Source organism: Curtobacterium sp. MCLR17_040 (assembly GCF_003234735.1).
In the GTDB taxonomy this organism is placed as follows: domain Bacteria; phylum Actinomycetota; class Actinomycetes; order Actinomycetales; family Microbacteriaceae; genus Curtobacterium; species Curtobacterium flaccumfaciens.
In genome coordinates this window covers 1-56,909 of the sequence record NZ_QKTE01000010.1, presented here as the reverse complement: position 1 = coordinate 56,909, position 56,909 = coordinate 1, and the positions used below count along the sequence as shown (strand labels likewise).

General features: G+C 71.4%; 50 protein-coding genes and 2 tRNA genes (1 of these 52 running past the window's edge). 20 read left to right on the top strand and 32 right to left on the bottom strand.

Features of this window, described 5'->3' with window-relative positions; translation table 11 throughout:
* Nucleotides 1–744, bottom strand: partial view of a glucose-6-phosphate dehydrogenase gene (locus DEJ01_RS10580; protein WP_111092949.1) — the 5' portion only. It extends 678 nt beyond the left edge of the window; only the first 744 of its 1,422 coding nucleotides appear in the window; the start codon lies at nt 742–744; its stop codon lies beyond the left edge, outside the window.
* 76 nt (nt 745–820) lie between these two features.
* Here DEJ01_RS10580 and DEJ01_RS10575 point away from each other — a divergent pair, with 76 nt between their 5' ends.
* The 4 genes from DEJ01_RS10575 (at nt 821) to DEJ01_RS10560 (ending at nt 7,327) form a co-directional block, all read left to right on the top strand.
* On the top strand, nt 821–1,978 hold the full coding sequence (locus DEJ01_RS10575) for a Gfo/Idh/MocA family protein (RefSeq protein WP_035808774.1): 1,158 nt from the start codon (nt 821–823) through the stop codon (nt 1,976–1,978).
* A complete protein-coding gene (locus DEJ01_RS10570) occupies nt 1,975–2,901 on the top strand; it encodes a sugar phosphate isomerase/epimerase (RefSeq protein WP_111047724.1) in 927 nt (308 codons plus the stop codon). The genes DEJ01_RS10575 and DEJ01_RS10570 overlap by 4 nt, the downstream gene beginning before the upstream one ends.
* Nucleotides 2,902–3,035: 134 nt before the next feature.
* Nucleotides 3,036–4,850, top strand: a complete 1,815-nt coding sequence (locus DEJ01_RS10565; RefSeq protein ID WP_111092948.1) for a thiamine pyrophosphate-requiring protein — start codon at nt 3,036–3,038, stop codon at nt 4,848–4,850.
* Nucleotides 4,851–4,951: 101 nt separating this feature from the next.
* Entirely contained in the window at nt 4,952–7,327 is a 2,376-nt protein-coding gene (locus tag DEJ01_RS10560) for a bifunctional UDP-sugar hydrolase/5'-nucleotidase (protein WP_111092947.1), read from the top strand.
* 333 nt (nt 7,328–7,660) lie between these two features.
* Here the strand turns inward: DEJ01_RS10560 and efeB are convergent, their stop codons facing one another.
* From efeB to efeU, 3 genes are read right to left on the bottom strand one after another with little or no spacing between them, the layout of a single operon-like run.
* Nucleotides 7,661–8,965, bottom strand: a complete 1,305-nt coding sequence (gene efeB / locus DEJ01_RS10555; protein ID WP_111092946.1) for an iron uptake transporter deferrochelatase/peroxidase subunit — start codon at nt 8,963–8,965, stop codon at nt 7,661–7,663.
* Complete coding sequence (efeO, locus tag DEJ01_RS10550; protein ID WP_111032887.1) at nt 8,962–10,185, bottom strand: iron uptake system protein EfeO; 1,224 nt, start codon at nt 10,183–10,185, stop codon at nt 8,962–8,964. The genes efeB and efeO overlap by 4 nt, the downstream gene beginning before the upstream one ends.
* Nucleotides 10,172–11,782, bottom strand: coding sequence for an iron uptake transporter permease EfeU (gene efeU / locus DEJ01_RS10545; RefSeq protein WP_111092945.1), 1,611 nt, complete (start codon nt 11,780–11,782; stop codon nt 10,172–10,174). Before efeU ends, efeO begins: the two co-directional genes overlap by 14 nt.
* 69 nt (nt 11,783–11,851) lie before the next feature.
* Here efeU and DEJ01_RS10540 point away from each other — a divergent pair, with 69 nt between their 5' ends.
* Together DEJ01_RS10540 and DEJ01_RS10535 are read left to right on the top strand one after the other, a co-directional pair.
* A complete protein-coding gene (locus tag DEJ01_RS10540) occupies nt 11,852–12,613 on the top strand; it encodes a trimeric intracellular cation channel family protein (protein ID WP_071406483.1) in 762 nt (253 codons plus the stop codon).
* Nucleotides 12,614–12,860: 247 nt separating this feature from the next.
* A complete protein-coding gene (locus DEJ01_RS10535) occupies nt 12,861–13,463 on the top strand; it encodes a TetR/AcrR family transcriptional regulator (protein ID WP_111029886.1) in 603 nt (200 codons plus the stop codon).
* A 395-nt stretch (nt 13,464–13,858) separates the two neighbouring features.
* Here DEJ01_RS10535 and DEJ01_RS10530 read toward each other — a convergent pair whose 3' ends face one another.
* From DEJ01_RS10530 to DEJ01_RS10510, 5 genes are all read right to left on the bottom strand, one after another.
* Nucleotides 13,859–16,210 carry a DUF3488 and transglutaminase-like domain-containing protein gene (locus tag DEJ01_RS10530; protein ID WP_146247594.1) on the bottom strand — a complete coding sequence of 784 codons (2,352 nt, stop codon included), beginning with the start codon at nt 16,208–16,210 and terminating at the stop codon, nt 13,859–13,861.
* A 5-nt stretch (nt 16,211–16,215) separates the two neighbouring features.
* Entirely contained in the window at nt 16,216–17,547 is a 1,332-nt protein-coding gene (locus tag DEJ01_RS10525) for a DUF58 domain-containing protein (RefSeq protein WP_111032893.1), read from the bottom strand.
* Nucleotides 17,547–18,551: a MoxR family ATPase gene (locus DEJ01_RS10520; RefSeq protein ID WP_071406487.1), complete on the bottom strand. Its 1,005-nt coding sequence runs from the start codon at nt 18,549–18,551 to the stop codon at nt 17,547–17,549. The genes DEJ01_RS10525 and DEJ01_RS10520 overlap by 1 nt, the downstream gene beginning before the upstream one ends.
* Nucleotides 18,552–18,753: 202 nt before the next feature.
* Nucleotides 18,754–19,758, bottom strand: a complete 1,005-nt coding sequence (locus DEJ01_RS10515) for a sugar phosphate isomerase/epimerase (RefSeq protein ID WP_111092943.1) — start codon at nt 19,756–19,758, stop codon at nt 18,754–18,756.
* Entirely contained in the window at nt 19,755–20,972 is a 1,218-nt protein-coding gene (locus tag DEJ01_RS10510) for a Gfo/Idh/MocA family protein (RefSeq protein WP_111092942.1), read from the bottom strand. Before DEJ01_RS10510 ends, DEJ01_RS10515 begins: the two co-directional genes overlap by 4 nt.
* A gap of 116 nt (nt 20,973–21,088) precedes the next feature.
* Between DEJ01_RS10510 and DEJ01_RS10505 the strand changes: the two genes are divergently transcribed.
* The gene (locus DEJ01_RS10505; protein ID WP_111092941.1) at nt 21,089–22,093 is read left to right on the top strand and encodes a LacI family DNA-binding transcriptional regulator; all 1,005 of its coding nucleotides are present in this window, start codon (nt 21,089–21,091) and stop codon (nt 22,091–22,093) included.
* Between the two features lie 78 nt (nt 22,094–22,171).
* Here DEJ01_RS10505 and DEJ01_RS10500 read toward each other — a convergent pair whose 3' ends face one another.
* Nucleotides 22,172–22,621, bottom strand: coding sequence for a MarR family winged helix-turn-helix transcriptional regulator (locus DEJ01_RS10500; protein WP_111092940.1), 450 nt, complete (start codon nt 22,619–22,621; stop codon nt 22,172–22,174).
* Nucleotides 22,622–22,748: 127 nt separating this feature from the next.
* Between DEJ01_RS10500 and DEJ01_RS10495 the strand changes: the two genes are divergently transcribed.
* Nucleotides 22,749–23,939: an MFS transporter gene (locus DEJ01_RS10495; protein WP_111092939.1), complete on the top strand. Its 1,191-nt coding sequence runs from the start codon at nt 22,749–22,751 to the stop codon at nt 23,937–23,939.
* A 65-nt stretch (nt 23,940–24,004) separates the two neighbouring features.
* Here DEJ01_RS10495 and DEJ01_RS10490 read toward each other — a convergent pair.
* From DEJ01_RS10490 to DEJ01_RS10475, 4 genes are all read right to left on the bottom strand, one after another.
* Nucleotides 24,005–24,094: transfer RNA gene (locus DEJ01_RS10490), tRNA-Ser, on the bottom strand.
* Nucleotides 24,095–24,612: 518 nt separating this feature from the next.
* Entirely contained in the window at nt 24,613–25,932 is a 1,320-nt protein-coding gene (locus DEJ01_RS10485; RefSeq protein WP_111092979.1) for an LCP family protein, read from the bottom strand.
* Between the two features lie 172 nt (nt 25,933–26,104).
* Nucleotides 26,105–26,785 (bottom strand): GntR family transcriptional regulator, encoded by a 681-nt coding sequence (locus DEJ01_RS10480; protein WP_111029874.1) that lies wholly within the window; start codon nt 26,783–26,785, stop codon nt 26,105–26,107.
* Between the two features lie 169 nt (nt 26,786–26,954).
* Nucleotides 26,955–28,409: an MFS transporter gene (locus DEJ01_RS10475; RefSeq protein WP_372444921.1), complete on the bottom strand. Its 1,455-nt coding sequence runs from the start codon at nt 28,407–28,409 to the stop codon at nt 26,955–26,957.
* A gap of 210 nt (nt 28,410–28,619) precedes the next feature.
* Here DEJ01_RS10475 and DEJ01_RS10470 point away from each other — a divergent pair, with 210 nt between their 5' ends.
* Nucleotides 28,620–30,005, top strand: a complete 1,386-nt coding sequence (locus tag DEJ01_RS10470; protein ID WP_027466108.1) for an AAA family ATPase — start codon at nt 28,620–28,622, stop codon at nt 30,003–30,005.
* On the top strand, nt 29,998–32,016 hold the full coding sequence (locus DEJ01_RS10465; protein ID WP_111092938.1) for a VWA domain-containing protein: 2,019 nt from the start codon (nt 29,998–30,000) through the stop codon (nt 32,014–32,016). The genes DEJ01_RS10470 and DEJ01_RS10465 overlap by 8 nt, the downstream gene beginning before the upstream one ends.
* 70 nt (nt 32,017–32,086) lie before the next feature.
* On the opposite strand, the gene DEJ01_RS10460 is transcribed toward DEJ01_RS10465, so the two are convergent.
* Genes DEJ01_RS10460 through DEJ01_RS10450 form a run of 3 tightly spaced genes read right to left on the bottom strand, consistent with a single transcriptional unit; the run spans nt 32,087 to nt 34,170 of the window.
* Entirely contained in the window at nt 32,087–32,845 is a 759-nt protein-coding gene (locus DEJ01_RS10460) for an SCO1664 family protein (RefSeq protein WP_111055397.1), read from the bottom strand.
* On the bottom strand, nt 32,842–33,369 hold the full coding sequence (locus DEJ01_RS10455) for a DUF3090 domain-containing protein (protein WP_071406497.1): 528 nt from the start codon (nt 33,367–33,369) through the stop codon (nt 32,842–32,844). The genes DEJ01_RS10460 and DEJ01_RS10455 overlap by 4 nt, the downstream gene beginning before the upstream one ends.
* A gap of 33 nt (nt 33,370–33,402) precedes the next feature.
* Nucleotides 33,403–34,170, bottom strand: a complete 768-nt coding sequence (locus DEJ01_RS10450) for an MSMEG_4193 family putative phosphomutase (protein WP_111092937.1) — start codon at nt 34,168–34,170, stop codon at nt 33,403–33,405.
* A gap of 68 nt (nt 34,171–34,238) precedes the next feature.
* Here DEJ01_RS10450 and DEJ01_RS10445 point away from each other — a divergent pair, with 68 nt between their 5' ends.
* The 3 genes from DEJ01_RS10445 to DEJ01_RS10435 all read left to right on the top strand — a co-directional run bounded on the left by DEJ01_RS10445 (nt 34,239) and on the right by DEJ01_RS10435 (nt 37,126).
* Nucleotides 34,239–35,456, top strand: a complete 1,218-nt coding sequence (locus tag DEJ01_RS10445) for an MFS transporter (protein WP_111092936.1) — start codon at nt 34,239–34,241, stop codon at nt 35,454–35,456.
* A gap of 10 nt (nt 35,457–35,466) precedes the next feature.
* On the top strand, nt 35,467–36,621 hold the full coding sequence (locus DEJ01_RS10440) for an AI-2E family transporter (protein ID WP_111092935.1): 1,155 nt from the start codon (nt 35,467–35,469) through the stop codon (nt 36,619–36,621).
* A gap of 76 nt (nt 36,622–36,697) precedes the next feature.
* A complete protein-coding gene (locus DEJ01_RS10435; protein WP_017888306.1) occupies nt 36,698–37,126 on the top strand; it encodes a BLUF domain-containing protein in 429 nt (142 codons plus the stop codon).
* A 24-nt stretch (nt 37,127–37,150) separates the two neighbouring features.
* Here DEJ01_RS10435 and DEJ01_RS10430 read toward each other — a convergent pair whose 3' ends face one another.
* The 5 genes from DEJ01_RS10430 to DEJ01_RS10410 form a co-directional block, all read right to left on the bottom strand.
* A complete protein-coding gene (locus DEJ01_RS10430) occupies nt 37,151–37,759 on the bottom strand; it encodes a ScbR family autoregulator-binding transcription factor (RefSeq protein WP_181433210.1) in 609 nt (202 codons plus the stop codon).
* A 107-nt stretch (nt 37,760–37,866) separates the two neighbouring features.
* Nucleotides 37,867–38,337, bottom strand: a complete 471-nt coding sequence (locus DEJ01_RS10425) for a BLUF domain-containing protein (RefSeq protein WP_051596847.1) — start codon at nt 38,335–38,337, stop codon at nt 37,867–37,869.
* A gap of 131 nt (nt 38,338–38,468) precedes the next feature.
* Entirely contained in the window at nt 38,469–39,842 is a 1,374-nt protein-coding gene (locus tag DEJ01_RS10420) for a sugar ABC transporter substrate-binding protein (RefSeq protein WP_220035474.1), read from the bottom strand.
* A gap of 26 nt (nt 39,843–39,868) precedes the next feature.
* Nucleotides 39,869–40,810 carry a carbohydrate ABC transporter permease gene (locus DEJ01_RS10415; RefSeq protein WP_181438424.1) on the bottom strand — a complete coding sequence of 314 codons (942 nt, stop codon included), beginning with the start codon at nt 40,808–40,810 and terminating at the stop codon, nt 39,869–39,871.
* A gap of 11 nt (nt 40,811–40,821) precedes the next feature.
* Nucleotides 40,822–41,796, bottom strand: coding sequence for a carbohydrate ABC transporter permease (locus DEJ01_RS10410; protein WP_228516654.1), 975 nt, complete (start codon nt 41,794–41,796; stop codon nt 40,822–40,824).
* 202 nt (nt 41,797–41,998) lie between these two features.
* Between DEJ01_RS10410 and DEJ01_RS10405 the strand changes: the two genes are divergently transcribed.
* Both DEJ01_RS10405 and DEJ01_RS10400 read left to right on the top strand, forming a co-directional pair.
* Complete coding sequence (locus DEJ01_RS10405; protein WP_375342382.1) at nt 41,999–43,264, top strand: Gfo/Idh/MocA family protein; 1,266 nt, start codon at nt 41,999–42,001, stop codon at nt 43,262–43,264.
* Between the two features lie 76 nt (nt 43,265–43,340).
* On the top strand, nt 43,341–44,354 hold the full coding sequence (locus tag DEJ01_RS10400) for a LacI family DNA-binding transcriptional regulator (protein WP_258370519.1): 1,014 nt from the start codon (nt 43,341–43,343) through the stop codon (nt 44,352–44,354).
* Between the two features lie 70 nt (nt 44,355–44,424).
* Here the strand turns inward: DEJ01_RS10400 and DEJ01_RS10395 are convergent, their stop codons facing one another.
* On the bottom strand, nt 44,425–44,880 hold the full coding sequence (locus tag DEJ01_RS10395) for a helix-turn-helix domain-containing protein (RefSeq protein WP_111092932.1): 456 nt from the start codon (nt 44,878–44,880) through the stop codon (nt 44,425–44,427).
* Between the two features lie 84 nt (nt 44,881–44,964).
* On the opposite strand from DEJ01_RS10395, the gene DEJ01_RS10390 reads away from it, so the two are divergent.
* Nucleotides 44,965–45,660 (top strand): SDR family oxidoreductase, encoded by a 696-nt coding sequence (locus DEJ01_RS10390; protein WP_111092931.1) that lies wholly within the window; start codon nt 44,965–44,967, stop codon nt 45,658–45,660.
* An 84-nt stretch (nt 45,661–45,744) separates the two neighbouring features.
* Here DEJ01_RS10390 and DEJ01_RS10385 read toward each other — a convergent pair whose 3' ends face one another.
* The 5 genes from DEJ01_RS10385 to serS form a co-directional block, all read right to left on the bottom strand.
* Nucleotides 45,745–46,308 carry a GrpB family protein gene (locus DEJ01_RS10385; RefSeq protein ID WP_111092930.1) on the bottom strand — a complete coding sequence of 188 codons (564 nt, stop codon included), beginning with the start codon at nt 46,306–46,308 and terminating at the stop codon, nt 45,745–45,747.
* Nucleotides 46,305–46,823 carry a GNAT family N-acetyltransferase gene (locus DEJ01_RS10380; protein WP_258375549.1) on the bottom strand — a complete coding sequence of 173 codons (519 nt, stop codon included), beginning with the start codon at nt 46,821–46,823 and terminating at the stop codon, nt 46,305–46,307. Before DEJ01_RS10380 ends, DEJ01_RS10385 begins: the two co-directional genes overlap by 4 nt.
* A 14-nt stretch (nt 46,824–46,837) precedes the next feature.
* Nucleotides 46,838–46,922 (bottom strand) — tRNA-Ser (locus DEJ01_RS10375).
* A gap of 83 nt (nt 46,923–47,005) precedes the next feature.
* A complete protein-coding gene (locus tag DEJ01_RS10370; RefSeq protein ID WP_084741461.1) occupies nt 47,006–47,869 on the bottom strand; it encodes an HAD family hydrolase in 864 nt (287 codons plus the stop codon).
* Nucleotides 47,866–49,128, bottom strand: coding sequence for a serine--tRNA ligase (serS, locus tag DEJ01_RS10365; RefSeq protein WP_111092928.1), 1,263 nt, complete (start codon nt 49,126–49,128; stop codon nt 47,866–47,868). Before serS ends, DEJ01_RS10370 begins: the two co-directional genes overlap by 4 nt.
* 55 nt (nt 49,129–49,183) lie before the next feature.
* Between serS and DEJ01_RS10360 the strand changes: the two genes are divergently transcribed.
* Complete coding sequence (locus DEJ01_RS10360) at nt 49,184–50,254, top strand: diacylglycerol kinase family protein (RefSeq protein ID WP_084741463.1); 1,071 nt, start codon at nt 49,184–49,186, stop codon at nt 50,252–50,254.
* 18 nt (nt 50,255–50,272) lie between these two features.
* On the opposite strand, the gene pheA is transcribed toward DEJ01_RS10360, so the two are convergent.
* From pheA to DEJ01_RS10345, 4 genes are read right to left on the bottom strand one after another with little or no spacing between them, the layout of a single operon-like run.
* Nucleotides 50,273–51,229 carry a prephenate dehydratase gene (gene pheA, locus DEJ01_RS10355; RefSeq protein WP_111092927.1) on the bottom strand — a complete coding sequence of 319 codons (957 nt, stop codon included), beginning with the start codon at nt 51,227–51,229 and terminating at the stop codon, nt 50,273–50,275.
* Nucleotides 51,230–51,268: 39 nt separating this feature from the next.
* On the bottom strand, nt 51,269–51,814 hold the full coding sequence (locus tag DEJ01_RS10350; RefSeq protein ID WP_027466075.1) for a MarR family winged helix-turn-helix transcriptional regulator: 546 nt from the start codon (nt 51,812–51,814) through the stop codon (nt 51,269–51,271).
* 28 nt (nt 51,815–51,842) lie between these two features.
* Nucleotides 51,843–52,331 carry a hypothetical protein gene (locus DEJ01_RS18165; protein ID WP_181438423.1) on the bottom strand — a complete coding sequence of 163 codons (489 nt, stop codon included), beginning with the start codon at nt 52,329–52,331 and terminating at the stop codon, nt 51,843–51,845.
* Nucleotides 52,328–53,923, bottom strand: coding sequence for a molybdopterin-dependent oxidoreductase (locus DEJ01_RS10345; protein WP_181438422.1), 1,596 nt, complete (start codon nt 53,921–53,923; stop codon nt 52,328–52,330). The genes DEJ01_RS18165 and DEJ01_RS10345 overlap by 4 nt, the downstream gene beginning before the upstream one ends.
* A 111-nt stretch (nt 53,924–54,034) precedes the next feature.
* On the opposite strand from DEJ01_RS10345, the gene DEJ01_RS10340 reads away from it, so the two are divergent.
* The 3 genes from DEJ01_RS10340 to DEJ01_RS10330 are packed head-to-tail and all read left to right on the top strand — an operon-like array spanning nt 54,035 to nt 56,538.
* Nucleotides 54,035–55,237 (top strand): glycosyltransferase family 87 protein, encoded by a 1,203-nt coding sequence (locus tag DEJ01_RS10340; protein WP_181438421.1) that lies wholly within the window; start codon nt 54,035–54,037, stop codon nt 55,235–55,237.
* Between the two features lie 5 nt (nt 55,238–55,242).
* Entirely contained in the window at nt 55,243–56,295 is a 1,053-nt protein-coding gene (gene moaA / locus DEJ01_RS10335) for a GTP 3',8-cyclase MoaA (RefSeq protein ID WP_111092924.1), read from the top strand.
* Nucleotides 56,296–56,298: 3 nt separating this feature from the next.
* Nucleotides 56,299–56,538, top strand: a complete 240-nt coding sequence (locus DEJ01_RS10330; RefSeq protein WP_111092923.1) for a MoaD/ThiS family protein — start codon at nt 56,299–56,301, stop codon at nt 56,536–56,538.
* Nucleotides 56,539–56,909: the final 371 nt, after the last annotated feature.

Sequence of the window (56,909 nt, the reverse complement as noted above, 5' to 3'; positions counted from 1 at the left end):
GACGGCCATCACCTGCAGCAGGTGGCTCTGGATCATGTCGGTGAGCGCCCCGGCCTTGTCGTAGTAGCGCGCCCGACCCTCGAGACCGAGGGTCTCGTCGTAGACGATGTCGACGCGCTCGACGTGCTGCGACGAGAGCAGCGGTTCGATGATGCGGTTGGCGAAGCGCAGCCCGAGCAGGTTGAGCACGGTGGAGCGGCCGAGGAAGTGGTCGACGCGGTGGATGCGCTCCTCGGGGATGAACGAGTGGAGCAGGTCGTTCAGGTTCGAGGCGCTGTCGGCGTCGGTGCCGAACGGCTTCTCGAGCGCCAGGCGGGTGCCTGCGGGCAGGTCGAGGTGGGCGAGCTGTTCGCAGCTCTTCTCGGTGACCGCGGGCGGCAGCGCGAAGTAGATCGCGGGGTCGTGCTCGCACGCGGCGAGCAGGGCGCGCAGGTCGTCCGGGTCGGTGACGTCGGCCTTCCGGTAGGTCGAGGCGTCGACCACGGCCTGCAGCCGCTCCGGCAGCGATTTCTCACCCGAGGCGCCCTCGTCCTCCTCGTTCTTCGACGCCTGCGCGTTCTCGAAGGACTCGCGCACCTGCGCCTTCCAGTCGGCGTCGGACAGGTCCTCGACACCGGCCCCGACGAGCTGGACGTCCCAGTCGTCCTTCACCTGGAGCAGGGTGGCGAGGCCGGGCAGGAGCAGGCGCTTGGACAGGTCGCCGCTGGCTCCGAGGATGAGCAGGCTGGTCTGGAGGCTCGACATGCTGCAGACGGTACTCATCGGCCCCGGTGGATGACCGGGCCGCTACGGTGGTGTCAGTCCGGCGCGAGGGAGCACCATGAGCAGTGGGTACGAAGGGCGACGCCTCCGTGTCGCCGTGGTCGGGACGGGCATGATCGCCGGCGTCCACGCCCGGGCGGCCCGGGCCTCCGGCGCCGAGGTCCTCGGCGTGCTCGGCCGGAACGCCGCCCGGTCCGAGCAGGTGGCGGCGCAGCTCGACCTGCCCCGTGGCTACGCCTCCCTCGACGAGGTCATCGCCGACGCCCCCGACGTCGTGCACATCTGCACCCCGAACGACCAGCACCACCCGCAGGCGCTCGCGGTGATCGCGGCCGGCATCAACGTGGTGTGCGAGAAGCCCCTGGCGATCGACCCCGCGCAGGCCGCCGAGCTCGTCGCCGCCGCTGCCGAGGCCGGTGTCGTGGCCACCGTGCCGTTCGTGTACCGGTACCACCCGATGGTCCGCGAGATCCGGGCGCGCATCGCCGACGGGGAGCTCGGCCGGCTGCTCGCGGTGCACGGCCACTACCTGCAGGACTGGATGCTCGACGAGGACGCCTCGAGCTGGCGGGTGGACCCGACCTCGAGCGGGCTGTCCCGCGCGTTCGCCGACATCGGCTCGCACTGGTGCGACCTGGTCGAGTTCGTGACGGGTGAGCGCTTCGCCTCGGTGTCCGCCGCGACCGACATCGTCTACCCGACGCGGCCGGCGGCGTCCGGTCCGTCGTTCTCCGGCTCCCCCGACCCGGACCCGGTGGCCGACGCGGCCGAACGCGCCGAGGTCACCACCGAGGACACCGCCGTCGCCACCTTCCGCACCGCCACGGGCCGCATCGGGAACGTCGTGATCTCGCAGGTCGCGTCGGGCCGGAAGAACCGCCTGTGGTTCGAGGTCGACGGCACCCGCGGCAGCGCGGCGTTCGACCAGGAGCAGCCCGAGTCGGCCTGGTTCGGCAACGAGCGCGGCGCCCAGATCGTGGTCCGCGACCCGTCGCAGGGGTACCCGGACCAGCGCCGGCTGGCGATCGTGCCGGCCGGGCACCCGCAGGGGTACCTCGACGCCTTCGCGGCCTTCGTCGCCGACACCTACACCGCGGTCCGCACCGGGGTGGCCCCCGACGGACTGCCGACGTTCGCGGACGGCGCCCGCTCCGCCGACATCATCGAGGCCGTGATCGGCAGCGCGGCCGAGACGACCTGGCGGGAGATCCGGTGAAGCTCGGCATGCTGACCGCCTGCCTGCCCGGTTGGTCGCTCGACCGGATCGCCGGGTTCGCCCAGCAGCAGGGCTACGAGCGGCTCGAGGTCGCCGTCTGGCCGGGCACCGGCGGCCGCGACTTCGAGGCGGCGCACCTGCCGGTCGCCACGTTCACCGACGAGGACGCCCTGGCCACCCGCGCCCTGCTCGACCGCACCGGCCTCGAGATCTCGGCGCTCGCGTACTACGAGAACAACCTGCACCGGGACCCGGAGCACCGGGCAGCGGTGCGGACCCATCTCAAGCACGCGATCGACACCGCGCAGACGCTCGGCATCCCGTACGTCGGCACCTTCATCGGGCGCGACACCACGAAGTCCGTCCGCGAGAACATGGCCGAGGGGAACCGGGTCCTGCCCGAGCTCGTCGACTACGCCGGCGAGCGGGGCGTGCGGCTCATCATCGAGAACTGCGTGATGGAGGGCTGGCACCCCGACGGGTACCCCGGCAACATCGCGTACTCCCCCGAGCTCTGGGGCTGGGTGACCGGTCTGGGCTTCGGCCTGAACTGGGACCCATCGCACCTGACGTGGATCGGTATCGACCCGGTCGAGACGATCCTGCCGTTCGCCGAGCACATCGTGCACGCCCAGGCGAAGGACCTGGAGCTGTTCCCCGAGCGGCGCAACGAGTACGGGTTCTTCGGCAAGGTCGACAAGGGCGACGACCCGTGGGACATGGGCTGGTGGCGGTTCCGGGTGCCGGGCCGCGGTGTCGTGGACTGGCCGCGCGTCGTCGACCGCCTCTACGAGGCGGGCTTCGACGGCACGCTGAGCGTCGAGCACGAGGACCCGCTCTGGGGCGGCACCGACGACCGGGTGCTCGAGGGGCTGCGCATCGCGCACCGCACGCTGCGTCCGCTGATCGCGCAGGAGCAGTAGCGAGCACCCACCGGCAACGAGCACAGGGCCCTGGTCTGGAGGCCCGGATCACGTGACCGACGTCGGTCACGTGATCCGCGCCTCCAGTCCGGTGCCTGTGAACGGACCCGTGCGCGCCCGCGCACGCTGGTGCCATGAGCACGACCGTGAGCGACTTCGTCATCGACCGCATCAAGGCGTGGGGGGTCTCCCGCGTGTTCGGGTACCCCGGCGACGGGATCGGCGCCTTCGACGGCGCGCTCGGCCAGGCGGCCTCGAAGGGCGACGGCCTGGAGTACGTCCGCCCCACGCACGAGGAGATCGCGGCGCTGATGGCGACCGCGCACGCGAAGTTCACCGGCGAGGTTGGGGTCTGCGTCGCGACGTCGAGTCCCGGTGCCTTCCACCTGCTCAACGGGCTGTACGACGCGCAGATGGACAACCAGCCGGTGGTGGCGATCGTCGGCCAGCAGGGGCGCGCGGCGATGGGGTCGTTCACCCAGCAGGAGTCGAACCTGGAGCGCGTGTTCGCCGACGTCGCCTGCTACGTGCAGACGGTGGCCACGCCCGAAGCCGTCGGCGTGGTGCTCGACACCGCGTTCCGCACCGCGTCGCTGCGCAAGCAGCCGGCCGTCGTCGTGCTGCCCCACGACGTGCAGGCGATGGCGTACGACGCACCGCCGCTGGAGCACTGGGCCTCGCGGTCGAGCGACGTCCCCGCGTCCACCCGGATCACGCCGCCCGCCGACGAGGTCCGGAAGATGGCGGAGATCATCAACGCCGGGTCGAAGGTGACGTTCCTGGTCGGTGCGGGCGCGCGCGGTGCGACGGCCCAGGTGCTCGCAGCGGCCGAGAAGGCGGGTGCGGGGATCATCACGGCACTCCGCGGCAAGGACGTGATCCCGTCCGACGTGCCGTACCACTCGCAGCAGCTCGGGCTGCTCGGGTCGCTGCCGTCGCTGCACCAGATCCGCGACTGCGACACCCTCGTGCTGCTCGGCACGAACTACCCGTACGGCGAGTACATGCCGAAGACGGGACAGGCCCGGGGCATCCAGGTCGACATCAAGCCGGAGCAGCTCGGCCTGCGGTACCCGACCGAGCTGAACCTGTGGGGCGACGTCGGCTCGACGCTCGACGCGGTGCTCCCGCTGCTCGAGCAGAAGACCGACAGGTCTTTCCAGCAGACCGTCGCCGACGAGATGCGCGAGTGGGAGTCGGAGATGCGTGCGCAGTCCGAGGTCGCCTACGACGACGGCGTGAACCCGCGCCGGGTGATCCAGGCCGTGAACGACCGGCTGCCCGACGGCGTCACGGTCACCGCGGACGCCGGCACGACGGCCGACTGGTACGGCCACCACATCCGGTTGCGCGAGGGCATGCGCGGCGACATGTCCGGCCGCCTCGCGACGATGCTCGCGGCGATGCCGTACGCGGTGACGGCGAAGTTCGCGTTCCCGGACCGCCCGGCGGTGTGCACGATCGGCGACGGGGCCTTCCAGATGCTCGGCATGAACGAGCTGATCACCGTGAAGAAGTACCTGGCGGCCTGGCCGAACCAGCAGCTCGTCATCGTGGTCATGCACAACGACGACCTCGGCCAGGTGTCGTGGGAGATGCGCACCGAGGACGGCAACCCGATGTGGCGCGGCTCGCAGGACGTCGAGTCGATCGACTACGCCGGGTACGCGACGCTGCTCGGGTTCCAGGGCATCGCGGTGCACGAGGACTCCGAGGTCGAGGCGGCGGTCGAGCGGGCCTTCGCCCACCAGGGGGTGACCCTCATCGACGCGTACGTCAGCCGGAGCGTCCCGCCGCTGCCCCCGCACATCACGAAGGAGTACGCGATCAACACGGCGAAGAGCCTGCTGAAGGGTGACCCGGTCGAGTTCGACGTCGTGAAGGACTCCGCCAAGGCGATGGCGACCGAGGTCACCGAGCGGGTGAAGGGCGCCCTCGGCCGCGACTGAACCGGTCGGGTGGGCCCAGGGGGACGGCCGTGTGAACGTCGTGTGACGAGTTGCGCAGGGGTCTGGCGAGTCGCCTGTGCGTCTTCGTAGGTTCGACGGCGATGAACACTTCCCACACCACCGGAACCGCCGGTGCGACGACCCGACGACGCCTCGGCGCCGGCGCGGCCCTCGCCACCGCCGGGGTCCTGGTCGCACTGTCCGTCCCGTCCGCAGCCGTCGCCGCCGAGGGCGACACGACGATCGACATCATCGACGTCAACGACTTCCACGGTCGCATCGAGTCCGAGGGCACCGCCGCCGACAAGGCCGCCGGCGCCGCGAAGCTCGCCGGCGTCGTGCAGTCGTACCGCGAGGCCAACCCGAACACGATCTTCGCCAGCGTCGGCGACAACGTGGGCGCCTCGACCTTCACCTCGCTCATCCAGCAGGACTCCCCCACGATCGACGCCCTGAACGCCATGGACCTCGACGTCAGCGCGATCGGCAACCACGAGCTCGACAAGGGCCAGGACGACCTGACCGGCCGCATCGAGGACCGCGCCGACTGGCCGTACGTCTCGGCGAACATCGTCAAGGCCGGCACCACCGACCCCGCCTTCACCCCGTACTCCATCGTGGAGAAGGGCGGCGTCAAGGTCGGCTTCATCGGTGCCACCACCGAGGACCTCATCCCCGGGCTCGTCAGCCCCGGCGGCGTGAAGGGCCTCGCGATGGCCCCGATCGTCAGCCAGGTCAACCGGTACGCCGAGCAGCTCACCGACGGCAAGGACGACAACGGCGAGGCCGACGTGCTCGTCCTGCTCGTGCACGAGGGCGCCACCACGAGTGCGCTCTCCGACGCCACGGGCACCGGCGCGTTCGGCAAGATCACCTCGGGCGTCTCGTCGAAGGTCTCGGCCATCGTGTCGGCGCACACCCACGCGACGTACAACCACTCCATCGCGGGCCCCGACGGCACGAAGCGTCCGGTGATCCAGGCCGGGTCCTACGGGGTGAACCTCGGACACCTGCAGCTCACCGTGGACGCCGACAAGCAGCTCACCGGCATCACGTCCTCGGTCACCTCCGTCAACGAGGACAAGCGTGTCCCCGCCGACACCACCTCGGTCAACGCCGTGAGCGACATCGTGACCGCCGCGAAGGCCGTCGCCGACGTCAAGGGCGGCGAGAAGCTCGGCGAGATCACGGGTGACCTGCGTCGCGCCGTGCAGTCCGACCGCAAGGCCGAGAACCGCGGCGGCGAGTCCGTCCTGGGCAATTACATCGCCGAGGTCCAGCGCAGCGCCACCGAGCGGAACGGCTCGCAGGTCGCCTTCATGAACCCGGGCGGTCTCCGCACCGACATGGTCTACGCGTCCAGCGGCGCCGGCGACCCGGACGGCACCGTCACCTACAAGGAGGCCGCGCTCGTCCAGCCGTTCGCCAACACCCTGGTGACGAAGGACATGACCGGCCAGCAGATCAAGAACGCCCTCGAGCAGCAGTGGCAGCCGGACGGCCTCGAGCGTCCGTTCCTGAAGCTCGGCGTCTCGGACGGCTTCGCGTACACCTACGACCCGTCGAAGGGTCGCGGCGAGCGCATCACCGGCATGACCCTCGACGGCAAGGCGATCGCGCTGACCGACACCCTCAAGGTGACCGTCAACTCGTTCCTGTCGACCGGTGGCGACAACTTCGCCGCCTTCGCGACCGGCACGAACGTCGCCGACTCCGGCCAGGTCGACCTGCAGGCCCAGGTGGACTACTTCCTCGCCAACCCGAAGGTCACGCCCCTGAAGGACCAGCGCGCCGTCGGCGTCACGGTCACGCCGACCCCGGCCGGTGGCTTCCAGCCCGGTGACGCGATCGAGCTCGACCTGTCGTCGCTCGTGTTCAGTAGCGAGGACCCCGAGAAGGCCGGCACCGTCTCGGTCACCGCGGACGGCAAGGAGCTCGCAACGTCGGCGATCGACCCGACGATCACCGACAAGAACGACGAGCAGGGTCGCGCGACCCTGACCGTCACGGTCCCCGAGATCGAGGCGCCAGCCGCACGCGCCGCCGCCCGCACCGCCGGTTCCGTGTCGCTCGCCGCGGTGGCCGAGCCGGTCGCCACGACGGACGCGCCGCTCGTCGTCACCCTGCCGGGTGGCCAGACCATCACCCTCGCCGTGACGATCCCGGTCGCCGCAGCGGTCGACCCGACCGACCCGACCGACCCCACGGACCCGGTCGACCCGACCCCGGCTCCGACCTCGAACCCGGGTGGCGGGGTCATCCCCGGCCCCGGCGCGGGTGACGGTGACGACGCCGGCATCGGTGGCGTCGGCGGGACCGACGACGACCCGCGCGCCGGTGGCGACCTCGCCTACACGGGTGCAGACCTGACCGCTCCGGCGATCGCGGCCGGCCTGCTCCTGCTCGCCGGGATCACGGCACTCGTGGTCCTCCGCCGCAACCGCGCACGACGTGCCGCGACGGTCCTGACGGACTGACCCAGAGCCTGCGGGCACACACGCGAACGGGCCGTCTCACCCTGGTGAGGCGGCCGTTCGCGTCGGCCAGGAGGCCCGGAGCACGTCCGGCGCACACCTCGCGCGACCCGGCGGTCACGGTTGCTGTCCCATCCCGGTCGATCACTGCGGATCCGCGGATCCGCGGGGTACTCTCGGGGTTGTCGCACCGCGACGCGTCGTGCCGGGTCGCTTTCAGCAAGTCGACGGTGGTTCCGTTCGGCGAGACTCCGCGACGCGGGCGTCCTCCGCCTCCAGGGAAACGGCGGAGGGCGCCCACCCCTTCGGGTCAGCGCCTCAGGTCAGCGACGCAGCTCATCGGAAGAGCTGCTCGCCGATGTACGACCCCTTGCGGGGTGCCGGCGGCACGGCGAACACCGCGGAGCCGATGTGCGAGACGTACTCGTTCAGCCGGTCCGAGGCGCCGAGCTTCCGCTGCAGGCGCGTGAAGTGGTCCGGGTCGTTCACGTAGGCGATGAACAGCAGCCCGGCGTCGAGCTGGCCGTACTCGTTGAGCCCGTCGGTGTAGTTGTACGGCCGGCGCAGGATCTTCACGCCGCCGTTCGCCTCGTGCGCGGCGAGGGCGATGTGCGACGTCGCGTCGATCTTCGTCGCACCGTCGTCGTCCTTCGCGTGGAAGTCCGGGGTGGTGTGCTCCTGCCCGCCGGAGAGCGGTGCGCCCTGGATCTTCGTCCGCCCGAACACCCGCTGCTGGTCGCTGACGACGTCGGCGTCCCAGGTCTCGATGTTCATCCGGATCTTCCGCACCACCTGGTAGCTGCCGCCGGCCATCCACCCGGCGTCGCGGTCGAGCCAGACGAACCGGTCGTGGTCGGCGTCGGTCGTGATGTTCCGGGTGCCGTCCTTGAACCCCATCAGGTTGCGGGGCGTGCTCTGGTTCGGCCCCGCCGATGCTCGGCCGAAACCGAGCACGGTCCAGCGGACGGTCGCGGTGCCGCGGGCCATCCGCGCCAGGTCGCGCACCGCGTGGTACGCCACCTGGGGGTCGTCGGCGCAGGCCTGCAGGGACAGGTCCCCGCCGGTCAGGCCCTCCTGCAGGTTGTCGCTCGGCAGCGTCGGGATGTCGGCGAGCGAGGCCGGACGGCGGTCGGCCAGCCCGAAGCGCTCGTCGAAGACGCCTGGACCCAGGCCCACCGTGACGGTCAGGGACGCCGGCCCGAGGTCGAGCGCCTCACCGGTGTCGGCACCGACCCCGTTGCCGTGCGCGGGCTCGACGCTGCCGACGGTCTTGCCGGCCTGCAGCTGGGCGATCGCGGCCGACCAGCGGGCGAGGAGCACCTGCAGCTCGGTCGTGACGGTCGTCGACAGGTCGAACGTCATGTAGACGCAGTAGCGCTGCGGAGTGGTGCGGATCCCGCCCTGCGGCTGCCGTGCCGCGGTGGCGTAGAACGGCTGACTCTGCGACAGGTCGATCGACTCGTCGCCGTTCGTCGCCGCCGTGAACGGGTTCACGCCGGTCGCCGCGGTGGCGCCGCCGATGCCCGCAGCCGCGCCGACCCCGGCACCGGCCACGGCCAGGCCGGCGCCGAACAGCCCACGGCGGGAGACGTTCGCCCGCGGTGCCTCGTCCGCGCGGAGTGCCTCGTCCGGCTCGGTCACGCGGTCGCGACCTTCTCGGCCAGGCGGGACAGCGGGTCCTGCAGCGCCTGGATCTGCTGCGAGATCGTGTTCGCGTCGGACTTCTTGGTGGCGGCGTCCCACGTGGCGAAACCGCCCAGGTCGTCGGCGTCGCGGTAGCCGTCCATCATCGTGTTCGTGGCGTCGAACTGCTTGGCGATCTGCTTCGTCAGGGTCGGGTCGAGCTTGGTCAGCCCCGGCTTGAGGTACGCGAAGGCCTGACGGGCGCCCTCGACGTTGGCGGCGAGGTCGACGAGGTCGATGTGGCTGTACGCCTCTTCCTCGCCGGTGATCTTGTTCGACTGCACCTCTTCGAGCAGGCCGGCGGCACCGTTCGCCAGGTCCTCCGGCTTGTAGTCCAGGGTCGGCACGAGCTTCGCGAGCAGCTGCACGTCCTCGGTCAGGTCCGCGGCGGTCCGCTTCGTCGAAGCGGTGATCTTCCCGGCCTGGAACAGGTCCTTCTCGACGGCATGGAACCCGCTCCAGCCGACGGCGGGGTCGAGGTTCGAGGCACGCATGTCGATCAGGTAGTCGAGGTTGCCGGCGTTGTCGGTGGCCTTGAACCCCTTCTTGACGAAGCCGTCGACGTCGCTCTCGACGTGCTCGTAGAACGGACGGGCGTTCGCGTAGTCGGTCTTCGCCGCGTCGAGGTCGCCGGCGTCGATGTGCTCCTGCATCTGCTCGACCGCGGCGACCATGTCGGTGACCTGGCCGTCGACGTAGGTCGCGTAGCCCTTCGTCCCGTCGCGGAGCAGGGTCGAGGCGCTGCTGTTCGCGGTCGACGCGGCCTTGCCGGTGACGGTGAAGTCCGTCAGCTCGGTCTCGGCGCCGGGGCAGTACACCTGGTACTTCCCGCCGGTCAGCGTGGCGGTGAAGCGGACGGCGTCGAGGCCGGGTGCCAGGTTCTCCTTCTCGCCGAGGATCCGCTGGTCCTGCAGCAGCTCGACCTCGGTGATCGCGGTCGACGACTCGTTCTTCACCGTGAAGGTGACGGGGCCCGCGGGGACCTTCGTCGAGGACACCGCGCAGGCGTCCTGCCCGTCGTTGGTGAGCGTGATGGTGACGCGGGAGACCTTCGCGTCGCCGGAGCCGGAGCCGTCGGCTCCGGTGGAACCGCCGGCGCACCCGGTGAGTGCGAGGGCGGTGACGGCGCCGAGGGCGCCCAGGGTGATCAGGGGTCGGACGGGCTTACCGAAGGACATGGTCGGTGCTCCTTGCAGGGTCCGCGGCCGGAGGGCCACGAGCGGGGACGGGTTCGGGGGTGGGGATGGTGGGAAGTCGCCGGCGACGGCGGTCACGGAGGGCCAGCAGCGCCTGCGCGGCGGCCGCGATGCCGAGGGCGATCGGCAGCCAGGCCTTCCAGAGCAGCAGATCGGCTGATCGCGAGTCCGCTGCGGCCACCGAGGCGGCCGACCGCTCGACGCGGGCGTCGGGGACGGACCAGACGGTGCGGTCCAGTGTCGTGGTGCGCGCGGACGGGAGGCCCCCACCGCTCAGCGTCAGCACCTCGCGTTCGTCGCGGGTCGCGTCCAGGACCCCACCGCGGACGGTCCACAGGGTCACCGTGTCGCGCACGGCCCAGCGCGCCGCGAAGGGGCCGGGGTTCGTCGACGGGGAGACCCCGACGGGCAGGCGACCGAACAGGGTGACGAGGTCGTCGAGCGTCAGCGTCGACGGACGGTCGGCACCGCTCCCCTGCTCACTGGTTCCGTCCTGCACGACGCGCCACCGGTCGGCGGCCACGCCCGCGCGGGTGACGCGGCGGTGGGCCGACGTCGGCAGGGTGAGTCGGGCCTCCTGGCCGGTTCCGGTGCCGGCCACCCGCAGGACGCCGGACGCACCGTCGACGCTGGCCGAGACGGAGCTGGCGTCGCCGCTGACCGCGGTGGTGCGGGGCAGGTCGACCCCGCCCGTCGGCACGGCGATCGCGAGTGCCGCTGCCGCCACGGCGAGTGCACCGGCGACGACGGCGCGCACCCGGGGCACGCGGTCCGGCGACGGACGCCAGGCGCGCGGCCAGAGCGTCAGGGCCAGCACCGGGACGACGTAGAGGACCCAGCCGAGCACCTCGATCACCCGCGGGTCCGGCGGGATGCCGAGCACGCCGGTGACCAGGGCGCCCTGCACCGAACCGTTCGGGGCGAGCCACGACAGGTCGACGGTGCGCTGCTGGCCGATGACGATCCAGCCGGCCTCGTGCGCGCGGCGGAGGACGGTCAGCACCAGGCCACCCGCGACGAAGACCAGGAAGACCCCGGTGCCGGTAAAGAACCGCGACAGGTTGAGGCGGACGCCACCGGTGTAGATGCCGAAGCCGACGACGACCGCGGCCGCGATGCCGATCACGGCGCCGAGGGCGGCGAGGCCGGTGTCCGACGACGCCTGGAACGTGGCGAGGAGGAACACCGAGGTCTCGAAGCCCTCCTTCAGGACGGCGAGGAACGCCATGCCGGCGAGGGCCCAGGCGGTGCCGCGGCCGAGGGCAGCGGTCGCACTGGCCTCGAGGTCGGCGGTCAGGGTGCGCGCGTGCGTGCGCATCCAGACGATCATGCCCGTGACGAAGACGACGGCGACGATGCCGATGACCGCCTCCATGCCCTCCTGCTGGGCCTGCGGCAACGCCTGCTCGACGGCCTGCAGCCCGAAGCCGACGGCGATGCTGAGCAGCACCGCGAGCCCGACGCCCGACCACATCGGGGCGAGCGGGACGCGGTTGCGACGCAGGAACGCGGCGATGATGCCGACGATGAGCGTGGCTTCGAGGCCTTCACGGAGACCGATGACGAGAGTGGCGAGCATGACGAAGGTGAGGCTAACCTAACCGCCGAACGGCCCGCCAGTCGTGCGACGTGATGTTTGATGGTTCTCATGAACCTGCTGTCCGTCGACGGCCTGGCGTCGGTCACGAACGTGCTCGACCTCGCCGGGGTCTTCGCGTCCGCCCTGCTCGGCGGCTCCATCGCCCGCGCGATGGACTTCGACCTGTTCGGGTTCCTGGTCGTCGGGTTCGTCTCCGGACTCGGCGGCGGGATGCTCCGCGACACCCTGCTGCAGAACGGGCCACCCGTCGCGCTCGTCGACCCGCTGTACGTGCCGGTCGCCGTCGCCGGGGCGCTCATCGCGTTCCTCGTGTCGTTCTCCGAGCTCACCTGGGACCGGCTGTTCACCGTGCTCGATGCCGCCGTGATCGGGTTCTGGGCCGTGGTCGGCGTGCAGCGGACCTACGACGCCGGGCTCGACTGGCCCGCCGCGATCATCATGGGGACCATCACCGCGGTCGGCGGCGGGGCCATGCGTGACCTGCTGCTACGGCGGGTGCCGGCGGTGTTCGGCGGGAACGCGCTGTACGCCACCGTGGCCGTCGCCGCGTCGGCCGTGATGGTGATCGCCTCGGCGCTCGGGTCGCCGTCGCTCGGCATCCTGCTCGCGATCACGCTGTCGCTCGGGCTCCGCTGGGGAGCGGTCCGCCGGGGCTGGGGGCTGCCGAACGGCCGTGACTGGCAGCCGAAGTCGACCCTCGGTTCGCTGCTCCGGCGGGGTCGGAGCCTGCGGCCGGACGCGCTCCGGTTGCTCCGGCGCCCGGGCCGTCGGACCGGTGCCGGCAGTGTCCGAGAAGAGCACGAGGACTGAGGGGCTGTCCTCCGCGGCCCCGCGACGCTACGATCAGTACCGCCGGGTATCGTCCTGGCAGTTCTGCCGGGGATGGTCCCGGTGAACGCTGTCCGCACAGCACCGACGCGACCCGAACGCGCCGGTTCCGAGCAGACGTGGGGATGGGGGCTTCGCTGATGCCGCGCGGGATCAGACGCGCGGCGCGGCAGGTCTCCACCACGATGCTCTCCCCGACGACCACCACCACAGGTCGGAGCAGCAACCGATGAGCGACGACGCTTCCCCCACCCAGCGCATCCCGCGTGCCGAGGTCCGGGAACGCCTGCTCGCCGCCGGAGCCGCGGTCTTCGCCGAACAGGGTGTGTACGGCGCGCGGCTCGACGACGTCGCCGCGCGCGCGGGGTTCAGCAAGGGTGCGGTCTACTCGAACTTCTCGTCCAAGGAAGACCTGCTCGCCCAGGTCATGCAGCGGTCCACGAACGTCGTGCTCGGCTCACTGCAGGAACTCGTGCACGCGGACATCGCCGCGGTCGACGTCGGGGACGTCCTGCGCGCCGCGTTCGGGCAGAACGACCAGAGCGAGCAGTTCGCGCTGCTCTCGGCGTTCCGCGGGTACGCGGTGCGGCACCCGGAGCTGCTGCCCGAGTTCATCCGGCAGCGCCGGATCCTGCAGGACGGGGTGCTCGAGCTCGTGCGGCTGTGGCTCGGTGCCCACCCCGAGGTCGAGGTCGGCATGACCCCGGAGGAGTTCGCGACCGTGCTCATCGGGGCGAACGTCGGCCTGGTGTTCGACGCGCCGGCGCTGCCCGGGGTCGATCCGGGCGAGCTCGTCGCGACCCTGGTCGAGGCGGTCATCCGCCGGCGCTGACGCGCGGTGCCCCGCTCGGCGGCGCGGGCGCGGGCGGCGGCGCGGGCGCGGGCGGCGGCGAGGCGCGGCGGTCGGGGCTTCGCACCGTGCGAGGTTCGCGACCCCGTGCCCGCTCGATCGCACCGTGCGAGGTTCGCGACCCCGTGCCCGCTCGATCGCACCGTGCACGCCTACAGCCCCGCACCGAGCCACCAACCACGCACCACCCGACGAACCCCGCACCGTGCAACACCCGCCGAGCCATCGCCCAACAGAGCCCGCACCGTGCGAGGTTCGCCACCCCGTGCCCACTCGACCGCCCGGTGCCCGCCCACAGCCCCGCACCGAGCCACCAACCACGCACCACCCGACGAACCCCGCACCGTGCAGCACCCGCCAGCCGGCACGCGCCCGCGTCAGGCCGTGCGACGATCCCGACGGCGGGGCTTCGGCCCGTCGTGGGACCAGGCGGACGACGGCAGCAGACTCGGCGGCAACAGGCGCGACCGCACGACGCGCACCGTGGGGACCGAGGCGTCGAGAGCCCCGCGAGCGTCGCGGACGTGACGCTCCAACGCCGGAGTGTCCACCGATGCGGCCCCGTCGGCGGCGAAGCGCTCACGATCGACCGCATCGACCGCGGCCTCCAGGTGCGGCACGACCGACTCCGGCAACCCGGGCCGCAGGCGTCCGAGCACGGCTCGGGCGGTCCGGGCCACGGCGGCGGCGTCACCCGGCGGCGCGAGGCCCGGGGCGTACCCGTGGTCGGCGACGTCGTCGAGCAACTCGCGCCACGCCTGCACGGCGGGTGAGCGCCCGGCAGCGATCGCCGACAGCCTCGATCGGCGGCGAACCGCACGCACGAGGCCCGGGGCGACGAGGACCGCGAGCACGAGCAGCAGGCCCACGAGCAGCCCGACCGGTCCTCCGCCGCCGCCGGTGCCGGACGCACCCGTGGCACCCGGAACCGGGGACGCCGACGGGGTCGGTGACGCTGATTCGTCCGCCGGGGTGGTCTGCTCGGGCGCCGGCAGCGGGGTCTCCGGTGCCGCCGCGGTCGGCGAGGCCGAGGGCTCCTCGGACGGCGCAGCTTCGTCGGAGTCGGGCGTCGGCTCGAAGGCGACCCACCCGGCGCCCTGGATGTACAGCTCGGGCCAGGAGTGCAGCTGCCGGTTCGACACCGCGTACTCGCCGTCGGGCTGCGGCGACCCGGCACGGTACCCGACCGCGATGCGCGAGGGGATGCCGAGCGTGCGCGCCATCACGGCCATCGCGGACGAGAAGTGCACGCAGTACCCGTCGCGGACCTTCAGGAACGTCGAGACGACGTCCATGCTGTCGCCGTCGTAGCCCTGCTCGACGGGGGCGGTCTCGGAGTAGGTGAACAGGTCGCTGCGGAACCACTGCTCGAGGGCCCGCGCCCGCCCGTAGTCGTCAGTCGCGGCGGCGGCGACCCGGGTCGCGGTGGTCGAGATGTTGGCGGGCAGGTCGTCGGGCAGGGCGAGGTCGGTGCGCAGCTGCTGGCGGCTGGGCTCCCGGAAGCCACGGCCGTCGGATCGCGCGAGCACCCCCGAGGCGGCGACCGCATCGAGGTAGTCGTTGGCGAACGTCGAGGCCCCGTAGACCTCGTACATCGCGCCGCGGGCGGTTGCGGCTCCGGTCGACCGGACGGTGCTCGAGTTCCCCATCCACCGCCACTGCGACAGGTCGAGGTTGGTGGACTGCGACTCGATCGACACCGCACCCGACGGCACCGGCAGGTAGGTGCTGGACAGCCCGGTGATCCGGACCGTCACGTCGCCACGGCTCGCCAGGCGCGGGTTGACGCCCTCGGCCCACTGCTGCTCGTCGGCCGTGTCGGCCTCGGCCGCGTTCGTCACGGTCGGCACCCAGTCCCCCGTGCCGAACTCGTCCAGGTCGGCGAGCTTGAGGTACTCGGGCTGCCCGTCCGACGAGCGGTAGCGGAACACCTCGAGCTCGCTCGGACGGCGCAGGTCGTTGCCGAGTTCGAGCAGGGTGCCGGGCCGTCCGGGCTGGATCGGCGACTGGATCGCACCGGTCACGCCGGACAACCAGCTGGCGTTGAGCGGCACGATCGTCGGCAGCCCGATGGCCACGACGAGCCCGATCGCCCCGACGACCGCGGCCGGCAGTGCGCGCTGCACCGGACGCACGGACAGCCAGAGCAGCGCGAGGAACGCCACCGCCGTGGTGATGACGAGCGGGGTGCCGGCGGGCTGCCCGGTGATGACGCCCGGCACGATCAGGATGACGAGGGCCGGGGCCGCGGCGAGCGACGGGATCCGCGCGATGGCGGCGAGGAACAGCGAGACCGCAGCGACCCAGCCGATCGACGCGGTGACGACGAGCCGGATCGCGTCGGTCTGCGGCAGGGGTGCGGGGTTCAGGCGGATCGCGGCGAGCGTCTCCCCGAGGGCCCCGTCGGCGTCGAGCCACCCGAGCGGTTGGATGTCGTTGACCAGTGCGGCGGCGCACGAGCAGGCGATGACCGTGCCGACCAGGACGACGAAGCGGATGCCGGGCGTCTGGCGGCGTACGGCGAGCATCACGGCGACGAGCACGGCGACGACGACGACACCCGATGCCCACCAGGCGATGCCCTGCACGAGCGGCCGGATGGCGAGTGCGGCGAGGAGCACGGGCACCGGGGCGAGGGCCACGACCCAGGCGCTCGGGACGTCACGCAGGTCGTCGTCGCGGTCGAGGATCTCGCGCACGTCGGCACGGCCACGCGCCGGCGCGCTCACCCCGGTCACCGTGCGGCTCCGGACGGCGTCGCGCCGACGACCGGCACCACGAGGGTCCGCCAGCCGCCGCGGTCGAGGATGCCCCGCACGGCCGGGTCCGGCGGCACGATCGTGGCCAGGATGCCGCGGCTCGAACCGCTGGTCGCGCTGACGAGCTCGGCGGCTTCCTCCGCGGTGCAGGTGCCCGTCACGACGGCGGTCATGCCGTGCACGTCGCGGCCACGGACCTCGGGCAGGACGTCGGTGACTTCGCGGGCGTCGGAGCGGAGCCGGACGTCGGCGAGCCCGACGAGCACGTCGGTGAGCCCACCGACGTCGCCCGCGTGCCGGGTCGCGCCTTCGGGACCGTCGAACACGAGCACGACACGGGAGGTCCGGGCTGCGAGCGCGCGGGCGACACTGGCGGCCACCACGACGGCGTGCTCGAAGGCCTGGTCCCCGCCCAGGTCGGAGAGCTCGGCGAGGTCCTCTCGACCGAGCCGCTGGTAGGACTCGCGCCGGACGTCGAGGGCGATCACGGCCTCGGGAGGCTGGGCCTGGGTGGTCTGGCGGACGTGCAGTTCACCGCGCCGTGCGCTCTGGGCCCAGTGCACCCGGCGGATCGGGTCACCCGGTCGGTACGGGCGGAGTTCGCTGTCGTCGGCGGAACCGCCCTGTCCGACCCGGCCCTCGTCGGCCGAGACCGCACCGGCGAGCGCCCCGGCGTCGATCGCCCCGAGGGGTGCCGAGGCGGGGACGACGACGACCTCTTCGGCAGGGACGACGGGACGGTCGATGCGGAGCAGGCCGAACGGGTCCTCGACCCGGATCGTCACGGGGCCGACCAGCGAGCGGCCGCGGTGCATCGCGAGCGCCTCGACGTCGAGCACGGCCGGCGGCAGGTTCGGCCCGACCTCGGCGTAGGTCTCCGCCTCGGCCAGGCTGGCGAAGGCGTCCTCGAGTTGTTCGCGCACGAGCAGCGTCGCCCGCGGGCCGATCGGCAGGCTGGTGCTGCCGAGGGTGATGCGTTCCCGGTAGACCTCGCCCACCTGGACGATCGCCCGTGCGGTGCTGCGGCTGCCGCGGAGCGGGGTGGCGACGACGAACGCCATCACGATGCCGAGCACGACCAGCACGAGCAGCAGCAGGCCGGCCGTGACGGCGACGCTCGTGGTGCCGACCAGACCGCCGCCGACCAGGCCGATGCCGACGGCGATGACCGTCCAGCCCCGGATCGTCGGGCGCGGGAACGGGGTGCGGCGTGCCAGTGACAGCCCGCGACGGCCGAACCGTGCCGCCGTGGACCGTGCGGCACCGACGCGTCGCAGCAGCGACGGCGGTGCCGATGGACCGGCCATCAGGAGCGGACGGGGGTGGCCGTGAACGGGATGGCGGTGTCGGAGACGATGCGGACGACGATCTCGCGCACGGTGTCCTCGCCGGTGCCGCCGAGCCCACGGGCGACCGGCACGAGCCGGTGCGCGAGCACGATCGGGGCGAGCGTCGCGACGTCGTCGGGGGTGACGAACGGGCGGCCGAGCAGAGCTGCGTGCGCACGGGCCGCCTGCGCCAGGTGCAGCGTCGCGCGGGGGCTCGCACCGAGCACGAGGTCGGGGTGGGTGCGCGTCGACCGCACGATCGCGATGATGTACGCCTCGACGTCGGGGGCGATGTGCACCCCGGCGACGGTCTCGATGATCGCCCGCAGCGTGGTGACGTCGACGATCGGCCGCAGGCGCGACAGCGGGTCGCTGCCGCCGCGGTTCGCGAGCATCTGCCGTTCGGCGTCGACGCTCGGGTAGCCCATCGCGATGCGGGCCATGAAGCGGTCGCGCTGCGCCTCGGGCAGCGGGTACGTGCCCTCCATGTCGATCGGGTTCTGCGTCGCGACGATCATGAACGGCCGGTCGAGCGGACGCGTCACACCGTCGACGGTGACCTGCGACTCCGCCATCGCCTCGAGCAGGGCCGACTGGGTCTTCGGGCTGGTGCGGTTGATCTCGTCGCCGATGACCACGTTCGCGAACACCGGGCCGGGCGAGAACCGGAAGGTGCCGGACGACTGGTCGAAGATGTTCACGCCCGTGACGTCGGACGGCAGCATGTCCGAGGTGAACTGGATGCGGTTCACGGACCCGCCGACCGAGGCGCCGAGCGCCTTGGCGAGCACGGTCTTGCCGACACCGGGGACGTCCTCGACGAGCAGGTGCCCCTCGGCGAGCATCACCGTCAGGGCCGTGCGGATGGCTTCCGCCTTGCCGTCGATCACCGTGGCGACGGAGGCCACGATGTCGTCGCCCACCGCCCGCACGTGTTCGAGCGGGAAGGCGGGGTGGGTCGGCTCCGGCACGCAGGGCTCCATCGTCGGGGACAGGTGTCGTGCATGCTACATCGGGCCGGTGACAGCACCCGGTACGGGTGCACGGACTGGTCGTTCCGCGCACCGGTGGCCGATCCGCGTGTGGTGTGGCCGGGAGGCACGGCCCGCCACACGCCGATCCGTCACCCGGTGCGCGGAACGGTTCACGGGCCTCCAGGCAGTGTGCGGGTCGGCTGACGGACGGTCAGGACCGGGGCGCCAGCGCCACGTCCGCGGCGCGCAGCACGCGTGCGGCGACCGCGACCCCTTCTTCGCGCCCGAGCTCGGTGTCCTCGTGCTCGATGTTCACCCACATGTCCGGGTCGATCGCACGCAGGGCCTCGAGGAACGTCGTCCAGTACGCCTCGTCGTGCCCCTTGCCGAGCGCGACGAAGTCCCATGCCGACGGCTTCGGCCACTCGTTCGCCCACTCGTCGCCGCCGAGGTTCGTGCGTGACTCGTCGGGCGACAACCGGCGGAACGAGTTGTCGAGCACCCCGTTGATCGCGGCGTGCGGGTTGATCCGGACGTCCTTCGCTGCGGCGTGGAACACGAGCGGACCGAGGTCGTGGGCGACCGCCACCGGGTCCATCTGCTGCCAGAACAGGTGCGAGGCGTCGAGTTCCACCCCCACGTTGGTCAGCCCGCCGCGCTCGACGAGCTCCCGGATCGACGCCGGGTTGAACACGAGGTTCTGCGGGTGCAGCTCGAGTGCGACCTTGACGCCGTGCTCCCGGGCCAGGGCGTCGATCTCCTGCCAGAACGGCACCGCGACGCTCCACTGGTGCTCGAGGACGTCGAGCGCAGCCGAGTTCCAGGCGTTCACGATCCAGTTCGGCCGCGTCCCGCCCGGCTCCCCCGCCGGCAGTCCGGACATCGTGACGACGCGGTCCTGCCCGAGGCGGGCCGCGAGGCGGATGCTGCGCCGGACGTCCTCGGCGTGCGCGGGACCGATCGCCGGGTCGGGGTGCAGCGGGTTGCCGTTGCAGTTGAGCCCGGCGATCTCGACGCCGGTCCCCGCGAACTGCGCGAGGAACGCGTCCCGCGCCCCGTCGTCCTGCAGGATCGCGTCGATGTCGGGCACGTGCACCGGGGGCAGGAACCCGCCGGTGTTCAGCTCGATGCCGGCGAGCCCGTTGTCCGCGATGACCCGGAGTGCGTCGGCGAGGGGCCGGTCGTGCAGGATCGCGTTGTAGAGACCGAGCTTCATGCCGTCACTGCTTCCTTGATCGTCTCGGTGGTGCCCCCGGCCGCGGCGGACCGTGCCACCGCGTCGAGGACCTCCATGTTGTGCACGCCGTCGTCGAACGTGGCGTTCGCGGGCAGGGCGTCGGGCACGTCGCCGGACAGCCCCGCGATCTCGTCGAGGAACGCCCGCGCCTGGTACTCGAACATCTGGTTCTGCCCCCAGCCGACGCCCGGGGCGTCCATCGCCATGCCGCCCGCGACGTAGGGGTGGTCCGGGCCGAGGACGACCTGGCGGTACCCACCCAGACGCGAACCGTCGGACTGCAGCGCGAGGCCGATCTCGGAGGCGCGCTCCTGGTCCCAGCGGGCGGCGCCGCGCTCGCAGAACACCTCGATGACGAGGCCGTTCGGGTGCCCGGCCGCGACGCGGGAGGCCTCGAGCGACCCGACGACCGTGCCGTCGCCGAACCGTGCGCTGAACGTGGCGTAGTCGTCGTTGCCGACGGCCGCGGTCTCGCCGGTGAGCGGGACGGCCTGTCCCCGCAGGGCGTGTCCGGCGGCCACGGGGCGCTCGGTGATCGACGTGGTGAACGTCCCACCGCTGACGCTCCGGACCGGGCCGGCGAGGAACTCGGCGACGTAGGACAGGTGCGAGCCGACGTCGGCGAGCGCGCCGGATCCCGGCTCCCCCGCGAACCGCCACGAGAACGGGACGTCGGGCGAGGCGCCGTAGTCGGTCCAGTACCGGCCGGAGACGTGCAGGACCCGGCCGAGCGTGCCGTCCTCGACGAGCTCCTTGATGGCGGCGAGACCGGGAGCCCGGCGGTAGGTGAACCCGATGCGGCCGAGCACTCCGTGCTGCTCGGCCTCGGCAGCGGCGGACGCCATCGCGCGTGCGTCGTCGAGCGAGTCGGACAGCGGCTTCTCGCACAGCACGTGCTTGCCGGCGGCGAGCAGGCCTTCCACGATCTCGCGGTGCAGGGTGTTCGCGACGACCACACTCACCACGTCGATGTCGTCCGCTGCCGCGATGGCTCGCCAGTCGGTGTCGTGCCGCTCGTAGCCGAAGCGCCGGGCGGCCTCGGCGGCGAGGGGCTCGTAGACGTCGCCGACCGAGACGAGCCGGACCGGCGGCAGCGTCGCGGTGAAGAGGGAGGGTGCGTTCCGCCACGCAGCCATGTGGGCCTTGCCCGCCATGCCCGCGCCGATGACGGCGACGCCGATGCTGTCGCTCATGTTCTCTCCTTCGAGAAGGTCGCTGGATCCCGATTCTGGAACGTTCCAGAACGTGTCGGTAGACTGTAGCCGCACCAGCCCATGTCCTGTCAAGCACCGTGCCGGAAAGGCTCAGCGTGACCCCTCGCCCGCCGACGATCATCGACGTCGCCGCACGCGCAGGCGTCTCGAAGTCCCTGGTGTCGATGGTGCTGCGCGACAATCCCGGGGTCTCCCCCGCCCGCCGCTCCGCGGTGCTCGCCGCCGTCGCGGAACTCGGCTACCGCCCGAACCGCGCCGCCGCCATCCTCGCCGGCACCCGAACCCGCACCATCGGGGTCATCGTCGACGACTTCCGGAACCCCTGGTACGTCCCGATGCTCGACGGCATCCGCGAGGCCCTCGCCCCGCACGGCCTCCGCCTCACCCTCGCCGACACCCGCGCCAACGCCCACCTCGACTCATCCCCGTTCGACGACCTGGTCTCCCTGCGGGTCGACGGCGTGGTGCTCGCCGCCGAGGGCTTCCCCGACGTCGTCGTCCCCGCCGACACCCCGGTCGTGGTCGCCGGCGCACGCGAGGACGTCCCCGGCGGACTCGACGTGGTCGCCTCCGACGAAGCCGCCGGCGGACGGTTGGCAGCGGATCACCTGATCGGCCTGGGTCACCGCCGCATCGCCCACGTCACCGGCTCGGGAGGCCCGGCTGCGCTCCGCCGCGACGCCACCGTCGCGCAGCTGGTCGCGTCCGGCATCGAGCCGCTGGTCTACGGCTCCGGCCCGACCTCGGAGACGACGGGCTACGAGGGCATGCGGCTCGCCCTCCGGGAGCACCCCGACCTGACCGCGGTGTTCGCCGCGAACGACGTCATGGCGATGGGTGCGATCGCCGCCGTGCAGGAAGCCGGACTCCGCGTGCCGCAAGACGTCTCGGTGATCGGCAACGACGAGACCCCGCTCGCCGCGTCACCCCTGCTGTGCCTGACGACGGTCGACCCGCACAACGACGAGGTCGGGCGCCTGGCGGCTGCGCGGCTTGTCGAGCGGATCGGCGCCGCAGCGGGGACGCCGACGGATCCCGTCAGGACGCTCGTGCCGCCGACGCTCGTCGTGCGGTCGACGACGGGGCCGCCGCGCGCCTGAGTGGTGACCACCCCGGGGCCGACGCCGGCGGGGCGGAGGTGCGCCGGGCCTCCAGGCCGGGTGCGAGGTGACCCGAGGTCAGACGCGCGCACCCTCGAGCCGGTCGACGGACTCGGCCAGGTCAACGAGTTCGGGGACCTCGTGTGCCTCGGCGAGGGCACCCTCGAGCGCCTCGGCGTGGATCGGTGTCGCACGCTCGAGCAGGACCTGCCCGGCGTGCGTGAGCTCCGTGTAGAGCCCACGACGGTCATCGGCGCACAGGACGCGGGTCAGCAGGGCACGCTCCTCGAGCCGGTTCACCAGCCGGGTGGTCGCACTGGGGCTGAGGGCGGCCGCGCGGGCGAGCTGCTGCATGCGCATGTGGAAGCCGTCCTGGCGGCGCAGGGCATCGAGCACCGTGAACTCCACGACGGACAGGTCGACCTGCCGGAGGGCCCGCTCCAGGCGCGTCTCGATCAGGCCGTGCAGCGCCGCCAGGGTGCGCCAGCCGTGGGCACGGACGGCGGTGGAGGTGTCGTCGACGGACATCGGGGCTCCTTCGGTCATTGCGGACGACGACAGTTGCTTGCGCGGATACCCCGCGTGTGCAACTATCGATATCCCGCGTCTGCAACAACCAGCGTACGCGGCACAGGTGCACAACGGAAGGACATCCATGCCCGCGGGACTCATCGCCCTCGCACTCGGCGGATTCGGCATCGGCCTGACCGAGTTCGTCATCACCGGCCTGCTGCCCGAGGTGGCGGCCGACTACGGCGTCACCGAGACCACCGCCGGCTGGCTCGTCACCGGGTACGCCCTGGCGGTCATCGTCGGGGCCCTCGGGCTCACCGCCGCGACCACCCGACTCCCCCGCAAGCCCGTCCTGCTCGGGCTGCTCGTGCTGTTCATCGTCGGCAACACCCTGTCCGCGATCGCCCCGACCTACGGCGTGATGATGACCGGCCGCGTCATCGCCGCCCTGTGCCACGGCGCGTTCTTCGGCATCGGCTCGGTCGTCGCCGCGAACATGGTCGAGCGGTCCAAGCGCGCCTCGGCCGTCGCGCTGATGTTCACCGGGCTCACCGCGTCGAACGTGCTCGGCGTGCCGTTCGGCACCTTCCTCGGCCAGGCCGCCGGCTGGCGTGCGACGTTCTGGGCGATCGCAGCCATCGGCGTCGTCGCCCTGATCGGCGTGCTCGTCCTCGTCCCCGCGGTCCGCTCCACCGAGGTCCCGTCGCTCGCCCGCGAGCTCGGCGCCTTCCGGTCCGGGCAGGTCTGGCTGTCGCTCGGCATGACCGTGCTCGGCTACGGCGGGATGTTCGGCGCCTTCACCTACATCGCGTACACGCTGACCTCGGTGTCCGGGTTCCCGTCGTCCGCGGTGCCGTGGCTGCTCATCGTGTTCGGCATCGGGCTGTTCGTCGGCAACTTCGCCGGCGGCAAGCTCGCGGCCCGCTCGATCGACCGCACGCTGCTCGTGGTGCTCGTCGTGCTGACCGTGGTGCTCGCGGTGTTCGCCCTCGTCGCGAACTCGCCGGCGCTCACCGTGATCGCCCTCGTGCTGATGGGGGCGTTCGGGTTCGCGACCGTCCCGGCCCTGCAGACGCGGGTGATGCAGTACGCCGACCACGCGCCGACCCTGGCGAGCGGGGCGAACATCGCCGCGTTCAACCTCGGCAACGCGCTCGGGGCCTGGATCGGTGGTCTGACGATCGCCGCCGGGCTCGGGTACACGTCGCCGATCTGGGCGGGGTCGGGGATCACCCTGGCGGCCGTGGCACTCACGCTCGTCGCGATGGGCGCGGTGCGTCGGGGGCGCGCGGGGGTGCGGACCACGACGACGGGGAGCATCGTGACCGTCTGACGCGGGCGCTTCGGGCCTGAGAACGACGAAACCCCGGTCCGATCGGACCGGGGTTCATCGTCGTGCGGAGACGGAGGGATTTGAACCCTCGGTCCCCTCAAAGGGGACTCCACCTTAGCAGGGTGGTGCACTCGGCCGGACTATGCGACGTCTCCAAGCACTCTCGCGAGCGCTGCGACCACCATACAGGAGGACCGCGCCACTCTCGACCCGACGCACACCCGCGCGTGGCACGACCCGTCACACTCGGTCCCCCGAAGTGGGGACACGGCGGGCTTGTCGGGGCGTACCCCACTGCATACCATCATCGGGACGCGGCAATCACGTTCCGGGGCTCGTCCCCGTCGTCGCGACACAGCACCCGACGTCGCTCCCCGTGCGGGCCCGGCGCGCCCGATGGCGTGGCGCCCGGCGGGGAGCGACTTCCCCTGGGGGCGCGGCCCACCACCGCGCCCCCGTTTCTGCGTTCGGGGGCGGGTGCACTGCTGACGTTCGGGCGCGCGAACGCACGCACGGCCACGGTCCGGCCCACGAAAGCGACACTGTGCCGCCGAGCTCGGCCGTCACTCACGCCAGGGCGACAGAGCGCCGCGGATGTTCGGCGGCACTCTGTCGCTTTCGCGGAAGGGGGCAGGAGCGGGAGGCGGCAAGCAAGCGACCGTCCGCCCGCGCCTCAGTACCCGAACGCCTTGGAGCAGGTCTGCTGGTCGGCGGACTGGCCCTCGAGCCCGTCGATGGTCTCGGGCGTCGCCGAGGGGGTGCGCGGCGCAGCGGACGACGGCGCTGCCGGTGTCGCGGGGGTCGCGGGGACCGCGGGCTTCGGTGCAGCGGTCGGCTGCGTCGGACTCGTCTGCGTCGGGTTCGGCTGCGTCGGACTCGTCTCCGACCCGATGCCCGTGCTGTCCGCCCCGAGGGAGAACGACTGGTCGGCCTTGATCTTCGCGAACAGCCGGTCGGCCAGGTACGTCGTCGGCTCGACCTTGCCCTCGTAGACACCGGTGCCGCCCGTGGTGCCCGGGTACTGCACGAAGTTCACCTGCGCCAACGGCAGGTCGCGCAGCGCCAGGCCCATCTGCACCATCGTCCCGATGTCGTTCAGGCTCTGGGACAGCTGCATGTTCGACGCCGCCGCCCGGGCCAGCTTGTACAGGCGGGCCGGCGAACCGAGGGTGTCGTTCGACTTCACGGTGCGGAGCAGCGACGACAGGAACACCTGCTGGCTCGAGATCCGGCCGAGGTCCGATCCGTCGCCGACCCCGTGCCGGGTGCGCAGGAACGCCAGGGCCTCGTCACCCTGCAGGGTCGAGGTGCCGGCGGGCAGGTTCAGCCCGGTGTACGAGTCGGTGATCGGCTGGGCGACGCAGACCGGCACGCCGCCGATCGCGTTCGACATCTCGATGACGCCCTTGAAGGACACCGCAGCCGAGTACTGGATGTCGAGGCCGGTCAGCCCGGCAACGGTCTGGGTGACGCAGTTCAGGCCGCCCTCGCCGAACGAGGTGTTGATCGGCTGCGCCGCCATCGCCGGAGCCGTGCCCGTGCCGTCGGTCTTCTTGCAGGCCGGGATCGGCGTGACGAGGTCGCGCGGGATGCTCACCGCGGTCGCGTTGGTGTGGTCGGCCGAGACGTGCAACAGGATGTTGACGTCGTTGAGGGTCGCATCACGCTCCCCGAAGGCCGCACTCTGCTCGGGGTCGTTGTCGGTGCCGACGACGAGCATGTTGAACCCGCCCTTGAAGGCGCTGATCGGCTTCGCGCCGCCCTTCGCCTGCGGCGCGGGCTGGCCCTGGATCTCGACGCCGTCACCGAGGTCGTCCGTGACCTGCTTCGCCGCGATCGCCGTGACCGAGACCGAACTCACCAGGGCCACTGCGACGACGGCGGAGACCGTCTTGGCAGCGGTCGCGAAGGGGCTCGAGCGCCGCAGACGTCCGTGCCGTGCGATCCCGGACGCTCGGTTCAAGCGGTGGGATCGATCGCGGACGTCGTTCACGGGCACTCCTGTCGTCGGTGGACACGCCGGGGACGGCAACCGGTCAAGGCTGCCACGACGTTGCCTGACGATCCAGTGCGAGGGACACCGGTGACACTCGCTGCTCAGTGCCGCGACCTGCGGATCCACGGCGGTCGGCGCGGACCTGAGCGGATCCGCAGCCGAGGTCGGTTCAGGCCGACACGACCACCCGGAAGCGGTCGGGCAGGGCGATCAGGGCGGACGACAGGTCGAGGAGCGCCGCGGCACAGTCGTCGAGGGCGTCTCGCTCAGCAGCGGCCACGGCCCGCTCGACGATCTCGACCCGTCGTCGCCGGTCGACCACGGCATCGATCCCGTTCGCCAGGGCGACGTCGTCGGTGAAGAACATGTCGAGCACGATGCGCTGCGACAGCAACCAGTCGCCACTGACCGACGACCCGCGGCGCCGCAGGTACCAGGCGCCGAGTTCGACGAAGGCACCGGCCTCGGTCCAGCACTCCCGCAGCCACACCTTGTCGAACCGGTCGTGGTACCCGACGGAGTTCGACGGCGGATCGACGAGCAGGGCCTGGGCGATCCGCAGTCGCTCGATCATCTGGTCGACCGACCACTGCGAGATCACGACACCGACGTAGCGCTGCACGCTGGCCAGCTGCAGGGACTCGAGGGTCACGAGGGCTTCGCGCACCGGTGTGCGCGACACCCGCATGTCCGATGCCAGGGTGTCGAGCCGCAGCCGCTGTCCGCGGCGGTACTCCCCCCGCAGGACGTTGTCGAGCAGTCGCAGGAACACCGCGTCGCGCAGCAGGCTGCGACGCAGGCCGTGGGGATCGAGGCCGCCGGCACCGGCTCGGATGGGGGTGTGCTCCATCAGCCCAGGCTCACGCACGGACGGCACCCCCGAGGCGAGGGCGGTCGCTGCCGTGGATCGTGGTCGCCGGTGTCGCGCTGTGGAGGAGTGCCATGCAGGCACAGTGACAGCGCTGCGACGGCGGCGCTAAACACTCTGAATACAGAATGTCAGGCCGCCGCCGCAGGGCTCACCTCCGGTCGGACTTCGCGTCCCCGGTGAGCACCGAGAGCGGTTGGGTGACGTCCTCCAGCCCCTTCCGCGCGGCGTCGACCCCGAATATCAAGGCCACCACGCCGCCGCCGATCATCACCGCGGATCCGAGCAGGTACCCCCAGAACAGCGGCTCCCGCGACGAGCCGTCACCGATGAAGGCACCGTAGATCGCCGGCGCGACCGCACCGAAGATCTGCGCCAGGGCGAAGAAGTACGAGATCGCCTGCGACCGCAGCTCGAGCGGGAAGATCTCGCTGACGGTCAGGTAGGCGCTCGACGCACCGGCCGAGGCGAAGAAGAACGAGACGCACCAGAACGCGACCTGCACCGTCGCCGAGATCGCGTCCGCCCGGAACAGGAACGCGGACGTGGCGAGCACGAGGCCCGAGACCAGGTACGTCAGGAAGATCATCTGCCGACGACCCCAGGTGTCGAAGAAGCGCCCCAGGATGATCGGGCCGAGCAGGTTGCCGATCGCGAACGGGAAGAAGTAGACCGCCGTCTCCGCCGTCTTCAGACCGAAGAAGTTCGTGAGCACGAGGGCGTAGGTGAAGAAGATCGCGTTGTACAGGAACGCCTGCGTGATCATCATCGTCGCGCCGACGAGCGTGCGGGTCGGGTACTGCTTCAGCAGCACGCGCGCGATGGCCAGGAACCCGACGCGGTCGGTCGGCGTGACCGTCATCGCCTTCGACTGGTCGACCTCCGGCAGGGGCTTGCCGGTCGCCTTCTCCACCGACGCCTCGATGCGGGAGACGGTGGCCTCGGCTTCTTCCTCGCGCCCGTGCGTCATCAGCCACCGCGGACTCTCCGGGATGTGACGTCGCAGGAAGATGATGGCGATGCCGAGCACCGGGCCGAGGAAGAACCCGATGCGCCAGCCGATGTTCTCGGCGAAGTAGGACGTGTCGAGCAGGTAGATGTTCGCGAACGCGCCGAGTGCGGCACCGCCCCAGTACGTGCCGTTGATGGCGATGTCGACGTGCCCGCGGTACTTCGCCGGGATGAGCTCGTCGATCGCCGAGTTGATCGCCGCGTACTCGCCGCCGATGCCCAACCCCGCGACGAACCGGAAGGCCGCCAGGAACCAGAAGTCCTGCGCGAGGCCCGCGATGCCCGAACCGATCAGGTAGATCGCGAGCGTCAGGATGAACAGCTTGCGCCGCCCCAACCGGTCGGACATACGCCCGAACACCAGGGCACCGACGACCTGGCCGACCAGGTAGATCGTGCCGAGGGACGTCACCTGCTGCGTCGACAGGTTCAGGTCCGCCTGGAAACCCGCGTTCGAGACGATCTGGATCTCGAGACCGTCGAGGATCCAGGACACGCCGAGTCCGACGACGACGCTCCAGTGGAACCGGGTCCACGGCAAGCGGTCCATCCTGGCGGGCACCAGGCTCTTGATGGTTGCGTTCGCGCTGCTCACGAAATGGGACCGTACGCCGAGATCGCCGATGTGGTTCAGATGCGGAACGAGCAACCGGGGGCGGAGCCGGATCCCCCTACTTCGAATCCGGCTCCGTCGCCGGGATCTCAATGATCGCAAGTGCGATGGAAACCCACAAGCGGACGGACGGGAGGCCCGTGGCGGGCCCCGCCACGGGCCTCCCGTCCGACAAGGCGTAACGTCCAGAACGTGACCCGACCTGACATCCGCACGGTCGGCGAGCTCCGCACCTCTGGTCACGTCCAGAAGACGGTCCGCGCCGAGATCCGCGACAACCTGCTCACCGCCCTGCGCCAGGGCACCGATCCGTGGCCCGGCCTGCACGGCTTCGAGACCACCGTCATCCCCCAGCTCGAACGCGCCCTCATCGCCGGGCACGACGTCGTCCTGCTCGGCGAGCGCGGCCAGGGCAAGACCCGCCTGCTCCGCACCCTGCAGGGCCTGCTCGATGAGTGGACGCCGGTCATCACCGGCTCCGAGCTCGGCGAGCACCCGTACGAACCGATCACCACCGCCAGCATCCGGCGCGCCGACGACCTCGGCGACGCCCTGCCGATCAGTTGGCGACACCGCGACGACCGCTACGTCGAGAAGCTCGCGACGCCGGACACGAGCGTCGCCGACCTGATCGGCGACGTCGACCCGATGAAGGTCGCCGAGGGCCGCAGCCTGGGCGACCCGGAGACCATCCACTTCGGGCTCGTCCCCCGTGGGCACCGTGGCATCGTCGCGATCAACGAACTGCCCGACCTGGCCGAACGCATCCAGGTCGCGATGCTCAACGTGATGGAGGAGCGCGACGTCCAGATCCGCGGCTACGTGCTGCGGCTGCCGCTCGACGTGCTCGTCGTGGCGAGCGCGAACCCCGAGGACTACACGAACCGCGGCCGGATCATCACACCGCTGAAGGACCGCTTCGGCGCCGAGATCCGCACGCACTACCCGATCGAGCTCGACGACGAGATCGCCGTCATCCGGCAGGAGGCCCAGCTGACGGCCGAGGTCCCCGACGCCCTGATCGAGATCCTCGCCCGGTTCACGCGGGCACTGCGCGGTTCGAGCGCCGTCGACCAGCGCAGCGGTGTGAGCGCCCGGTTCGCGATCGCCGGTGCCGAGACGGTGTCCGCGGCCGCGGTGCACCGCGCAGCTCGCCAGGGCGAGGACGAGGCGGTCGCGCGGCCAATCGACCTGGAGACCGCGGTGGACGTCCTCGGCGGCAAGATCGAGTTCGAGAACGGCGAAGAGGACCGTGCCGACGAGGTCCTCGAGCACCTGCTCCGCACCGCGACCGCCGAGACCGTGCGCTCCCGCTTCAAGGGCCTCGACTTCGCGGTGCTCGTGGACGCGCTCGACGGCGGCACGATGGTGACCACGGGCGAGCAGGTCAGCGCCCGGGCGTTCCTCGAAGGCCTGCCGTCGATCGGCGAGTCCGACCTGTACGACCAGGTGTGCGACCGGATGGGTGCCACGAACGACGGCGAACGCGCCGGCGCGATCGAGCTCGCCCTCGAGGGCCTGTTCCTGGCCCGGCGCATCAGCAAGGAGTCCGGCGGGGGCGAAGCCGTCTATGGCTAGGCAGAACCGGCGCCTGACGCGCGACACCCGGTACGGCCGGTACACCGACGGCCCCGACCCGCTCGCCGCCCCGGTCGACCTGGCCGAGGCGCTCGACGCCATCGGACAGGACGTGATGGGCGGCACGTCGCCCGAGCGCGCGATGCGGGAGTTCCTGCGACGCGGGGGCCGGACGCAGCGCGGTCTCGACGACCTGGCCCGACGGGTGGCCGAGCGCCGCCGTGAGCTGACGAGCAAGAACAACCTCGACGGCACCCTGCAGCAGGTGCGCGAGCTCCTCGACCAGGCGCTGCTCGCCGAGCGCGGGGAGCTCGCCCGCAACGTCGACCTCGACGACGGCGACCGTGCCCTGGCCGAACTGCAGCTCGACAGCCTGTCGCCCTCCCCCGCTGCCGCCGTGCAGGAGCTCGGCGAGTACGACTGGACGAGCCCGACCGCGCGGCAGAAGTACGACGAGATCAAGGACCTGCTCGGCCGCGAGGTGCTCGACCAGCGCTTCGCCGGCATGAAGCAGGCACTCGAGGGTGCCACCGACCAGGACCGGGCCGCCGTCAGCGCGATGATGCAGGACCTCAACGCCCTGCTGGAGGCGCATGCCCGCGGCGAGGACACCCAGCAGCAGTTCGACGACTTCATGGACCAGCACGGCGAGTACTTCCCGTCGGACCCCGCGAACGTCGACGAGCTGCTCGACGACCTGGCAGCCCGCGCGGCCGCGGCGCAGCGCATGCGCAACTCGATGACCCAGGAGCAGCGGGACGAACTCGACGCCCTCGCCCAGCAGGCGTTCGGCTCCCCCGACCTGATGGGGCAGCTGTCCCAGCTCGACAGCACCCTGCGCGCACTGCGTCCCGGCGAGGACTGGGGCGGATCCGAACGCATGGAGGGTGAACAGGGGCTCGGGCTGGGCGACGGCACCGGGGTGTTCCAGGACATCGCGGACCTCGACGCCCTCGCCGACCAGCTCGCGCAGTCCGGACCGGGCTCGGAGCTCGATGACCTGGACCTCGACGCGCTGTCCCGGCAGCTCGGCGACGAGGCTGCGGTCGACGCGAAGACCCTGCAGCGCCTCGAGCAGGCGCTCCGGAACTCCGGGGCGATGCGCCGCGGTGCCGACGGGCAGCTCCGGCTCACCCCGAAGGCGATGCGGCAGCTCGGCAAGAGCCTGCTCAAGGACGTCGCCCAGCGGATGTCCGGTCGCCAGGGCGCACGGGACCTCCGTCGTTCGGGCGCCGCGGGCGAACCCTCGGGGGCGTCACGCCAGTGGGCGTTCGGTGACACCGAGCCGTGGGACATCCCCCGGACGATCACGAACGCCGTGGTGCGGACGGCGGCGAGCGGACGACAGGGTGCGGGCGTGCACCTGAGCATCGAGGACGTCGAGGTGCAGGAGACCGAGGCGCGCACCCAGGCCTGCGTCGCGCTGCTCGTCGACACGTCGTTCTCGATGGCGATGGAGGACCGCTGGGTGCCGATGAAGCGCACCGCCCTGGCGCTGCACACCCTGGTGTCGACCCGGTTCCGCGGCGACGACCTGCAGCTCATCGCCTTCGGTCGGGAGGCCGAGGTGATGGACGTCGAACAGCTCGTCGGCCTGGACGCGATGTGGGACAAGGGCACGAACCTGCACCACGCCCTGCTGCTCGCCAACCGGCACTTCCGGAAGCACCCCACGGCCCAACCGGTGCTCCTCATCGTCACCGACGGCGAGCCCACGTCGCACCTCGAGCCGAACGGGCAGGTCTGGTTCGACTACCCGCCCGACCCGGTGACGATCGCGCTCACCGTGCGGGAGCTCGAGAACGCCGGACGCCTCGGTGCCCAGACGACGTTCTTCCGGCTCGGCGAGGACCCGGGGCTCGCCCGGTTCATCGACGCGATGGCGAAGCGGGTGGACGGCAGCGTCGTGGCGCCGGAGAACGACGACCTCGGGGTCGCCGTGGTCGGTTCGTACCTCGGCTCGCGTCGCGGGGCCGGCGGCGCGCTCTTCCGCGACGACTGGGGGCTCTGAAGCCCACACGAGACGGACGGGAGGCCCGTGGCGACACCGCCACGGGCCTCCAGTCCGTCCCTGGGTGCGTCTAGAACAGCGGCCAGGGCACGGCGGGGCCGTGACCGGGCGGCGGCGGGAAGATCCCGACGGCGCGCAGGGCCGCGCAGCGCGCCCGGAGCGTGTCGATCTCCTCGTCCGTCAGGTGCTCGGCGAGCTCGTCACCGAGACCGCCGCGCAGGGCGTCGGACACCCGGTCGAGGCCCTCGAGCTCGTCCGGCCCGAGCGGCTCCCCGATCCAGCCCCACAAGACAGTCCGGAGCTTGTGCTCGACGTGGAAGGTGAGCCCGTGGTCCACGCCGAAGCGGTGGCCGTCGGGCATCGCGAGCACGTGCCCGCCCTTGCGGTCGGCGTTGTTCACGACGACGTCGAAGACGGCCATCCGGCGCAGGGCCTCGGAGTCCTCGTGCACGAGCGTCACGGGCTGGTCGTGTTCGTCGATGGCCTCGAGCACGGGCAGCCAGGGCGAACCGTCCGCCTCGGCGAGCTCCGGCGCCACCAGGTCGACGGCGTCCTGCTCGGGGTCGACGTCCTGCCAGCGCTGCACCATGCCGGGCCCGAACGGACCGTCACCCATCCACGTGGGTGGGACGACACCCCAGCCGAACGCCTCGGAGACCAGGTGCGCGGCGATCTCGCGGCCGGCGAGCGTGCCGTCCGGGAAGTCCCACAGCGGGCGCTCGCCCTCGATGGGCTTGTAGACGACGGTCGCGCCGTCGAGTTCCGCGAGGAAGGTGGCGTTGGACGCCTCACGGATGCGCGCCCGGACGGACAGCGAGCCGTCGCTCATGCGTCGCCGGGCGGACGACCAGCGGCGACGACCTCGCGCGTGCGCTCGACGAAGGCCCGGGCGGTGCCGACCGGGATCTTCACCTGGAACAGCTCGGCGGGCTCGGGGATCTCGACGACGGCCTCGATCTCGATGCCGTCCTCGCTCTCCTCGGACACGATCTCGACCTCGTCGTCGATCGGGTACGCCTCGATGACGACCTGCGCGGTGGACGGGTCGAAGCCCAGGCTCAGGGCCCCGGCGCGGAACTCGGCCTCGACGGGCTGGTCGAGCGGCTCCGGGTCGCGGAGTTCGACGGGCACCGACGGCGGCACGCTGAAGCGGTTGTCGTCGACGGTCGCCACCTCGTCGAGGAGCTCGTCGATCTTGTCGGCGAGCACGGCGGTCTGCTCCTTCTCGAGCGCGACGCTGGTGACGCGCCGACCGGAGCGGGCCTGGATGTAGAAGGCGCGCTCACCCGGACGGCCGATGGTGCCGACGACGAGGCGGTCCGGCCAGTCGAAGCCGTGGACGATGGTGGGCATACCCGCATTGTAGGAGCGCTCGGCTCCGGCCGTTCAGGGTCCGGCAGGACCCGCGGGCGCGTCGGGCGCCGGACGCCCGGTGCCGGTGTGCGCATCGGGTTCCGGATGGCCCGCGCCGCCGCCGACCGCGGCGTCCCCGCTGGGTGCCGGGGCGGTGCGCAGCCAGGACAGGTCACCGGACTCGGTGTTCGTCGCGACGACCTCCGGGCGGTGCTCGCCGTAGCGCACGACGGACACCGAGGCCGGGCCGACGCCGATGCGCTGGAACAGGTCCAGGTGCATGCCGAACGCGTCGGCGAGGACGCTCTTGATGATGTCGCCGTGGCTCACGGCGACCCAGACGGCGCCGGGTCCGTGCTCCGCCTCGACCTCGGCGTCGATGCGCCGGACGGCCGCAACGGCCCGGGACTGCATCGTCTGCATGGACTCACCGCCGGGGAACACGACGGCGCTCGGGTTCGCCTGCACCGTGCGCCAGAGGGGCTCCTTCGCCAGGTCGGCGAGTTTCCGGCCCTGCCACTGCCCGTAGTCGGCCTCGGTGATGGCCCGCTCGATCAGCGAGGCGGGTGCACCGGTCTGCCGGTCCGTCTGCCGGTCCAGGATCGCGCGGGCGGTCTGCCGGCAGCGCTCGAGCGGACTCGACACCACGGCGACGACGGGCACCGCGGCGATGCGCTCCGCGGTCCGCTCGGCCTGGGCGCGGCCGACGGCGTCGAGTCGCACGCCGGCGGTGCGTCCGGCCAGGACGCCGGTGGCGTTCGCGGTGGTGCGTCCGTGACGGACGAGGAGGACGGTCGCCATGCGCCCGATCCTAAGCGCGGGACGCGGTCGCCCTTGACGGGCCGCCCGGGGACCGATCAGATGGGGGCATGGCCGGGCGGCATCGACTCGCACTCTTCGCCACGTCGACGGTGACCGGGTTCGGGATCGCGACGTGGATCACCCGGACGCCCGCGATCCGCGATGAGCTCGGCGCCTCGATCGAGGCGATGGGCCTCGTCCTGCTCGGGCTGTCGATCGGGTCGATGATCGGGATCCTCGGCGCCGGGGCGCTGGTGCGACGGACCGGCAACCGCCCGCTGATCTTGCTCGGGGGCGCGCTGCCCGTCGTCGGCATGGTGCTCGTCGCGCTGCTCGCCCCGGCGCAGGTCGCCGCCGGGGTCTGGGCTGGGCTGTTCCTGATCGGCTTCGGGGCGGGCGTCGCCGAGATCGGGCTGAACGTCGAGGCCGCCGCGGTCGAACGGCAGATCGGACGACCGGTCGTGCCGGTGCTGCACGCATGCTTCAGCCTCGGCAGCGTGGTCGGTGGGGTCGTCGGCATCGCCATGACGGCGGCGGGGACCCCGGTCCGGGTGCACCTGCTCGTCGGCGCCGCGGTGATGGCCGCGCTGGCGGCGTTCGCGGCGCTGAACCTGCGGCCGGTGCCCCGTGAGACACCGACCGATGCGCCTGCCGTTGCCCGCGGCACCCGTCGGGGAGACCGCCGCTCCGTCCTCACCGTGCAGCTCGCCATGATCGCCGTCATCACGCTGGCGATGGCCTTCGCCGAGGGTGCCGCGAGCGACTGGCTCCCGCTGCTGATGACCACCGATCACGACGCCCCCGAGTCCGTCGGGTCCCTCGTGTTCACCGGGTTCGCGCTCGCCATGCTCATCGGTCGCGCGGCCGGCACCCCGCTCGTCGCCCGGTTCGGGCGCGCCCCGGTCGTCCGGGTCTGTGCCGCGGTCGGTGCGGTGGGGGTCCTGCTCGTCGTGCTGTCACCGAGTCCGATCGTCACCGCGGCTGCCGCCGGCGTCTGGGGGCTCGGCATCGCCCTCGGGTTCCCGCTGTCGATCTCCGCCGCGGGCGACCACCCCACTGACGGCGACCGCCGGGTGTCGGTGGTGGCCACCGCCGGGTACATCGCGTTCCTGGTGGGGCCGCCGCTGCTCGGGTTCGTCGGGGAGCACCTCGGCCTGCAGACGGCGATGCTCGTGCCCCTCGTCCTGCTGGTCGCCGCGTTCCTGGTCGCCCCGGCGACGCGGGGGCAGGACACCGGTCGGACGATCGAGCCGGCGGAACCGGCGCGTCGGCCGTCCGGTCGGTAGCGTCTCCGGCATGCCGTTCTTCCGCGACGCCCCGCGCCCGACCACCCCAGTCCCTCCGTCCAGGGTCCAGGCCGCGTGGTCCGACTCCGCCGGGCACCTCGCGACCCGCTGCCTGCAGCTCATCATCGTCGTGGTGGTCGTCGCCGGCATCGTCTGGGCGAGCAACATCCTGAGCGTCGTCACGATCCCGGTGCTCCTCGCGCTCATCATCGCGTCGGCCATGCACCCCGTGGTGTCGTGGCTCCGCAAGCACCGGGTGCCGTCGGTGGTGGCCACCCTCGCGGTGCTCATCGGCGTCCTCGCGATCCTGGGGTTGATCGGCTGGCTCATCGTCGTCGCTGTCGAGAACCAGTGGGCACAGCTGCAGAAGTCGGCAGTCGACGGATTCGAGCAGCTGCAGACCTTCGCGAAGACCCTGCCGTTCTCGATCTCCGACAAGCAGATCGACGACGCCGTCGCCGGGGCCTCCGACTTCGTCACGAGCGCGCAGTTCGGCTCCGGTGCCCTCGCCGGAGCCTCGGCCACCGCGAACTTCCTGACCGGGCTCGTGCTGATGATCGTCGTGCTGTTCTTCTTCCTGAAGGACGGCCCGAGCATCTGGGAGTTCCTGCTCCGCCCCTTCACCGGTGAGCGCTACGCCCGAGCACGTCGCGTCGGCGACCGGGTCGTCTCGACCCTCGGCGGGTACGTCCGCGGTACGGCCACCGTCGCTGCTGTGGACGCGATCGGCATCGGTGTCAGCATCGCGATCCTGGGCGTCCCACTCGCCCTGCCGCTGGCCGTCGTCGTCTTCATCACGGCGTTCATCCCGATCGTCGGTGCCACCGCCGCCGGCATCCTCGCCGCCCTGGTCGCGCTCGTGGCCCTCGGCCCGGTCAAGGCGCTCATCGTGATCGGCATCGTGATCGTCGTGAACCAGCTCGAGGGCAACTTCCTGCAGCCGGTCCTGATGGGTCGCACCCTCAAGCTGCACGGCCTCGTCATCCTGATCGGGCTGACCGCCGGCACCGTCCTCGCCGGCATCACCGGCGCGATCATCTCGGTGCCGCTGATCGCCGCCGCCTGGGGCGCGATCCTGGTGTGGGACGGCCCGAACACCCCGGCCCGTCCGTGGCGGAAGAAGCGCAACGAGGACGTCACCGCGCACGAGCTGCCGCAGGGCTGATCCGCAGCGCCGATGGGCAGGGCGCGTTGCGGACATCCGCTTCGCGCAACGGCCTTCCACCCAGCAGGATGGAGGAGTGCTCGTCTCCATCGTCTACATGAGCCGTGCCGTCGTCCCCTTCGACGACCAGGCCATGGCGGTGCTGCTCGCGGAGTCCCGGCTACGCAACGAAGCGCTCGGGGTCTCCGGGCTCCTGCTCGCCAAGGGCGGCCGGTTCATGCAGCTGCTCGAGGGGCCGGCGTGGAGCGTGCAAGACCGGTACGACGTGATCGCGAAGGACCGCCGTCACGGTGAGGTCAAGTCGCTGGTGCGCGAGGACATCGAGCGCCGACGGTTCGACGGCTGGTCGATGGCCTACCGCGCGCTCGACGACTCGGACATCCGCTCCGAAGCGGGCTTCAGTCCCTTCCTGTCCGGCACGATGGACTTCCCGCGCTCGTTCGACCGGACCAGTGCTGCCTGGCTGTTGAAGTGGTTCCGCGACCGCGAGCTGCACGACCTCTGATCCGACCCCGCACGCCGTCGCGGATCAGCCTTCGCTGAACGCGTCCTCGACGACGTCGAGCAGCCGGTCGCGGTGCTTCGGGTCCGCCGTCGCCGCGATCACCACGCGCCACATCGTCGCCACGGCCGGCATCAGGTCGGTGCGCCGCGTCCGGACGTCGGACACGAGCTGCACGCCCGTGAAGTAGGGCACCACCGTCGACCCGAGCTGCTCCGCGGTCAGGTCCGTCCGGAGTTCCCCGCTCGCGACCGCCAACCGGAACACGTCGACGATCCCGCCGATCCACTGCTCGTAGAAGCTCAGCGTCGCGGTCTGGAACTCGCCGCGCTCCAGCGACAGCCGGATCCCCGCCCGCACGATCGGGTCGGTCCGGAGCAGGTCGGCGATGCCGTGCGACGCCCCGATCAGCGCGGCGACCGGCGAGCTGTCGGTGTGGCTGACGACGTCGAAGGTGCGGGCGTTCTGCTCGCCGATGACGCCGAGCGCCAGGGCGAGCTTCGTCGGGAAGTGGAAGTGCAGCGTTCCCTGCGAGACGCCCGCCGCGCGGGCGATGCCCGCGATCGTCGCGCCGGCGAAGCCGACGCGGTCGAACTCCTCCGCCGCGGCCACCAGGATCTGCTCACGTCGTTCCACGGGACCAGTCTCACAGTCTGGAGGCACGGGGCGGGCCCGCACCGTGCCTCCAGACCGAGGGGTGGTGCGGCTGAGGCCGCGTGCCGGCAGTCCGAGGGTGGTGCGGCTCAGGCCGCGTGCCGGCCGAGCGTGATGCGCTCCTCGGGCAGGTCCTGCAGGTCGCGCCCACGGAACCAGCGGAGCAGCCAGTCGGCGGGCGTGCCCGCCACCCCGGTCGGCAGACCGGTGCGGTCGCTGAGGAAGGTACTGAACCCGGGCTCGTCACGGAGCTCGTCCCCGGTCGGGCTGCCGAACGCCATCGCCCAGCCGTCGAACCGACGCGTGCTGATGGACTCACGCGACAACGACTTCACGCCGGTGTGCCGCGGGTCGCGCTCGATCGCGGCGAAGCGGTCCTCGACGCTCCAGACCGGACCCTCGAGCACCTGCATGAACCGGCCGCCCTTGGCGAGCAGGAGCCCGGAGACGCCGAGCGCGTGGTTGCGGAGCCGCGCCTCACGCAGCATGGCGACCAGCTGGTCGTCGGTCAGGTCGTCGACGGCGACGGACATGTAGACGAGGGAGGTGAGGGAAGTCATCCCCTGCAGTCTGGGTCGTGGTCGGCGGCACGGTCAACGCGTCGTCCGCACACCGCACCGGACGGTGCGGCATGCGGACGACGGGCGGGGTGTCGGGTTTCGGGTTTCGCGTTTCGGGTTTCGGGTTTCGATCAGGTGAGGGCGAGCAGGTTGTTGACCTGTTCGTTGACCCCGGTCAGCGTCGAGATCGGCTTGCCGTTCGCGTAGACGTCGTCGAAGGCGGGCTGCAGCAGGGCCTGCACGTCGGCGGGGTTCTTCGTGACCGGGAACAGGAACGTGGTGTCCTCCTCGACCTGCCGGGTGAACGCCGAGACGTCGAGCCCGCGCTTCCGGAACGACGCCACGGCAGCCTCGGTACCCGCGGGACGGGCGGGGAACACGATCCCGCTCTCACCGACGATCCGCTGGGCCTCGTCGCTGCCCAGGAACGCCACCCACTTCGCGGCGGCCTCGGGGTCCTTCGCCTGCTTCGTGATCGAGTCGCCGAGCCCGTTGAACATCGACGCACGATGGCCCGACGGGCCGATCGGGGTCGGAGCGACCGCGACGTCGAGGTCCTCCATGCCGAGGTACGAACCGATCATCCACGAGCCGTTGAACGACAGCGCGCACTTGCCGGCGCCGAGCTGGACCTCGGGCCCGGTCGTGGTGGAGAACACCCCGTACTTCGCCATGTAGCCCTTCTCGGCCAGCCGGTAGTACCAGGCAAGAGTGTCCTGCACGACCCGCTCGTCGTAGCGGAACTTGTCGCCCCACGGGTTCTCGTTCGTGTAGAACCAGTCGACCGATCCGGTGAACGGTGACCACTGGGTCTGGCCGAAGCCGTCACCGCCCGAGCCGTTCGACGAGATCCCGTAGACGGCGACGTCGTCCTTGTCGAAGCCGTCCTCGTCGCCGCGTCGGCCCTTCGAGTCGACGGTCAGCCGCGCGAGCATCCGTTCGAACGTGCCGCCGTCCTCCGGGTTCCACTCGAGCGACCCGAGTTCCTCGGCGGAGACCCCGGCCTTCGCCATCGCCTTCCGGTCGTAGAACATCGCGACGGTGTCCCAGTCCTTCGGCGAGCCGTAGCGGTGGCCGTCCTGGCCCTTCCACAGTTCGGCGAGCCCGGACTGGTAGTCGTCGTCCCGGATGCCCTTCGTGGCGTCGAGTTCGTCGAGCTTGTAGAGCACGTCGAGGTCGGCGTACTGCGGGAACTTCGTCAGGTGGTCGGTGAAGACGTCGGGAGCGGTGCCGGCGATGAAGCCCGCGGTGAGCTTGGTCCAGTAGTCGTTCCACCCGAGCTGGGTGATCTTCACGGTGATGTCCGGGTTCGCGCGGTGGAACGCGTCGGCGACGGCCTGGTACGCGGGCTGCTGGTTGGCGTCCCAGAGCCAGTAGCTCACGGTGCGCGCACCCGACCGGTTCGTCGTGCGGCGACCTGGCGACGAGCAGGCGGCGAGCGCGCCGAGGGCCAGGGCGGAGGCGCCGCCGGCGAAGAGCGTGCGGCGGGTCAGTTGGTTCGTCATGGTGTTCGTCCTGTCCGACAGCCGGGTCACTTGATCCCGGAGAAGCCGATGGAGTTGACGATCCGCTTGGCGAAGACGCCGAACAGCAGGATCATCGGGAGCGCCGCCACCAGGGTCGCGGCCATGAGCCCGGCCCAGTCGGTGCCGGACTGCGGGGTCTGCGACTTGAAGACGCCGAGCGCGACGGTCAGCACCCGCGAGCTGTCCGTGTACGACACCATGAGCGGCCAGAAGTAGTCGTTCCAGCTCGTGATGTACGTCAGCACGGCGAGCGTGGCGATCGGGGCCGCCGCCATCGGGATGACGAGCCGGAAGAAGACGCGGACCTTGCCGGCGCCGTCAATGAGGGCCGCCTCTTCGACCTCCTTCGAGATGCCGAGGAAGAACTGCCGCAGGAAGAACACCGCGAACGGGGTCATGAACATCGTCGGCAGGGCGATGCCGAGCAGGTTGTCGACGAGCCCGAGCTGCTTGATGAGGGTGAAGTTCGGCAGCAGCGTGAAGATCGCGGGGACCATCAGCCCGGCCAGGAACACCCCGAACACCTTGTCGCGACCGGGCCAGCGCAGCCGGGCGAAGGCGTAGGCGGCCGCTGCCGAGAAGAACACCTGGCCGACCGTGACGAGCGTCGACACCAGGATCGAGTTGAGCAGGTACCGCCAGAAGTTCAGCGCGGCGCCGGAGCCGCCCTGCGCCAACGCCTCTTCGGTGGACTGCAGGCCGAAGACCCGCTCGAACCCGCCCAGGCTGAACCCGACGGGCAGCAGCGAGGTGGGGTCGGAGTTGATCGCGGTGTTCGACGACAGCGCGGTGCGCAGGATCCAGTAGAACGGGAACAGGGTGACGACGATGACGAGGATCATCGCGACCCAGGCGAGCACCCGGCCGCGCGACGGGCGGCGGCGGTGGCCGGCGCCCATCCGCGGCGGGCGGGACGTGGTGACGGAACGGGTGAGTGTCGTGGTCATGGCGCTTCCGTTCAGTCCAGGTCGGACTCACCCGAGCGGGTGAGGCGGTACTGGATGATCGTGATGATGCTGAGGACGATGAGGAGCGCGACCGAGACCGCGGACGCGTAGCCGAACTGGAACCGGCCGAACGCCAGGTTGTAGATGTAGTTCTGCACGACGTTCGTGGCGTTCGCGGGGCCGCCCTGCGTGGTGACGGCGACGGTGTCGAACACCTGGAACGACCCGATCACGGTGATGATCAGCACCAGGGACAGGATCGGGCGGAGCAGCGGCACCGTGATGCGCCAGAACATCTTCCACTCGCTGGCACCGTCGATGCGTCCGGCCTCGTACACGGTCTCGGGCAGCGACTGCAGGCCGGCGAAGATGAGCAGTGCGGTGTAGCCGACGTGCCGCCAGACGTTGATGAGCGCGATCGAGGGGATGCCCCAGACGTCGCTCTGCAGGAACGGGATGCGGTCGAGCCCGAGTGCGGCGAGCATCTCGTTGCCGATGCCGAGCTGGGTGTCGAGGATCCAGAGCCAGACCAGGGCGGCGACGACGTTCGACACCAGGTACGGCGCGAGCACGATGCCGCGCACGAAGGTCGACTTGGTCAGGCGGTGCATCATCACGGCGATGAACAGCGCGACGACGGTCTGGATGACGATGTTGATGAGGACGTACTCGACCGTCACCACCATCGAGTGCCAGAAGATCGAGTCCTGCACCAGGCGGGCGTAGTTCTGCAAGCCGGTGAACTCGGGCTCGGTGAGCAGGTTGTACGAGGTGAAGCTCAGGTAGATGCCCCGCACGGTCGGCCAGGCGAGGAACACCGCGAACCCGACGGCTGCCGGGGCGATGAAGACGAGCGCGAGCCACAGGTCGTTCCTGGGGCGGCGCCGTGGTGCGGTGGTGCGGGCACGGGCGAGGTCGGCGGACCGACTCCTCCGTCTCGTGCTGGCGGTCGTCAAGGGTGACGACACAGGGCTCTCGGTTGCCATCGCGACTCCTTCGTCTGCGGTGGACTGACGTGCAGCAGTCCGTGAGCCGGGAATCTACACGTGGGGACCACTGCTGGCAAGAGGCTCTTTCCGGGCTGTCGAAGGGGGTTGTCACGTGTAGACAGCGTGTGTCAGGATGGCGCTCGATCGCATCGGAGCGACCCGCTCGGCGACGCATCCCACACCCCTGGAAAGGTCACTGATGATCTCTGTCGGAATGGTCGGCGCGGGCCAGTTCGCCCCCCAGTTCGCCAAGCTGTTCAAGCTCCACCCCGACGTGGACCGGGTCTACGTCACGGACCTCGTCGACGAGCGCGCGTCCGAACTCGTCGAGACGCAGCACCTCGACGGCACGTTCCCGGACTTCGACGCCGTCCTCGCCTCGGACGTCGACGCCGTCGCGATCTTCACGCAGCGCTGGACCCACGGTCCGCTCGTGGTCAAGGCCCTGCGCGCCGGCAAGCACGTGTACTCCGCCGTGCCGATGGCGATCTCCGTCGACGAGATCCGCGACATCATCCAGGCGGTCCGCGAGACCGGCCTGACCTACATGATGGGCGAGACGAGCTACTACAACCCCGCGACGGTGTTCGCCCGCAAGCAGGTCGCCGCCGGCGCCTTCGGCCGGGTGTTCTACGCCGAGGGCGACTACGTGCACGACATGGACCTCGGCTTCTACGCCGCGTACCAGTACAGCGGCGGCGACGAGTGGAAGCGCACCGCCAGCTACCCGCCCATGCTCTACCCGACGCACTCGGTCGGTGGGGTCCTCGGCGCGATCCCCGGGCACGCGGTCAGCGTCAGCTGCATCGGCGTGAAGGACGACCGCGGTGACGGCGTCTTCGACAAGGACGTCAGCCAGTTCGACAACGACTTCTCGAACGCCACCGCCCTGTTCGAGCTCGACAACGGCGGGGTCATGCGCATCAACGAGATGCGTCGCGTCGGCTACCCGTCGCACATCCGTGAGTCGCGTTTCCGCTACTTCGGCACCGAAGCCAGCTTCGAGCAGCTCGCGAAGACCAGCGTCTGGCAGGACAAGGAGGACTCGTACGACATCAGCGACAAGATCGACACGCAGGCGACGATGTCCCTCGACGACCCGCGCCTGGCCGACGTCGACCCGTCCCTGCGCGACGCGTTCGTCTCCGGCTACGCCGAGGTGCACGACACCGACCGTCTGCCCGCCGAGTACGACGGTGTGCCGACCGGGCACGAGGGCAGCCACCAGTTCCTCGCCGACGACTTCGTCCGCGCCGTCGTCGACCGGACCCTGCCGCCGGTGAACGCCTGGACCGCCGCGCGCTTCACCCTGCCGGGCATCATCGCCCACCAGTCCGCGCTGCAGGGTGGCGCCCGCCTCGACGTGCCGGACTTCGGCGACGCCCCCGAGACGGCGAGCACTGCGACGGCGAGCGCACCGACGTCAGCAGGCAGCACGTCGTCGGCTACGATCGCGTCCGAGTAACACGTGTCGTTCGGGTGCCGGTCCGTCGTGGGCCGGCGCCCGAACGACGCTCCTGGACCCGACGAAGGTGGCACCCGTGACCGTCCCGACGAACCCCAGGGCGGTCACCCGTGCGGACGTCGCCCGCTACGCCGGGGTCAGCACCTCCGTCGTCAGCTACGTCGTGCACGACGGACCGCGTCCCGTGGCCGCCGCCACCGCCGCCCGGGTGCGCGAGGCCATCCGCGTCCTCGGCTACCGCCCGAACGCGAGCGCCCAGGCCCTGCGCACCGGCTCGTCGAAGATGCTCGGCCTGATCGTGCCCGAACTCGACAACCCGTTCTGGTCCGAGCTCGCCGTCGCCGTCACCCACGCCGCCGCCGCACGCGGCTACGACGTCCTGCTCGCCAACAGCGACGGTGACGCCGCCCAGGAGCGCGAGCGGCTCCGCAGCCTCTCCGCGCGCCAGGTCGACGGCATCATCGTGACGAGCATCATGACCCACCCCGACCTGTCGACCGTCACCGACCCCGGCCTGCCGATGGTCCTGCTCAACACGTTCTTCGAGGTCCCCGAGTACGCCAGCATCGGTGTCGACGCCCTGCGTGGCGCTCTCGACGGCACGCAGCACCTGGTCGAGCACGGCTACCGCTCGATCGGCCTCGTGATGGGGCACACCGGCTCGATGGAGCTCCGCGAGCAGGGCTGGATGCGGGCCCTGCGCCAGGCCGGCCTGCCCGACGGCCCCATCGTCCGCACCGACTTCACCCGGCGCGGAGGCTACGAAGCCGGCCTCCGCATGTTCGCCGACGAGACGGGGCCCCGAGCCGTCTTCGTCAGTTCGGACATGCAGGCGATCGGCCTGATGCGCGCACTGTGGGAACTCGGTCTGCGCGTCCCCGAGGACGTCGCGATCGTGTCGTTCGACGGCGCGGCCGAGGCGGACTACACGAACCCGCAGCTCACCACGGTCCGGCAGCCGATCGAGACGATGGCGGTCGCCGCGGTCGACCGCGTGCTCGGCCTCGATGCCGACAACCAGTGGCATCGCGACCTGGTCCCCGCCGAGTTGGTCCTCGGCGCGAGTTGCGGGTGCGACGTGCGTCGCTGACGTACCCACCGACAGCCCGGAGGCGCGGGGCGGGGCCGCCACGGGCCTCCTGTCCGTCAGCCGGTCGCGTTCAGGCCACCGGCTCCATGACGGCGCGGAGGCGTGCGGTCGGGATGCGCTGCTGCGCATCCACGGTCACGGCGGCAGCTTCGACCGCCTCGCCGGTCTCGGCGTCGACGAAGCGCAGGTCCGACGCTCGCTCGGACGGGCGGTGCCGGTCGGCCCAGCCGCCGAGGGCGAGCAGCACGAGCGACAGGTCGCGGCCGGCGTCGGTCAGGACGTACTCCTCGCGGGCACGTGCCCCCTCGGGCTTGTAGGTCGTGCGCTCGAGCACTCCCCCGTCGACGAGTGAGGCCAGGCGTGCGGTCAGGACCTCGCGCGGGATGCCGAGGCTCTGCTGGAACTGGCTGAAGCGCGTCGAGCCACCGACGGCGTCGCGGACGATCATGAGCGTCCACTTCTCGCCGAGGACGTCGAGGGAGCGTGCAATGGGGCAGCGCTCGTCGCCGCCGAGGATGCCGAGCATGCGTTCATCGTAGCTGGGTTCGATTTCCGGACACAACGTGCTAGGTTCGGTTTCCGTACCCACCTTCTCTCGTCTGGAGCACTCATGACCGACCTCACCAACGCCGTCGTCCTCGTCACCGGAGCGAACGGCGGCCTCGGCGCCGAGTTCGTCCGCCAGGCCCTGGAGCGTGGCGCCACCAAGGTCTACGCGACCGCCCGCAACCCCCGTACCTGGGACGACGAGCGCATCGTCCCGCTCGCCCTCGACGTCACGAGCCAGGAGAGCGTCGACGCCGCGGCCCGCGCCGCAGCCGACGTGACCGTCGTCGTGAACAACGCCGGGATCGCCGGCTCCGACCCGCTCGTCGACGTCTCCGTCGAAGAGGTCGAGCGCATCTTCGCCACCAACGTCTTCGGTGCACTCCGCGTCGCCAAGGCCTTCGCCCCCTCGATCGCCAACGGTGCGCTGATCGACGTGCACTCCGCCCTGAGCTGGGTCGCCCTCGCCGGCGCGTACTCGGCGTCGAAGGCCGCGTTCTGGTCGATCACGAACTCCCTGCGTCTCGAGCTCGCACCCCAGGGCACCCAGGTCGTCGGCGCCCACCTCGGCTACACCGACACCGGCATGATCGCCGACCTCGACGTCGAGAAGTCCGACCCCGCCGACATCGTCCGGTCGATCTGGGACGCGGTCGAGGCCGGCGAGCACGAGGTCCTCGCCGACCAGGTCAGCCGCGACGTCCGTGCCGGCCTGAGCGCCCCGCTCACCGCGCTCTACCCGATGCTCGCCAGCGCCTGAGGCATGTTCCCGTTCGGACGATGACGGTTCTGGTTCGCGAACACCCGTGTTCGCGAACCAGAACCGTCACCCGCTCCGATCGCGTCAGCCGCCCGCGCCGCGGTCGGTGATCCGACGGTTCGTGCCGGTGATGGCGGCACGCTCGTCGTCGGACAGGCCACCGGCGTGGAGGACCCGGCTCAGCACCTCGCTCTTGCGCTCGATGTAGTCGTCGATGTCCTCGGCCTCGGTGGCTGCCCGGCGCTTCACGGCGGCGTACTCGTCGCGCTGCACCGGGTCGGAACGCAGCACGTCACGGACGGCCAGGTGGTTCCGCAGCGCGAGCGATCCGGTCGTGACGACGTAGGTGTTGGTCGGGGCGAACCGCTCCGGTGCCCGGAACGCCTGCCTGTCCGGGACGCCGAGTTCACCGCGCGGCTCGAAGCCGATCGTCGCCATCGCCGCCACTGCAGCCGGGACGTCGGCAGCGTCCACCACGACGTCGACGTCGAGCACGGGCTTCGCCGCCAAGCCCGGCACGGACGTGCTGCCCACGTGCTCGATGCTCCGGAACGGCACGTCGGCGTCGTCGAGCGCGGCGGCGTACGCGTCGTGCAGCTGCCGGAACCGCTCGGGCCACGACGACCGGTACTCGACGACCTCGATCACGGCGCCGGCGTCGGCGCGAGGAGCTGGAACATGACGTGGTCGCGCCAGACCCCGTTGATCTTGATGTACTCCGGCGCGAAGCCGTACCGGGTGAAGCCCGCCGACTCGAGCGCGCGCTGCGAGCCGACGTTCTCGGGCAGGGTCTCGGCCTGCACGCGGTGCAGACGGAGCACGTCGAACGCGTGATCGGCCGCCGCGCGGACAGCGCGGGACGCATGGCCCTGGCGCGTGCGGTCGGCGCGGATCCAGTACCCCATCGCGCACGACTGCAGGGCGCCGCGGACGACGCCGCTCAGCGTGATGCGGCCGAGGAGTTCCCCGTCGGTCGACTCGATGACGAACGGCACCGCGTTGCCCGCGCGCTGCGTGGCGAGGGCCTGCGTGACGACGTCCCGCTGGCCGGACTCCGTGTAGTACGACGGCGCTCGCGCCGGTTCCCACGGTCGCAGGTGGTCGGCGTTCTCGGTGATGACCGCAGCCAGGACGGCCGCGTCGTCGAGGCGGAGTGGGCGCAACCGTGTGTCCATCGCGGAGGGTGTGGGATTCGAACCCACGAGACATCTCTGCCCACCTGTTTTCAAGACAGGCTCCATCGGCCGCTCGGACAACCCTCCAGTGACGCGACCACGTGGCGAGACGTGATCGCGTCCCGGGAAGTCTACCCGGGCCTCCAGGCTGGGATGCGCGCGAGCGCGGACTAACGGGGCAGGGAGTCGAGCGCCGCTGCCAGGCCGTCGTCGGTGATGCCGCCGGTGAGCTCGTTGCCGGCGTCGACGACGTCGTCGGGGGCCTGGCCCATGACGACGCCGCGACCGGAGGTCGAGGCCCAGCGGAGCATGTCGATGTCGTTGCGGCCGTCGCCCGCGGCGAAGACGCGGGAACGCGGGATGTCGAGCCACTCGCGCACGCGCTCCATCGCGGTGGCCTTCGTCACGCCCTCCGGAGCGATGTCGAGCCACGACGTCCAGCCGACGGAGTACGAGACCTTGTGCAGGCCCATCTGCTCGACGATCTGCAGGAAGTCCTCGGTGTCGTGGCCGGGCGAGATGACGACGACGCGGGTGGCCTCGACGCCAAGCAGCTGCTCGAACGGCACGTGCTCACCCTCGACGGTCATCGTGTCGTCGGGGAAGTTGCCGGACAGCAGGAAGTGACCGGTCTCGTCCTCGACGCCGAACGCGGCGTTCTCGAGCGCGCCGTGGATGGTCTGCAGCACCTCGGACGGGTCGAACCGCTCGACGTGTTCGCGCACGTAGGAGCCGTCGGCGCGGCGGGCCAGGATGAGCGCACCGTTCGCGCAGACCAGGTACTTCGGCCGGATGCCGAGGGTCTCGAGCAGGGGCACGGTCATACCCTCGCTGCGGCCGGTCGAGAGCATGACCTCGTGCCCGGCGGCCTCGGCGTCACGGACTGCCGCCACGACGGCCTCGGTGATGACACCGTCCTCGCGCATGGTGGTGCCGTCGATGTCGAGCGCGACCAGCCAGCGCTTGGTGCGGGCGGGCGCGTCGGTGCCCGCGCCCTGCTCGGTGCCGTCCACGAACCGTCCCTGGGTGCTCATCGGGGCTCGATCACCTCGACGCCACCGAGGTAGGGGCGCAGGACCTCCGGCACGACGACGGAACCGTCGGCCTGCTGGTGCGTCTCGAGGATCGCGACGATCCAGCGGGTGGTGGCGAGGGTGCCGTTCAGGGTGGCGACCGGGGCGGTCTTGCCGCTCTCGGTGCGGTACCGGATGTCGAGGCGGCGGGCCTGGAACGTCGTGCAGTTCGACGTCGAGGTGAGCTCGCGGAACGTGCCCTGCGTCGGGACCCACGCCTCGATGTCGTACTTCTTCGCGGCGCTCGTGCCGAGGTCACCGCCGGCGACGTCGATCACGCGGTAGTGCAGCCCGAGGTCCTGCAGCATCTGCTCCTGGTGGGCGACGAGGCGCTCGTGCTCGGCCTCGGCCTGGTCCGGGTGCACGTAGGTGAACATCTCGAGCTTGTTGAACTGGTGCACGCGGAGGATGCCGCGGTTGTCCTTGCCCGCCGACCCGGCCTCACGCCGGTAGCAGGTCGACCAGCCGGCGTAGCGGTGCGCGGTCTTCTCGATGTCGAGGATCTCGTCGGCGTGGAACCCGGCGAGGGCGACCTCGCTCGTCCCGGTCAGGTACAGGTCGTCGGCTTCGAGCCGGTAGACCTCGGCCGCGTGCTCACCGAGGAACCCGGTGCCGGCCATCGTCTCGGGGCGGACGAGCGTCGGGGTGATGAGCGGCTCGAAGCCGGCAGCGATCGCACGGTCGAGGCCGAGCGACATCAGCGCGATCTCGAGCCGGGCGCCCATGCCGCGCAGGAAGTAGAAGCGCGAGCCGGAGACCTTCACGCCACGCGGGATGTCGATGATGCCGAGGTGCTCGCCGAGGTCGGCGTGGTCCTTCGGCTCGAAGTCGAACTCGGGCTTGGTGCCGACGGTGCGGAGCGTGACGAAGTCGTCCTCGCCGCCCTCGGGCACACCGGGGAGCACGACGTTCGGGATGCCGCGGACGACGGTGTTGAAGGTGTCCTCGGCCGCGGTGACGGTGGCCTGCGCCTCCTTCACCTTTGCGGCGAGGGCCTGGGCCTGCTGCACGAGCGCGGCCTTCTCGTCCTTCGGGGCCTTGGCGACGGTCTTGCCGAAGGCGTTCTGCTCGGCGCGGAGCGACTCGAACGAGGTGATCGCACTGCGGCGGGCGGAATCGGCGGCGACGGCTTCGTCGACGACGGCCACGGAGGCACCACGCGCCTGCTGTGAAGCCTTGATGACGTCCGGGTTGTCGCGAAGCAGCTGTGGATCGATCACCGCCCCATCCTAGACGGGGGCAACCGCACGCAGCCTCGATCGGTAGCGTGGACGTATGTCGACCCCTTCGGAGACCGCGCCCGCGGACCAGGACGCCCTCCCCACCGAGCAGCGGACGGCCGCGGTGGTCTACAACCCGGTCAAGGTCCACCTGCCGACCCTCAAGCGCACGGTGCAGGAACACCAGCAGCAGGCCGGCTGGGCTGAGACCCTGTGGTTCGAGACCTCAGAAGAAGACCCGGGCGGCGGCATGGCCCGCGCAGCGATCGAGGCCGGTGCCGACGTCGTCGCTGCGGCCGGCGGGGACGGCACGGTCCGTGCGGTCGCCGAGGTCGTGCACGAGTCCGGTTCGACCCTGGCGCTGCTGCCGAGCGGCACCGGCAACCTGCTCGCGCGCAACATGAAGCTCCCCCTCGACGACCTCGCCGCGAGCGTCCGGACGATCTTCCACGGCGACGACCGCAAGATCGACTTCGGCATGCTCAAGGTCGAGCGCCCCGGCGGCGAGCGCGAACGCTTCGGCTTCCTGGTGATGGCGGGCCTCGGGCTCGACGCCCGGATGCTCGTGAACACCCGCCCCGAGCTGAAGAAGAAGGTCGGCTGGCTCGCGTACGTCGACTCGCTGTTCCGTTCGGTGCGCGACGCCAACGCGTTCGAGTTCCGTTACCAGCTGGACGACGACGGCAACCACTCGCTCCGAGCGCACTCGCTCATCGTCGGCAACTGCGGCATGCTGCAGGCCGGCGCGATCCTGCTGCCCGACGCCGAGATCGACGACGGGGTGTTCGACATCGCCGTGATGCGTCCTCGCGGGTTCTTCGGCTGGGTGCGGATCGGTGCCCGGGTGTTCTGGGAGAACGGGATCCTGCGGGCGTTCCGCCGGTCGAACCTGGGCAAGACCGCGGTCGGCAAGAAGATCGTCTCGAAGTCGCGCGAGGAACGACCCCTGCGCTACCTGCGCGGGCAGGAGTTCACGGCGCGGCTCGAGCGGCCCGACGAGTTCGAGATCGACGGCGACCCGGTGGGCGAGGTCATCGCCTTCCGTTCGCGCATCGACCCGATGGGGCTCTCCGTGCGCGTGCCGGACCCGGCGGACGACCGCCACGGCTCGCGCCAGGTGCCCTGAGCCGGGGCAGTTCCGGCGCTACCGCGCCCCGGGCTCGCCCGACACGATCGCGCGCAACCAGTCCCGCGCCTCGACGAACGCGGCGTCCGAGTAGCGCGCGGGCACCTCGGGGCGGGCACCGTCGGCACGCGGGTACGACCCGAGGAACGTCACGCGCGGGCTGAACCGACGCAGGCCGAGCAGTGCGTCCGCGACCCGCTCGTCGCGCACGTGCCCGTCGAGGTCGATGACGAACCGGTAGCGGCCGAGCTCGTCACCGATCGGGCGTGACGACAGCAGCCCCATGTTGATGCCCCGCGTCGCGAACTGTTCGAGCATGTCGACCAGGGCACCGGGGTGGTCGGCGGGCAGCTCGACGATGACGCTGGTCTTGTCGGCGCCGGTCGGTTCGGGCAGCGCGAGGGTCTTCGACACGAGCACGAACCGGGTGACCGCCGAGGCGTTGTCCCCGATGGACGACGCGAGCACGACGACGTCGTGGTGGTCGGTGATGCCCGGCGGCGCGACGGCGGCGTCGGCGGTCGGGTTCGCCTCGAGCAGGGCGAGGGCCGCGGCGACGTTCGACGACGCCGGGATGTGGCCGTGGCCGGGCAGGTTCGCCTCGAGCCAGTTGTGCGTCTGCGCGTAGGCGACGGGGTGCGCGTTCACGGTGTGGACGTCGGCCAGGGTCGTGCCGGGTCGGGCGACGAGCACGAAGTCGACCGGGACCAGGTACTCCCCCACGATCCGCACGCCGGGGATCCGGGCCAGGGCGTCCTGCGTGGCGCTCACTCCGCCGTCGACGCTGTTCTCGATCGCGATGACGGCCCCGATCGAGCGGCCGGACATGACGTCGTCCAGGGCCTCACCGACGTTGTTGACACTCCGCCAGGGCTTGCCGGCGGCGGCCTCGACGAGCTTCAGGGCCGCCTCGGTGAAGGTGCCGGCGGGTCCGAGGTAGGAGTACGTGTCGGACGGCACGGCGGGGTCGGTCATGCGGCGAGCCTATTGCAGGGACGCGGAGGCCAGGCGGCCTCAGTCCGTCGCCGCACCCGTCAGCCGCTGCTCGCAGATCGCGGTGTCGTCGTCCTCGCGCGGGTACGTCAGCGCCGCGAACCGCCCCTCGGGGTCGAGCCGTGTCAGGAGCGACGCCGCGATGCCGTCGAGCTGCGCGACCTGCTCGTCGGAGAGCGCGTCGATGACCACCCGGCGGGCGGTGCGGACGTGGTCCGGAGCTGCCTCGACGATGGTGGCGTACCCGGCGTCGGTCAGCCGGACGTCGGTGGCCCGGCGGTCGGAGGTCGACGGGCACCGGGTCACGAGCCCGCGCTTCTCGAGCCGGGACACCACGTGCGACAGCCGCGGCAACGAGGCGTTCGTGGCCGAGGCGAGCGCCGACATCCGCAGGGTCCGGGTGTCGGTCTCGGAGAGCATCGCGATGACCATGTAGTCGAAGTGCGTCAGGTCGGCGTCACGCTGCAGCTGCTGGTCGAGCGCCGCCGGCAGGAGTTCCATGACCGCGACGAGCTTCATCCACGCGCGCAGCTGCTCGCGGGTGAGCCACGGGGTCTCGTCGGTCATGACCTGATCATACCGAAAGGTTGTCCCTTTAACCAGTGGTGCGCACGGCGGACGAACCAGACGAACCGGACGAACCCGCCGAACCCGCCGAACCGCCAGTCCGACGCGACCGCACCACCCCGATGACGAGCACGACCACCACGACGACGAGCAGCGCCCCCTCGACGAGCAGCAGGCGCGTGCCGTAGTCGAACGGCAGCACGGTCGGGTTCTTCTGCCCGTGGTCCTTCGCCGCGATCTCCGGCAGGACCACCAGGGCGAGCACGCTGCCGAGCACGATCGCCGCCTGCACGACCACGAGCACCCAGGCCCGCAGCGAGCGTCCGGCCCGACGCAGCAGCAGCCCGGCACCGACCACGAACGGCGACAGGACCGCGTCGTGCAGCACCACCGCCGCGAGCAGCCAGACCCCGAGCCCGCCGATGCGGTTCGGCTTGACGGACGTCACGAGCACGTACGCCCCGAACGCGATGACCAGCACGCCGATCACCACGAGCACGATCCGCGCGGCCTTCACCGGAGCACCTCGATCTTCTCGATCCACTTGGTCTGCAGCACACCGGGCCGTCCCGGAGCGATGATCCGCGCCGGGAACCCGTGGTCCAGGTCGAGCGTCGCACCGTTCAGCTCGAGGGCGATGAGCGTCGTCGGATCCTCGGCGTACTCCGGTCCCATGTCCATGATCCGGTAGCCGCCGTGCCGTTCCAGGCTCGTCACCCGCACGTGCGACCCCTGCGGTGCCTGCACCGCGTCGAGCAGGTCGCGCATCCGCACGCCCTTCCAGGTCGCCATCTGGCTCCACCCCTCGACGCACGAGATGGGCAGGTCGACCTGCGCGGTGCCGAGCGCGACGAGTTCCGCCCGGACGAACGTCCGGCTCACGTCGTGGCCGACGACGGTGAGCGTCCAGTCGGCGGCGGTCGCGGTGGCGAGCACGCCGGCCGCACGCGCGGTCCGGTTCACCGGCAGCCCGTTCGCGCCGATGCCGCGACCGCGGGCGCCGAACACGTTGAACGGTTCCGCGAGCTTCGAGGACTGCCCCGCCGTGAGCGCGACGACACCGACGGTCGCCGCCGTCACGCCGGCGAGGAACCCGCGTCGGGCGATGCGCTGCCGTCGTCCGGTGGCGGCTTCCGGCGTCGGCCTGGAGGCCCGGCTCGCCTCCGGCACGTCGGCCGTCGGCTGGGCGGGACTCGGCTCCTCGGACACCTCGCGGGTCTCCGGGGCCGTGTCGGGTCCGGTGGGACGGGGCTCGGCGCCGCCGGGGGCGGCGTCGACGCCGTCGATCCAGCGGAACACGCGGCCCAGCAGGCCGGGGGCGGTGGACCCGGCGGTCTCGGCGCCCGCAGCGTGCGGGGCGGACGCGGGATGAGCCTCCAGACCGGGTGGGAGCAGTTCACTGCCGGACGCGGGGTCCGCAATGAACCGGCCGTGCGCGTCGTAGGAGTCGCGCTTCCGCCAGTACCGGGCGATGACCGGCAGCTTGGCGGCGATGTGGATGGCCAGCGACCCGATGATCACGTAGGCCAGGGCGTTGTGCACCTGGCGGAACGGGAACGGCCACGGGTACCACTGGTACGTGTTGAGCAGGCCGGTGACGACCTGGATGATCGACGCGGACACGAGCACCGCGATCGACAGCCGTTCGAGCAGGTGCAGCACGCCGCGCACCGGCGGCACCTGCACCAGGGCGGGCATGACGGTGTTGAGCTTCGCGAGCAGCAGCGGGATGATCGCGATGCCGGTCGTGATGTGCAGGCCCTGCGTGAACTGGTACAGCTGCGTCGGACGGGTCGGGAACCGCATCCAGCCGAGCGGTTCCTGCAGCAGGTGGCTGTAGATCCCGGTGCCGAAGCAGATCAGGAACGCGATGCCGAGCAGACGCCCGAGCACCACCGCCGAGCGGGCGTTGCGGTTGGGGGACGCCAGAGCTGCTCGTCCGTCGTGCAGCAGGCGCTGGACGCCGGATAGCCTCGACGGACCATGAGCGACCGACTGCGTGCCCTCCGACCGTCCCTGGCCGACGGCACCGCCGCGCGGATCGGCACCGTGCTGGCCGTCGTGGGAGTACTCGCCCTGTCGGGCGTCATCGCCGTCGGCGTCACGCATCTGGGGTTCCTCCGATCGGGCCATCGTTCTGCATTCGTTGCGTGGACGCTGATCGCTTGGACCGTCTTCGTGATCGCCGTGCTCGCGGTGCGTTTCGTGCCCGTCCGGTGGATGACCACCATGGTCATCGGCGGAGCGGTGGTGATCGGCATCGCCGCGCTGGTCGGCCCGCCCAACACGAGCACCGACTCCGCTCGGTACGCGTGGGACGGCATCGTCCAGCATGCCGGTGTCTCACCGTACGCGCACACCCCCCAGTCCGCGGCACTGTCCGGTCTCCGACCCGACTGGTTGTTCCCCGACAAGGTGGACGGCACGTGCGATCCGCTGAAGCCCCGGTTCCGCGGGCTCGGCGACGGCGCGGACGGGCACTGCACCGCGATCAACCGGCCGGACGTCACGACGATCTACCCGCCGATGGCGCAGCTGTGGTTCGCAGCGGTGCGGTTCTTCGTGCCGGCGACCGCGCAGTACCTGCCGTTCCAGGTCGCCGGGCTGCTCGTGTCGCTCGGTGTGACCGTCGGGCTCGTCCTGGTGCTCCGCCGCATCGGCCGTCCGACCTGGTGGGCGGCGCTCTGGGCCTGGTCGCCGCTCGTCGCGTCCGAGGCGGTCACCAACTCGCACGTCGACGTCGTCGGCGCCGCACTCGCCACGGCCGGTGTCGTGCTCGTCGCGTTCGGCCGGCCGATCTGGGGCGGGATCGCGCTCGGGGCCGCGACCGCGACGAAGCTCATCCCGGCGATCGTGTACCCGCCGTTGCTCGGCCGCGGTCGGGCGTGGTGGGCGATCCCCATCGGCATCGCGGTGTTCGGGCTGCTCTACGTGCCCTACGTGCTGACGACCGGGCTCGACGTGCTCGGGTACCTGCCCGGCTACCTGAGCGAGGAGGGCTACGAGGACGGCTCCCGCTTCGCGCTGGTGTCGCTCGTGGTCAAGGGCGACGCGGCGACCCTGGTGGTGGGGCTCCTGGTGCTGCTGGCGGCGTTCGTGGCGTGGCGGTTGTCCGACCCGGCGCGGCCGTGGTCGGGCGAGGTCCTGATGATCGGCGTGACGTTCCTCGCCGTGACGCCGCGCTACCCCTGGTACGCGCTGCTGCTCATCCCGTTCGTGGTGCTGTCCGGGCGGTGGGAGTGGTTGTCGATCGGCCTCGCCATCGCGCTGCGCGGGGTGTGGCCGTCGGCGGACGCCTACCGGTGGTGGTTGCTCGCAGCCGTGGCGGTCATCGCGGTCGTCACGCTCCTGCGCACGGAGCGGTCGGAGTGGCGACGGTGGTGGGAGCGGCTGACGTTCCGGCGCGTGGAACACGTACGCTGACGACCATGGCACCCGCGACCCTGCTCGGCACGACCGGCTCCGTGGACCCGGCTCCCGCCGGGCTCGTCGACCGCTTCGGGCGTCGCGCCGTCGACCTGCGGGTGTCGCTGACCGAGCGCTGCAACCTGCGCTGCACGTACTGCATGCCCGCGGCCGGGCTGCCGTTCGCCCCCGACGAGGCGCTGATGACGGCGACCGAGATCGAGCGGCTGGTCCGGATCGGCTCGTCGCGGTTCGGCGTCCGCAAGGTCCGGTTCACCGGCGGGGAGCCGATGCTCCGGCACGACCTGGTCGACGTGATCGCCCGGTGCGCCGCGCTGCCCGACGCCCCGGAGCTGTCGCTCACCACGAACGCGATCGGCCTCGCGCACCGCGCCCAGGGCCTGTACGACGCCGGGCTGCGGCGCGTGAACGTGTCGCTCGACACCGTCGACCCCGACGTCTTCACCACCGTGACCCGCAGGCCGTTCCTCGACAAGGTCATCGCCGGGCTGTCGGCCGCGCACGACGCCGGGCTCGACATCAAGGTGAACGCGGTGCTGCTGCGCGGGATCAACGACGAGGCCGCCCCGGAACTCCTCCGCTGGTGCCTGGAGCGTGGCTACGAGCTGCGGTTCATCGAGCAGATGCCCCTCGACCCCGACCACGCCTGGGACCGCACCTCGATGATCACCGCCGCCGAGACCCGTGCGCTGCTGGCGACGTCGTTCGTGCTCACGCCGGACGACGCCCCGCGCGACGGTGCCCCGGCCGAGCGGTACCGCGTGCACGACGCCGTCACCGGGGAGCCGCTCGGCACCGTCGGGATCATCGCGAGCATCACCGAGTCGTTCTGCGCCGACTGCACCCGCACCCGGCTGACCGCCGACGGGCATGTGCGCAGCTGCCTGTTCTCGGACGAGGAGACCGACGTGCTCGGGCCGATGCGCTCCGGGGCGGACGACGACCAGGTCGCCGAGCTCTGGCGGCTCGCGATGTGGGCGAAGCCGCGCGACCACGGTGACGACAGCGACGAGCTCGTGCACCCGACGCGTGGCATGAGTGCGATCGGCGGCTGAGGCATGACCACGATCCGGTTCTTCGCCGCTGCCCGGGCTGCCGTGGGTGTCGACTCGCTGACCACGTCGGGCCCCACCATCGAGGCCGCCCTCGGCGCGATCGACGTCGTGGACCCTGCGCGATGGAGTGCGCTGCGGGAGCGTTGCTCGTACCTGGTCGACGGCGTGACCACGCGCGACCGGGCGACCTCGCTCGACGGTGTCGAGGTCGTCGACGTCATGCCGCCCTTCGCCGGGGGCTGAGTTCGGCGGCTGAGTTCGGCGGCTGAGCGGTACGCCCGTTCCCTCCCAGAACGCCCGCGATACCTGCCGTTTTCGGGCATACCGTGTCGGAACTTCCGACCAGGTACGCCCGATTCGACCAGGCACGCCCCGAACGACCTGGTACGCCCGACTCGACCAGGTACGCCCGGAACGACCCAGCACGCCCGATTCGACCCCGCGCCCGCGCGCCCCGCGCCCGTTCCTTCCCACAACACCCGCGATACCTGGTGCTTCCGGGCATACCTGGTGCGAACTTCCGACCAGGTACGCCCGATTCGACCAGGTACGCCCGGAACGACCCGGCGCGGCCAGCCCAGCCCGCGCCGGGTCGTTCCGGGCGTACCTGGTCG

Bases quoted from the DNA above. Each gene is read 5' to 3' on its own strand.
- DEJ01_RS10445 (WP_111092936.1), top strand. From the start codon at position 34,239: ATGGCCGGGCGGCATCGACTCGCACTCTTCGCCACGTCGACGGTGACC.
- DEJ01_RS10425 (WP_051596847.1), bottom strand. From the start codon at position 38,337: ATGACTTCCCTCACCTCCCTCGTCTACATGTCCGTCGCCGTCGACGAC.
- DEJ01_RS10480 (WP_111029874.1), bottom strand. From the start codon at position 26,785: ATGGAGCACACCCCCATCCGAGCCGGTGCCGGCGGCCTCGATCCCCAC.
- DEJ01_RS10460 (WP_111055397.1), bottom strand. From the start codon at position 32,845: ATGAGCGACGGCTCGCTGTCCGTCCGGGCGCGCATCCGTGAGGCGTCC.
- DEJ01_RS10535 (WP_111029886.1), top strand. From the start codon at position 12,861: ATGAGCGACGACGCTTCCCCCACCCAGCGCATCCCGCGTGCCGAGGTC.
- DEJ01_RS10565 (WP_111092948.1), top strand. From the start codon at position 3,036: ATGAGCACGACCGTGAGCGACTTCGTCATCGACCGCATCAAGGCGTGG.
- DEJ01_RS10455 (WP_071406497.1), bottom strand. From the start codon at position 33,369: ATGCCCACCATCGTCCACGGCTTCGACTGGCCGGACCGCCTCGTCGTC.
- DEJ01_RS10440 (WP_111092935.1), top strand. From the start codon at position 35,467: ATGCCGTTCTTCCGCGACGCCCCGCGCCCGACCACCCCAGTCCCTCCG.
- DEJ01_RS10350 (WP_027466075.1), bottom strand. From the start codon at position 51,814: ATGACCGACGAGACCCCGTGGCTCACCCGCGAGCAGCTGCGCGCGTGG.
- DEJ01_RS10330 (WP_111092923.1), top strand. From the start codon at position 56,299: ATGACCACGATCCGGTTCTTCGCCGCTGCCCGGGCTGCCGTGGGTGTC.
- efeO (WP_111032887.1), bottom strand. From the start codon at position 10,185: ATGTCCTTCGGTAAGCCCGTCCGACCCCTGATCACCCTGGGCGCCCTC.
- DEJ01_RS10420 (WP_220035474.1), bottom strand. From the start codon at position 39,842: ATGACGAACCAACTGACCCGCCGCACGCTCTTCGCCGGCGGCGCCTCC.
- DEJ01_RS10495 (WP_111092939.1), top strand. From the start codon at position 22,749: ATGCCCGCGGGACTCATCGCCCTCGCACTCGGCGGATTCGGCATCGGC.
- DEJ01_RS10345 (WP_181438422.1), bottom strand. From the start codon at position 53,923: ATGCGTGACGCCGACGGCGATGACGCCCGACAGGGCGAGTACTCCCAC.
- DEJ01_RS10410 (WP_228516654.1), bottom strand. From the start codon at position 41,796: ATGGCAACCGAGAGCCCTGTGTCGTCACCCTTGACGACCGCCAGCACG.
- DEJ01_RS10575 (WP_035808774.1), top strand. From the start codon at position 821: ATGAGCAGTGGGTACGAAGGGCGACGCCTCCGTGTCGCCGTGGTCGGG.
- DEJ01_RS10465 (WP_111092938.1), top strand. From the start codon at position 29,998: ATGGCTAGGCAGAACCGGCGCCTGACGCGCGACACCCGGTACGGCCGG.
- DEJ01_RS10510 (WP_111092942.1), bottom strand. From the start codon at position 20,972: ATGAGCGACAGCATCGGCGTCGCCGTCATCGGCGCGGGCATGGCGGGC.
- DEJ01_RS10500 (WP_111092940.1), bottom strand. From the start codon at position 22,621: ATGTCCGTCGACGACACCTCCACCGCCGTCCGTGCCCACGGCTGGCGC.
- DEJ01_RS10525 (WP_111032893.1), bottom strand. From the start codon at position 17,547: ATGGCCGGTCCATCGGCACCGCCGTCGCTGCTGCGACGCGTCGGTGCC.
- DEJ01_RS10370 (WP_084741461.1), bottom strand. From the start codon at position 47,869: ATGAGCACCCAGGGACGGTTCGTGGACGGCACCGAGCAGGGCGCGGGC.
- DEJ01_RS10415 (WP_181438424.1), bottom strand. From the start codon at position 40,810: ATGACCACGACACTCACCCGTTCCGTCACCACGTCCCGCCCGCCGCGG.
- efeU (WP_111092945.1), bottom strand. From the start codon at position 11,782: ATGCTCGCCACTCTCGTCATCGGTCTCCGTGAAGGCCTCGAAGCCACG.
- DEJ01_RS10520 (WP_071406487.1), bottom strand. From the start codon at position 18,551: ATGGAGCCCTGCGTGCCGGAGCCGACCCACCCCGCCTTCCCGCTCGAA.
- DEJ01_RS10515 (WP_111092943.1), bottom strand. From the start codon at position 19,758: ATGAAGCTCGGTCTCTACAACGCGATCCTGCACGACCGGCCCCTCGCC.
- moaA (WP_111092924.1), top strand. From the start codon at position 55,243: ATGGCACCCGCGACCCTGCTCGGCACGACCGGCTCCGTGGACCCGGCT.
- pheA (WP_111092927.1), bottom strand. From the start codon at position 51,229: ATGACCGACCCCGCCGTGCCGTCCGACACGTACTCCTACCTCGGACCC.
- DEJ01_RS10405 (WP_375342382.1), top strand. From the start codon at position 41,999: ATGATCTCTGTCGGAATGGTCGGCGCGGGCCAGTTCGCCCCCCAGTTC.
- DEJ01_RS10390 (WP_111092931.1), top strand. From the start codon at position 44,965: ATGACCGACCTCACCAACGCCGTCGTCCTCGTCACCGGAGCGAACGGC.
- DEJ01_RS10360 (WP_084741463.1), top strand. From the start codon at position 49,184: ATGTCGACCCCTTCGGAGACCGCGCCCGCGGACCAGGACGCCCTCCCC.
- DEJ01_RS10450 (WP_111092937.1), bottom strand. From the start codon at position 34,170: ATGGCGACCGTCCTCCTCGTCCGTCACGGACGCACCACCGCGAACGCC.
- DEJ01_RS10560 (WP_111092947.1), top strand. From the start codon at position 4,952: ATGAACACTTCCCACACCACCGGAACCGCCGGTGCGACGACCCGACGA.
- DEJ01_RS10540 (WP_071406483.1), top strand. From the start codon at position 11,852: ATGAACCTGCTGTCCGTCGACGGCCTGGCGTCGGTCACGAACGTGCTC.
- DEJ01_RS10395 (WP_111092932.1), bottom strand. From the start codon at position 44,880: ATGCTCGGCATCCTCGGCGGCGACGAGCGCTGCCCCATTGCACGCTCC.
- DEJ01_RS10340 (WP_181438421.1), top strand. From the start codon at position 54,035: ATGACCACCATGGTCATCGGCGGAGCGGTGGTGATCGGCATCGCCGCG.